The organism is Paenibacillus sp. YIM B09110 (assembly GCF_037167145.1).
Lineage (GTDB): Bacteria > Bacillota > Bacilli > Paenibacillales > Paenibacillaceae > Pristimantibacillus.
This window is the reverse complement of the sequence record NZ_JBANSP010000001.1, coordinates 459,431-516,553: the sequence shown is the minus strand read 5'-3', so window position 1 is coordinate 516,553 and position 57,123 is coordinate 459,431. Positions and strand designations below refer to the sequence as shown.

Annotated in this window: 58 protein-coding genes (1 of these 58 running past the window's edge); 43 read left to right on the top strand and 15 right to left on the bottom strand. The window is 51.6% G+C overall.

The features are described from left to right. The 7 genes from V8F51_RS02260 to V8F51_RS02230 all read left to right on the top strand — a co-directional run. A protein-coding gene (locus V8F51_RS02260) for a sugar ABC transporter ATP-binding protein (protein ID WP_337098409.1) crosses the window boundary here: on the top strand, positions 1-1,340 show its 3' portion. Its footprint begins 181 nt before the window's first position; 1,340 of the gene's 1,521 nt are visible here — the last part of the coding sequence; its start codon lies beyond the left edge, outside the window; it ends in the stop codon at positions 1,338-1,340. Continuing rightward, positions 1,337-2,374 (top strand): ABC transporter permease, encoded by a 1,038-nt coding sequence (locus V8F51_RS02255; protein ID WP_337098408.1) that lies wholly within the window; start codon positions 1,337-1,339, stop codon positions 2,372-2,374. Before V8F51_RS02260 ends, V8F51_RS02255 begins: the two co-directional genes overlap by 4 nt. A gap of 2 nt (positions 2,375-2,376) precedes the next feature. Continuing rightward, entirely contained in the window at positions 2,377-3,369 is a 993-nt protein-coding gene (locus tag V8F51_RS02250; RefSeq protein WP_337098407.1) for an ABC transporter permease, read from the top strand. A 70-nt stretch (positions 3,370-3,439) separates the two neighbouring features. After that, the gene (rhaS, locus tag V8F51_RS02245; RefSeq protein WP_337098406.1) at positions 3,440-4,486 is read left to right on the top strand and encodes a rhamnose ABC transporter substrate-binding protein; all 1,047 of its coding nucleotides are present in this window, start codon (positions 3,440-3,442) and stop codon (positions 4,484-4,486) included. 450 nt (positions 4,487-4,936) lie between these two features. Continuing rightward, positions 4,937-5,971, top strand: coding sequence for an ROK family transcriptional regulator (locus tag V8F51_RS02240; RefSeq protein ID WP_337098405.1), 1,035 nt, complete (start codon positions 4,937-4,939; stop codon positions 5,969-5,971). Between the two features lie 24 nt (positions 5,972-5,995). Next, positions 5,996-7,228, top strand: coding sequence for an MFS transporter (locus tag V8F51_RS02235; protein WP_337098404.1), 1,233 nt, complete (start codon positions 5,996-5,998; stop codon positions 7,226-7,228). Between the two features lie 52 nt (positions 7,229-7,280). After that, a complete protein-coding gene (locus V8F51_RS02230) occupies positions 7,281-7,871 on the top strand; it encodes a hypothetical protein (RefSeq protein ID WP_337098403.1) in 591 nt (196 codons plus the stop codon). Positions 7,872-7,937: 66 nt separating this feature from the next. On the opposite strand, the gene V8F51_RS02225 is transcribed toward V8F51_RS02230, so the two are convergent. Then, positions 7,938-8,702: a helix-turn-helix transcriptional regulator gene (locus V8F51_RS02225; protein ID WP_337098402.1), complete on the bottom strand. Its 765-nt coding sequence runs from the start codon at positions 8,700-8,702 to the stop codon at positions 7,938-7,940. A gap of 150 nt (positions 8,703-8,852) precedes the next feature. Between V8F51_RS02225 and V8F51_RS02220 the strand changes: the two genes are divergently transcribed. Next, positions 8,853-9,782 carry a nucleoside hydrolase gene (locus tag V8F51_RS02220; protein WP_337098401.1) on the top strand — a complete coding sequence of 310 codons (930 nt, stop codon included), beginning with the start codon at positions 8,853-8,855 and terminating at the stop codon, positions 9,780-9,782. 58 nt (positions 9,783-9,840) lie between these two features. Here the strand turns inward: V8F51_RS02220 and V8F51_RS02215 are convergent, their stop codons facing one another. Then, entirely contained in the window at positions 9,841-11,604 is a 1,764-nt protein-coding gene (locus V8F51_RS02215; RefSeq protein ID WP_337098400.1) for a glycoside hydrolase family 2 protein, read from the bottom strand. Positions 11,605-11,994: 390 nt separating this feature from the next. Between V8F51_RS02215 and V8F51_RS02210 the strand changes: the two genes are divergently transcribed. Continuing rightward, positions 11,995-13,920: an ABC transporter ATP-binding protein gene (locus V8F51_RS02210; RefSeq protein ID WP_337098399.1), complete on the top strand. Its 1,926-nt coding sequence runs from the start codon at positions 11,995-11,997 to the stop codon at positions 13,918-13,920. 102 nt (positions 13,921-14,022) lie between these two features. Further along, complete coding sequence (locus V8F51_RS02205; protein ID WP_337098398.1) at positions 14,023-14,931, top strand: multicopper oxidase family protein; 909 nt, start codon at positions 14,023-14,025, stop codon at positions 14,929-14,931. Between the two features lie 57 nt (positions 14,932-14,988). Here V8F51_RS02205 and V8F51_RS02200 read toward each other — a convergent pair whose 3' ends face one another. After that, positions 14,989-16,176: a hypothetical protein gene (locus tag V8F51_RS02200; RefSeq protein ID WP_337098397.1), complete on the bottom strand. Its 1,188-nt coding sequence runs from the start codon at positions 16,174-16,176 to the stop codon at positions 14,989-14,991. 146 nt (positions 16,177-16,322) lie between these two features. Between V8F51_RS02200 and V8F51_RS02195 the strand changes: the two genes are divergently transcribed. The 8 genes from V8F51_RS02195 (at position 16,323) to V8F51_RS02160 (ending at position 26,975) form a co-directional block, all read left to right on the top strand. Beyond that, positions 16,323-17,291 carry a VanW family protein gene (locus V8F51_RS02195; protein WP_337098396.1) on the top strand — a complete coding sequence of 323 codons (969 nt, stop codon included), beginning with the start codon at positions 16,323-16,325 and terminating at the stop codon, positions 17,289-17,291. A gap of 173 nt (positions 17,292-17,464) precedes the next feature. Continuing rightward, complete coding sequence (locus V8F51_RS02190; RefSeq protein ID WP_337098395.1) at positions 17,465-18,469, top strand: LacI family DNA-binding transcriptional regulator; 1,005 nt, start codon at positions 17,465-17,467, stop codon at positions 18,467-18,469. A gap of 145 nt (positions 18,470-18,614) precedes the next feature. Continuing rightward, positions 18,615-19,544, top strand: coding sequence for an ABC transporter permease (locus tag V8F51_RS02185; RefSeq protein ID WP_337098437.1), 930 nt, complete (start codon positions 18,615-18,617; stop codon positions 19,542-19,544). Positions 19,545-19,559: 15 nt separating this feature from the next. Beyond that, the gene (locus tag V8F51_RS02180; RefSeq protein WP_337098394.1) at positions 19,560-20,456 is read left to right on the top strand and encodes a carbohydrate ABC transporter permease; all 897 of its coding nucleotides are present in this window, start codon (positions 19,560-19,562) and stop codon (positions 20,454-20,456) included. Between the two features lie 100 nt (positions 20,457-20,556). Continuing rightward, complete coding sequence (locus V8F51_RS02175; protein WP_337098393.1) at positions 20,557-22,161, top strand: ABC transporter substrate-binding protein; 1,605 nt, start codon at positions 20,557-20,559, stop codon at positions 22,159-22,161. 72 nt (positions 22,162-22,233) lie between these two features. After that, positions 22,234-23,754 (top strand): glycoside hydrolase family 32 protein, encoded by a 1,521-nt coding sequence (locus V8F51_RS02170; RefSeq protein ID WP_337098392.1) that lies wholly within the window; start codon positions 22,234-22,236, stop codon positions 23,752-23,754. Positions 23,755-23,773: 19 nt separating this feature from the next. After that, positions 23,774-26,050 carry a GH32 C-terminal domain-containing protein gene (locus tag V8F51_RS02165; RefSeq protein ID WP_337098391.1) on the top strand — a complete coding sequence of 759 codons (2,277 nt, stop codon included), beginning with the start codon at positions 23,774-23,776 and terminating at the stop codon, positions 26,048-26,050. Between the two features lie 40 nt (positions 26,051-26,090). Continuing rightward, complete coding sequence (locus V8F51_RS02160) at positions 26,091-26,975, top strand: ROK family protein (protein ID WP_337098390.1); 885 nt, start codon at positions 26,091-26,093, stop codon at positions 26,973-26,975. Here the strand turns inward: V8F51_RS02160 and V8F51_RS02155 are convergent. Next, positions 26,954-27,757: a helix-turn-helix domain-containing protein gene (locus V8F51_RS02155; protein WP_337098389.1), complete on the bottom strand. Its 804-nt coding sequence runs from the start codon at positions 27,755-27,757 to the stop codon at positions 26,954-26,956. The two genes, V8F51_RS02160 and V8F51_RS02155, sit on opposite strands and share 22 nt — an antisense overlap. 176 nt (positions 27,758-27,933) lie before the next feature. On the opposite strand from V8F51_RS02155, the gene V8F51_RS02150 reads away from it, so the two are divergent. From V8F51_RS02150 to V8F51_RS02140, 3 genes are all read left to right on the top strand, one after another. Continuing rightward, the gene (locus tag V8F51_RS02150) at positions 27,934-28,743 is read left to right on the top strand and encodes a phytanoyl-CoA dioxygenase family protein (protein WP_337098388.1); all 810 of its coding nucleotides are present in this window, start codon (positions 27,934-27,936) and stop codon (positions 28,741-28,743) included. After that, entirely contained in the window at positions 28,712-29,614 is a 903-nt protein-coding gene (locus tag V8F51_RS02145) for a sugar phosphate isomerase/epimerase family protein (RefSeq protein ID WP_337098387.1), read from the top strand. Before V8F51_RS02150 ends, V8F51_RS02145 begins: the two co-directional genes overlap by 32 nt. A 281-nt stretch (positions 29,615-29,895) precedes the next feature. Next, entirely contained in the window at positions 29,896-30,183 is a 288-nt protein-coding gene (locus V8F51_RS02140) for a HesB/YadR/YfhF family protein (protein ID WP_337098386.1), read from the top strand. A gap of 104 nt (positions 30,184-30,287) precedes the next feature. Here the strand turns inward: V8F51_RS02140 and V8F51_RS02135 are convergent, their stop codons facing one another. Beyond that, entirely contained in the window at positions 30,288-30,698 is a 411-nt protein-coding gene (locus V8F51_RS02135; RefSeq protein WP_337098385.1) for a hypothetical protein, read from the bottom strand. Between the two features lie 236 nt (positions 30,699-30,934). On the opposite strand from V8F51_RS02135, the gene ssuE reads away from it, so the two are divergent. After that, positions 30,935-31,498, top strand: a complete 564-nt coding sequence (ssuE, locus tag V8F51_RS02130; RefSeq protein ID WP_337098384.1) for an NADPH-dependent FMN reductase — start codon at positions 30,935-30,937, stop codon at positions 31,496-31,498. A gap of 26 nt (positions 31,499-31,524) precedes the next feature. Continuing rightward, positions 31,525-31,821, top strand: a complete 297-nt coding sequence (locus V8F51_RS02125; RefSeq protein ID WP_337098383.1) for a 4a-hydroxytetrahydrobiopterin dehydratase — start codon at positions 31,525-31,527, stop codon at positions 31,819-31,821. Positions 31,822-31,887: 66 nt separating this feature from the next. Here V8F51_RS02125 and V8F51_RS02120 read toward each other — a convergent pair whose 3' ends face one another. From V8F51_RS02120 to V8F51_RS02100, 5 genes are all read right to left on the bottom strand, one after another. Beyond that, positions 31,888-32,013 carry a DUF6254 family protein gene (locus V8F51_RS02120; protein ID WP_337098382.1) on the bottom strand — a complete coding sequence of 42 codons (126 nt, stop codon included), beginning with the start codon at positions 32,011-32,013 and terminating at the stop codon, positions 31,888-31,890. Positions 32,014-32,239: 226 nt separating this feature from the next. Next, on the bottom strand, positions 32,240-33,106 hold the full coding sequence (locus tag V8F51_RS02115; RefSeq protein ID WP_337098381.1) for an SDR family oxidoreductase: 867 nt from the start codon (positions 33,104-33,106) through the stop codon (positions 32,240-32,242). Continuing rightward, complete coding sequence (uxuA, locus tag V8F51_RS02110) at positions 33,106-34,188, bottom strand: mannonate dehydratase (RefSeq protein WP_337098380.1); 1,083 nt, start codon at positions 34,186-34,188, stop codon at positions 33,106-33,108. Before uxuA ends, V8F51_RS02115 begins: the two co-directional genes overlap by 1 nt. 22 nt (positions 34,189-34,210) lie before the next feature. After that, the gene (locus V8F51_RS02105) at positions 34,211-34,888 is read right to left on the bottom strand and encodes a GntR family transcriptional regulator (RefSeq protein ID WP_337098379.1); all 678 of its coding nucleotides are present in this window, start codon (positions 34,886-34,888) and stop codon (positions 34,211-34,213) included. 291 nt (positions 34,889-35,179) lie between these two features. Further along, entirely contained in the window at positions 35,180-36,058 is an 879-nt protein-coding gene (locus tag V8F51_RS02100) for an alpha/beta fold hydrolase (RefSeq protein ID WP_337098378.1), read from the bottom strand. Positions 36,059-36,221: 163 nt separating this feature from the next. Here V8F51_RS02100 and V8F51_RS02095 point away from each other — a divergent pair, with 163 nt between their 5' ends. The 9 genes from V8F51_RS02095 to V8F51_RS02055 all read left to right on the top strand — a co-directional run bounded on the left by V8F51_RS02095 (position 36,222) and on the right by V8F51_RS02055 (position 42,044). Continuing rightward, positions 36,222-36,386: a DUF1328 domain-containing protein gene (locus V8F51_RS02095; RefSeq protein WP_337098377.1), complete on the top strand. Its 165-nt coding sequence runs from the start codon at positions 36,222-36,224 to the stop codon at positions 36,384-36,386. Between the two features lie 64 nt (positions 36,387-36,450). After that, positions 36,451-36,849 (top strand): general stress protein, encoded by a 399-nt coding sequence (locus V8F51_RS02090; RefSeq protein ID WP_337098376.1) that lies wholly within the window; start codon positions 36,451-36,453, stop codon positions 36,847-36,849. A gap of 152 nt (positions 36,850-37,001) precedes the next feature. After that, the gene (locus V8F51_RS02085) at positions 37,002-38,144 is read left to right on the top strand and encodes a PP2C family protein-serine/threonine phosphatase (RefSeq protein WP_337098375.1); all 1,143 of its coding nucleotides are present in this window, start codon (positions 37,002-37,004) and stop codon (positions 38,142-38,144) included. A gap of 116 nt (positions 38,145-38,260) precedes the next feature. Beyond that, on the top strand, positions 38,261-38,842 hold the full coding sequence (locus V8F51_RS02080) for a hypothetical protein (protein WP_337098374.1): 582 nt from the start codon (positions 38,261-38,263) through the stop codon (positions 38,840-38,842). Positions 38,843-38,882: 40 nt separating this feature from the next. Further along, on the top strand, positions 38,883-39,215 hold the full coding sequence (locus V8F51_RS02075; RefSeq protein ID WP_337098373.1) for an STAS domain-containing protein: 333 nt from the start codon (positions 38,883-38,885) through the stop codon (positions 39,213-39,215). Then, positions 39,212-39,652: an ATP-binding protein gene (locus V8F51_RS02070; protein WP_337098372.1), complete on the top strand. Its 441-nt coding sequence runs from the start codon at positions 39,212-39,214 to the stop codon at positions 39,650-39,652. Before V8F51_RS02075 ends, V8F51_RS02070 begins: the two co-directional genes overlap by 4 nt. 300 nt (positions 39,653-39,952) lie before the next feature. Next, on the top strand, positions 39,953-40,771 hold the full coding sequence (locus V8F51_RS02065) for an acyltransferase domain-containing protein (protein ID WP_337098371.1): 819 nt from the start codon (positions 39,953-39,955) through the stop codon (positions 40,769-40,771). Between the two features lie 56 nt (positions 40,772-40,827). Next, complete coding sequence (locus V8F51_RS02060; RefSeq protein ID WP_337098436.1) at positions 40,828-41,637, top strand: sugar phosphate isomerase/epimerase family protein; 810 nt, start codon at positions 40,828-40,830, stop codon at positions 41,635-41,637. A gap of 20 nt (positions 41,638-41,657) precedes the next feature. Then, on the top strand, positions 41,658-42,044 hold the full coding sequence (locus V8F51_RS02055; RefSeq protein ID WP_337098370.1) for a winged helix-turn-helix transcriptional regulator: 387 nt from the start codon (positions 41,658-41,660) through the stop codon (positions 42,042-42,044). 84 nt (positions 42,045-42,128) lie between these two features. Here the strand turns inward: V8F51_RS02055 and V8F51_RS02050 are convergent, their stop codons facing one another. From V8F51_RS02050 to V8F51_RS02040, 3 genes are all read right to left on the bottom strand, one after another. Continuing rightward, positions 42,129-43,202: an SDR family oxidoreductase gene (locus tag V8F51_RS02050; RefSeq protein ID WP_337098369.1), complete on the bottom strand. Its 1,074-nt coding sequence runs from the start codon at positions 43,200-43,202 to the stop codon at positions 42,129-42,131. Positions 43,203-43,362: 160 nt separating this feature from the next. Beyond that, the gene (locus tag V8F51_RS02045; RefSeq protein ID WP_337098368.1) at positions 43,363-44,232 is read right to left on the bottom strand and encodes a CheR family methyltransferase; all 870 of its coding nucleotides are present in this window, start codon (positions 44,230-44,232) and stop codon (positions 43,363-43,365) included. After that, a complete protein-coding gene (locus V8F51_RS02040; protein ID WP_337098367.1) occupies positions 44,229-46,952 on the bottom strand; it encodes a response regulator in 2,724 nt (907 codons plus the stop codon). Before V8F51_RS02040 ends, V8F51_RS02045 begins: the two co-directional genes overlap by 4 nt. A 126-nt stretch (positions 46,953-47,078) precedes the next feature. On the opposite strand from V8F51_RS02040, the gene V8F51_RS02035 reads away from it, so the two are divergent. The 3 genes from V8F51_RS02035 to V8F51_RS02025 are packed head-to-tail and all read left to right on the top strand — an operon-like array spanning position 47,079 to position 48,594. Continuing rightward, on the top strand, positions 47,079-47,327 hold the full coding sequence (locus V8F51_RS02035) for a DUF948 domain-containing protein (protein WP_337098366.1): 249 nt from the start codon (positions 47,079-47,081) through the stop codon (positions 47,325-47,327). Positions 47,328-47,362: 35 nt separating this feature from the next. Continuing rightward, the gene (rsbW, locus tag V8F51_RS02030) at positions 47,363-47,812 is read left to right on the top strand and encodes an anti-sigma B factor RsbW (RefSeq protein WP_337098365.1); all 450 of its coding nucleotides are present in this window, start codon (positions 47,363-47,365) and stop codon (positions 47,810-47,812) included. Then, positions 47,809-48,594 carry a sigma-70 family RNA polymerase sigma factor gene (locus V8F51_RS02025; RefSeq protein WP_337098364.1) on the top strand — a complete coding sequence of 262 codons (786 nt, stop codon included), beginning with the start codon at positions 47,809-47,811 and terminating at the stop codon, positions 48,592-48,594. Before rsbW ends, V8F51_RS02025 begins: the two co-directional genes overlap by 4 nt. A gap of 72 nt (positions 48,595-48,666) precedes the next feature. Here V8F51_RS02025 and V8F51_RS02020 read toward each other — a convergent pair whose 3' ends face one another. Together V8F51_RS02020 and V8F51_RS02015 are read right to left on the bottom strand one after the other, a co-directional pair. After that, a complete protein-coding gene (locus tag V8F51_RS02020) occupies positions 48,667-48,867 on the bottom strand; it encodes a hypothetical protein (RefSeq protein ID WP_337098363.1) in 201 nt (66 codons plus the stop codon). A gap of 4 nt (positions 48,868-48,871) precedes the next feature. After that, a complete protein-coding gene (locus V8F51_RS02015; protein ID WP_337098362.1) occupies positions 48,872-49,195 on the bottom strand; it encodes a YtxH domain-containing protein in 324 nt (107 codons plus the stop codon). Positions 49,196-49,466: 271 nt separating this feature from the next. On the opposite strand from V8F51_RS02015, the gene V8F51_RS02010 reads away from it, so the two are divergent. The 8 genes from V8F51_RS02010 (at position 49,467) to V8F51_RS01975 (ending at position 56,968) form a co-directional block, all read left to right on the top strand. Beyond that, on the top strand, positions 49,467-51,134 hold the full coding sequence (locus V8F51_RS02010; protein ID WP_337098361.1) for an FAD-binding protein: 1,668 nt from the start codon (positions 49,467-49,469) through the stop codon (positions 51,132-51,134). Then, entirely contained in the window at positions 51,131-51,511 is a 381-nt protein-coding gene (locus V8F51_RS02005) for a ferredoxin family protein (RefSeq protein WP_337098360.1), read from the top strand. The genes V8F51_RS02010 and V8F51_RS02005 overlap by 4 nt, the downstream gene beginning before the upstream one ends. A 202-nt stretch (positions 51,512-51,713) precedes the next feature. Beyond that, positions 51,714-52,280 (top strand): hypothetical protein, encoded by a 567-nt coding sequence (locus tag V8F51_RS02000; protein WP_337098359.1) that lies wholly within the window; start codon positions 51,714-51,716, stop codon positions 52,278-52,280. 79 nt (positions 52,281-52,359) lie between these two features. Next, positions 52,360-53,850 carry a methyl-accepting chemotaxis protein gene (locus V8F51_RS01995; RefSeq protein ID WP_337098358.1) on the top strand — a complete coding sequence of 497 codons (1,491 nt, stop codon included), beginning with the start codon at positions 52,360-52,362 and terminating at the stop codon, positions 53,848-53,850. Positions 53,851-54,045: 195 nt separating this feature from the next. Beyond that, the gene (locus V8F51_RS01990) at positions 54,046-54,699 is read left to right on the top strand and encodes a nitroreductase family protein (RefSeq protein ID WP_337098357.1); all 654 of its coding nucleotides are present in this window, start codon (positions 54,046-54,048) and stop codon (positions 54,697-54,699) included. Positions 54,700-54,749: 50 nt separating this feature from the next. Then, the gene (locus V8F51_RS01985; RefSeq protein ID WP_337098356.1) at positions 54,750-56,384 is read left to right on the top strand and encodes an FAD-binding protein; all 1,635 of its coding nucleotides are present in this window, start codon (positions 54,750-54,752) and stop codon (positions 56,382-56,384) included. Then, positions 56,381-56,731 (top strand): ferredoxin family protein, encoded by a 351-nt coding sequence (locus V8F51_RS01980; protein WP_337098355.1) that lies wholly within the window; start codon positions 56,381-56,383, stop codon positions 56,729-56,731. Before V8F51_RS01985 ends, V8F51_RS01980 begins: the two co-directional genes overlap by 4 nt. 51 nt (positions 56,732-56,782) lie before the next feature. Next, positions 56,783-56,968: a YezD family protein gene (locus V8F51_RS01975; RefSeq protein ID WP_337098354.1), complete on the top strand. Its 186-nt coding sequence runs from the start codon at positions 56,783-56,785 to the stop codon at positions 56,966-56,968. Positions 56,969-57,123: the final 155 nt, after the last annotated feature.

The following is a 57,123-nucleotide window of genomic DNA, read 5'->3' as shown; positions in this document are numbered from 1 at the left end:
GCGGCGAGATGTACTTAGACGGGGAGAAGGTGGAGTTTCACCACCCGACGGATGCGCAGAAACGGGGAATCGCGGCTATTTATCAGCATGTTACATGCTACCCTGATCTAAGCGTTACCGAAAATATATTTATGGGCCACGAGAGGGTACAGCGTGGAACGGGCCGTATTCGATGGAAGGAAATGCATGAGGAAGCGGGTCTGCTGCTGAGGGAGCTTGGCGCAGCCTTCAGTCCTAAGACGATGATGGGCGCGCTTAGCGTTGCGGAGCAGCAGATTGTCGAGATCGCGAAGGCGCTGTCGGTGGATGCGAAGATTATAATAATGGACGAACCGACCGCGGCGTTGACGAAAAACGAGAGCGAAGAGCTGTATCGGATAACGGAGCGTCTGCGGGATAAGGGCGCGGCCATTATTTTCATTTCGCATCGTTTCGAGGATATGTATCGTCTTGCCAGCAAAGTGACGGTATTCCGGGATGCCAAATATATCGGCACATGGAATGTCGACGAAATTTCGAATCAAGACTTAATTATAGCTATGGTAGGCAGAGAGATTTCGCAGTTGTTCCCGAAGAAGGACGCCGTGCTCGGCGAAGAGCTGCTGCGCGTGGAGGGACTTGGGAGAACCGGCTATTACGCTGACGTATCCTTCGCGCTTCGTCGGGGAGAGATACTCGGCTTGACGGGGCTCGTCGGCGCAGGGAGAACGGAAGTATGCCAAGCGCTATTCGGGATCGAGAAGCATGACAAAGGCAGCATCCAGTATAAAGGCAAGCCGCTGCAGCTTCGAAATCCGCGCGAAGCTATGCGCCAGGGCATCGGCTATTTGCCGGAGGATCGGCAGAAGCAAGGGCTCGTCCTGCAATGGGGGATCGGACGCAATGTATCGCTGCCGACGCTTGAGAAGTTCGCGGCTCAGGGCGCGATCAATTTCCGCAAGGAGCTGGAGTCGGCGAAGCGATTGGCGGAGAAGGTGAACGTCAAGGCGAAGAGCGTGTTCGATCTGGTCAGCTCTCTTTCGGGCGGCAATCAGCAGAAGGTCGTATTCGCCAAGCTATTGAATGCCGAGCTGGACGTGCTCATTCTTGATGAACCGACCAAAGGGGTCGATGTAGGCGCGAAGTCGGCTATCTATGAAATGATCAGCGATCTCGCATGCTCGGGTTACGGGGTCATTCTTGTATCATCCGAAATGCCGGAAATCATCGGCATGTGCGACCGAGTGGCGGTTATGCGAGAAGGACGCATTACAGCTATGCTTGACCGCGAGGGCTTGACGCAGGAGGCGATTCTGTCGGCCTCAATGGACGGAACGGCTGACGAGGAGGCGAGCGCATGAAAACAATCGCACAGCCTGCCGCTCCCGTTGCTGGAACCCCTTCTGAGAAAACATCCGTAAGCGCTATGATTGCGAAGTTCAGGGAGCTCGGCCTTCTCCTCTTCATTATTCTGATGTCGCTTGCCGTACAGCTTCGTAATCCAAGCTTCCTTACTTGGGAGAACATCAACGACATTGCAACGAATACGGCCATTCTCGCTATCCTGTCTGTAGGCATGATGCTCGTCATCATTACGCGCGGAATCGACCTTTCAATCGGCGCAACGCTTGCCTTATCGGGCATGGTTGCTGCGCTTACGGTTAAGCAAATGCCGGATATGCATCCAGCGCTCGTATTGGCAATCGGTATTGGAGTAGGGCTCTTATGCGGCATGGTGCTAGGTTTCCTAGTAGCATGGGTTAATATCCTTCCGATTATCGCGACGCTTGGGATGATGAACGTATTCCGCGGTTTAACCTTTGAGACGAGCGGCGGCAAGTGGGTCAGTGCCCATCAAATGCCTGCCAGCTTCAAGGAGATCGCTACAGGAAGCTTGCTTGGCATCAATAACCTCATTGCCATCGCCATTGTTATCTATATCGCTGCTTACTATTTTGTAAGCTACACGCGAACGGGAAGAAGAATTTATGCGATCGGGAGCAATCCGGATTCGGCAGTAATTAGCGGCATTCGTACGGGGCGAGTCCTGTGGCTTGTCTACACGATCATGGGCGGACTCTCTGGACTTGCCGGCGTACTTTGGGTATCCAAGTTCGCTTCGGCTCAGGGGGATACGGCTTCGGGCTATGAGCTTAGCGTCATTGCCGCATGCGTGCTTGGCGGTGTCAGCATCGCTGGAGGCGTTGGCAAAATATCGGGTATTATTCTTGGATCGATATTGCTTGGCATTCTGAATAACGCGATGCCGATGATTAACATCTCCCCCTTCTGGCAAATGTTCATCCAAGGGTCGATCATCCTGATCGCCGTATTGATCAACGCCATGGTAAAGCGCGGGCTTGACCGAAATAACCTGATGAGGAGGAAAATCTAGCGATGGAACCTCGAGTGATAGCCAGCAAAAAAGATTTTTCTCTGAAGGGCTTTTTCCTCCAATGGGAGTGGCTGCTTGTTCTGATCATCATAGCCGTATTCATTATGAACATGAACTTGTCGGAATACTTCCTCGACTATAACAATCTGCGCGACGCGACGATGGGTTTTCTGGATAAAGCGTTCATCGTGCTGCCGATGGTGTTCATTATTTTGATGGGAGATATTGATATTTCCGTCGGCTCGATCGTGGCGTTGTCGTCGGTTATTATGGCCGATCTGTACAACCACGGCGTTCCGATGGAGCTGGCAGTACTGATTTGTCTAGCTGTTGGCGCGCTGTGCGGCTGGGTTAACGGCATGCTGATCGTCAGATTCAAGGAGCTCTCCTCGGTTATTGTCACGCTCGCAACGATGATTATTTATCGCGGCATCGCCTATATTTTGCTCGAAGACCAGGCGTCGGGCAGCTTCCCGTCATGGTTCAAGTTTCTTGGCTGGGATTATATCGGCGGCATCCCGTTCATCCTTATTGCGTTCGCGGCAGCCGTTATTATATTCGCCTATTTGCTGCACAAGACAACGTTCGGCAGGAAAGTATACGCCATTGGCAACAATCCGACGGCCGCGCTGTATTCCGGTGTTCCGGTAGACCGCATCAAGGTTATCGTATTCACCTTGGCCGGACTAATGGCTGCCGTTACCGCCTTGTTCCTTACCTCCCGCATGGGCAGTACTCGCCCCAATATTGCAACCGGCTATGAGCTTGAAGTGATTGCGATGGTAGTACTAGGAGGGATAAGCACGGCTGGAGGCAAAGGGAGGATGATCGGCGCGATACTTGCCGTGTTCCTGATCGGCTTCCTTCGTTACGGGCTCGGACTTGTCAACGTATCGGCCCAGTCGCTGCTTATTATTCTTGGCTTATTGTTAATCGTCGCGGTTGCCATTCCGCAATTGAAGATGCGCGTCGGCGCCAGCCGCAAGGCAACTTGATCCGCGATACGATTCGGCTATTGCAGCCGATTGTATATATAATAAGAGTAGAAAAAGGGAGGAAACAAATGTGAAGAAGGTATTATCCATCATTGTTGCTACCGTAATGTTAATGACTCTTATCGCAGCATGCAGCAACAACTCGGGCGAAGGTTCTTCGAATGGCCAGGGTGAAGGCGCAGGGGGCAAACAGAAATATGCCATCATATTCAAAAATACGGGCAACCCTTACGGCGAGAAAGAAATGGATGGCTACAAGAAAGCGATTGAAGAGCTTGGCTACGAAGCGATCTTGAAGGCGCCTGATCAGCCGACTGCCGAAGCGCAGATTACGATGATCGATGAGCTAATTTCGCAGAAAGTGAATTCCATTGCCATTGTCGGCAACGATCCCGATGCGCTTCAGCCAGCGCTGGAGAAAGCGATGAAAGCCGGCATTAAAGTGCTGTCGCTCGACTCCGCGGTTAACGCGAAGAGCCGTCTCGTCCATATCAATCAAGCCGATCCGGAACGTATTGGCCGCACGCTCATTCAAGGTGTGGTAGAGATGATAGGCGGTTCAGGCGAGATCGCAATCTTGAGCGCGACATCGCAAGCAACGAACCAGAACACATGGATCGAATGGATGAAGAAGGAACTGGAAGATCCGAAGTACGCGGATGTTAAGCTTGTGAAGGTAGCTTACGGCGACGACCTGCGCGATAAGAGCGTATCCGAGACGGAAGCGCTGCTGAAGTCGTACCCGAACCTGAAGGGCATTATTGCGCCGACGACGGTAGGTATCGCAGCGGCAGGCAAAGTGCTTACGGACAAAGGATTGAAAGGCAAGGTACAGTTGACTGGCCTTGGACTGCCGAGCGAGATGGCGGAATACATTGAGACAGGTATCTGCCAATGGATGTACCTGTGGAATCCGATCGATGTAGGTTACTTGGCTGGCTATGCGGCAGACGGTCTTGTTAATGGCAAAATTACGGGCAAAGTCGGAGAGAAAGTTACCGCAGGCGAGCTAGGAGAGAAAGAAATCGTACAAGACGGAGACGGCACGCAAATTATGCTTGGCGATCCGTTCAAATTCGATGCAAGCAATATCGCGGAATGGAAAACCGTTTATTAATAGGAGCAAGATGAATCGATATACTTTCCTATATTTCAAAGAACAGGCTGCAGAGGCAGCCTGTTTTTTTTCATGCGGGGATGTCTAAGATGCGTATAATTGCATTTCGTCGAACTAATATAGAAAGGTTGCCGACAAGGTCGCATTTAGTTGCGTTTCGTCAAACTAATCAGCCTTAGTGTACCCTGGACGCTAAAACCGCCTCATTAGTTTCCTGAAATCAAACTAAATGAGGCGATATATGCGAAAACGATGTATTAGTTGCTCAAAATGCAACTATCGAACGGTGCCCGACGTTGATGCCCGCTGGGTGGGCTGCAATCCCACGCTCGTTCAGCAAATTAGCTTGCAAAAAAATGGTTTCCTCAGCGTATATGATCTGCTATGATAGGATGGCAACAACTTATTAAATGCGTTTAATAAGTGTCGTGATAGAAAGCGGTGATCCATATGAACGAGTTGCTTGCGACTCCAGAAGAGACAAAGAAAACGATTTTGCGCGGAATACGCTCCACTTTGTTGGCGCTTGGAAGTGCCACAAAGGCAGAACTGAGCGATAAGCTGCGATTAAGCTTTCCGACCATCAGCAAGTTTCTGACCCAGATGGAGCGGGACGGGGAGCTGCTGGCCGTCGGTCTTGACGATTCCAGCGGCGGAAGAAGAGCGCAGCGATATGCGTATAATCCGGAGCATATGCTTGGACTGGCGATTTTTCTAGAACGAACAGAGACGAACTACATGATCTTTAACTGCATAGGCGAAGTGAAGGAACAGGGGCAAACGTCCAGCTTCCTGCTTGCTGATATCGAGAGTCTGACTCTCCGGATCGAGGAGATCGTGCGCAGCGAGCCGCGAATTAAGTCACTGTCCATCGGCGTGCCGGCTTCGGTGCGGAATGGCCGGCTTATTTACATCCCCGGCTATACGCAGTTTCAGGATTTTGATCTGAAAAAGCATTTCGAGGATCGTTTATCCATCCCGGTCGTCGTAGAGAACGATATGAACGCGGCTGTGCTTGGTTACAACGATAATGGGGGAGTGAAGGATGAGGGATCATCCTTGGTCTACTTGTACCTCGGCAACAACGGCCCTGGTGCCGGTATTATGATGAATGGCGAACTGGTGCGGGGCAGCTCCTATTTCTCGGGGGAAGTATCCTTTGTACCTCAGTATGATAAAAGCAACTTCCTGCAAGCTTTGGATAAGGGGAGCGGCTTGGAGACGGAAGAGGAGCGGGAAACAGCAAGATTAGATGCGATTAGTCGGCTTGTTGCGGCGTTCTCGGCGATTCTTAACCCGCATGCGATCATTTTCTGCGATGACGAAGTAAATGAAGCGATGATTAGCCGCATTGCGGCAAGCAGCGCGGCATTTATTCCAGCGGAGCATCTCCCTAAGCTCGCGGCAAGCGATTGGCGGCAAGATTATTTGTACGGCTTGCAGCACTTAGGACTTGATCTTATGATTTCAAGAACTAAAGGATAATAGACAACAGGAGAAGAAAACAATATGGCTACGATATTTTTGATCATTATTTATTTGGCTTTCATCAGCTTGGGATTGCCTGATTCCTTGCTCGGCGCATCATGGCCGATTATGCAGAAGGAGTTTGGAGCGCCGCTTGAAACGGCCGGCTTCATTTTTATGGTCATAGCGGCATGTACGATCGTGTCCAGCCTTATTAGCGGGACGGTGCTGCGACGATTCGGCACGGGCAAAGTAACGCTTGTCAGCTGCATCATGACAGCTGGCGCCCTGCTTGGCTTCGCCGTATCTCCATCGCTTGTATGGTTAATGCTGTGCGCGATACCGCTCGGAATAGGCGGAGGTTCGGTAGACGCCGGGCTGAACAACTACGTAGCAGCCCATTACAAGGCGCATCATATGAGCTGGTTGCATTGCTTTTGGGGAGTAGGGGCAACGCTTGGTCCAATCATTATGGCTCCCTTTATCGCTGGGCAGAATGAATGGAGACAAGGGTACTTTACGGTTGCTGGCATTCAATTCGTACTCGTAATCATCCTCTTTGTTACATTGCCATTGTGGAAACGCGCAGGCAAGGACGGTATTGAAGCGTCTCATGAAGAAGCAGATCATGCAATGGCGGAGGAGAATGAAGAAGGCGACGCTCCGGTTAAGCCGCTGCAGGTAAAGGGAGTGAAGCTGGGACTGCTTTCCTTCCTGTTTTATTGCGCAGTGGAATCAACGATGGGTCTATGGGGAGCCAGCTTTTTAGTTAATGTGAAGGACATGACCGCGGCATCGGCGGCGCAATGGGTTTCTTTATTTTACGCAGGCATCACGATTGGCAGGTTTATAACCGGCTTCATCACATTCAAGATAAGTAACCGTATGCTCATCCGGGTAGGGCAGACAGCCGCTGTAATCGGTGCGGCGCTCATGTTCCTGCCGCTTCCGACGATGTTCTCGCTTGCGGGATTTATGATCGTAGGCCTCGGTCTTGCGCCAATCTATCCATGCATGCTGCACGAGACGCCTGAACGATTCGGGAAGAAGCATTCCCAGACGATTATGGGCTACCAAATGGCCGTAGCCTATACGGGAAGTACCTTCATGCCTCCGCTGCTCGGGTTTCTGGCCGCATACGCGACAATCGGAATTTTCCCTGCATATATCGCCATCAGCGCTCTAGCGATGCTGTTATTCTCGGAGCGGTTGAACGTTATGCTGAAGAAGAAACGCTACGCTAGAGCGAATAACCGTAATAGTATCACCACGTAGGCATGAAACATAATTTGTTGCTAAGTCGTCTTTGTAATCAGGGGGTGGCTTCATGCTGAAATTCAGAACGATAAGTATCGTTGTTCTTCTCTTGTCAGCTTTGACCTTCGCGGGCTGTGCATCGAATCATAACGAATCGATCTTGCCATCGGATGAGCCGAAGCCGAAGCAGGAAGAAGACAATCTGGCGATCGAAGGGAAAAGCGTTGCAACGAGGGTCGTCGCAAGTGAGAAGGTGTTACCTGCCAACTTTCAAGAAGTTTTATCAAGAAGAGAAATCGCGCCGCATTACGAATATATGGCGACGAAATCAACAGATGAAACGCAATTTGAGAAGGCTTGGAGCTACTATAGGTTCGAGGAGAAGCAGCCTGAAGTGAACCATGACCAAAACGATACCTATTTCATCGGCGTTCACGAATCGGGAACTTGCCCATACGAGACGGGCGAAGTTTCGCTTCGCGCAGACGGACAGGCGCTCGTTGTCATGCTGGTAAGTACAGGCAGCTATTGCACGGCAGATGCAAGGCCAAGGACGTTCGTGATCGAGCTTAATAAGGAGCAATCGAAGGCTATCAGAGAAGTCGTCATTATCGAGAGTGATACCGAGACGATCGTTCCGTTATCTGACGTGACCAGTTAGCCGCTTACGCTAATATTTATATGCTGATTCAGCCGCCTGTTAAAGGGCGGTTTTTTTTATGACAGGTCAAGAATTCACGATTATCGGCTCGACTAACATTCGATACTGCCCCGGCGTGACACCGATCTCGCGTTTGAATAAGCTGCAAAATTGCGCATCGGTAGAAAAGCCGCATTCCATCGCGATGACCGACACCTGAAGCGGGGAATGGAGCAGCAACGTCTTCGCACGCTCCAGCCTGCGGAGCAGAATATATTGAGTAGGCGAGACGCCTAGCTTCTCCTTGAAGAGATGGCGGAAGCGGTCATAGCTATAGCCGTATTGCGCGGCCAGCGATTGCAGATCGACCTTCTGCAGTGAATATTCATCGATGTACGCTTGCGCGTAACGTATAATATCTCCGCGATCATCCGTTTCCTCGGAAGGATGCGTGCGGAATAGCTCTATGAATAGCTCGGATGCTATCGTATTTAACATCTGCTTATACATACTTCTTTTGTTTTGAAGCCCAAAGTCGAGTTTATGCAGCAAGTGAAGGATGGGTCTCGACGGCGCATCACGATATACTCCCTCGACAAGCGGCGGCGAATCGCTGCTAATAAGACCGGTGAACATCACATGCAGCTGCGACGTTGCGCGCTCCTCATGGACCGTGCAAGGAGCGATAATGGCGTAATCTCCCGAGGAGAAGATATATTGCTCTTGGCCAATCCTCGTTGTTCCATGTCCGTTCACATAATAAACAAGTTCATAACAGGGATGGTAATGCGGTCCGATAAACTCCTGTTTGGCGCGTATAGCCTGATAAAAAAAATCAAACGACACTGTCATAGATCGTTTCTCCTGTCTACGTCCGAATTAGCCAATTCGTGATAGATCGTAACCTGTTAATACTACTGCCGTTGCCCAAATATTCGTAGAATGAGATCAGTATACCATAGCTGGATGAGATCGTTCATGATACGAATGGAGGTTGCAATGATGCAAAAAAATTTCCCCGACTTATCTACGGAACAACGAGTACGGAAGCTCGAATGGCCAAGCGGCAAGGTGAAAATGGTGCTCGACACCGACACGTTCAACGAAATCGACGACCAATTCGCGGTCATCTATTCCTTGCTGTCGCCTGAACGGATACAATTGCAAGCGCTTTATGCCGCTCCGTTCTATAATGACCTGTCCACGGGACCAAAGGACGGCATGGAGAAGAGCTATCATGAAATTATTCGCATCCTGAAGTTGATGGACCGTGAAGACGTGCCCGTCTACCGTGGCTCGGACAGCTATCTGCCGGAGGCGCATAAGCCCGTAATCAGCGATGCGGCGAATGATCTCGTCCGTCGTGCGATGGCTTGCGACCCGAGTGATCCGCTCTACGTCGTGGGTATCGGGGCGATATCGAATATCGCCAGCGCGATTTTGCTAGAGCCGTCCATCATCGAAAGAATCGTTGTCGTCTGGCTTGGCGGACATGCGCTGGAATGGCCGGATACGAGAGAGTTCAACCTGCAGCAGGACTTGCATGCATCCAGAATCGTATTCGATTGCGGCGTTCCGCTCGTTGTCATACCGTGCATGGGCGTCGCTTCCAACTTGCGGACGACGTTATCGGAAGTGAGGGATTATGTAAGACCGTCCGGCGCAGTCGGCGAGTACCTCTACGAAACCTATCTCAATTGCAAGGAAGATCACTACGGCTACTCGAGGGTGATCTGGGATATTTCCGTCGTCGCTTGGCTTGTTCAACCCGAGTGGGTTCCATCGCACTTGATTCAGAGTCCCCGCATATCGGACGACTATCGCTGGAGTTTCGATACGACAAGACATTTGATCCGCTACGCCTCCTATATCGATCGCGATGCCGTGTTCAGCGATTTGTTCAGGAAGCTGGAGCTGGCCAGCCGGAAATGAAGAGAAAGGGCGGTGCAGGCGCTTACCTGTACCGCCCTTCCTCGAAGGTCTATTATCGCTACGTACGAACCGGCTGCTTCTCGATTGCGGCCACCGTGGCATTAATACGGCGGATGAGCTCGGGATCGAATTTATGCTGACGCTCGTAAGTGAGAAGGCCGTTAACTTCCTGCTCGACATCATAAAGCTGCGTATAGCAAAAAGCGCAAATATAAGGGTTTTCCAACAGTGCCAGCGTCAAGCCTTCATAACGGCTAAGGAATTCCTCCTCCGTACGCGGACGGTTGCCATAGCCCCAGCTCTTCTGATCGGTCTGACCCGGATTCCACCAAATGCCGCCGTACTCGCTCACGAAGTATGGCTGGCCTTCGTATTTCTGGCGGTCCGGGAAGGTAACATACCGGTCTCCGCCGCTCCGCATCGTTTCGTAATGCTTGGCAAATTCGATTGGATCCTGATCATAGTCATGAACGTCGAATATATCGGTAACGACATGGAAGTTGCCGCTTGTATCAATAACCGGACGAGTAGCATCGAGCGACTTCGTCACTTGATAAGTGATGCGAAGCACCTCGTCATTTTGGCGGGTTCCGTGCGGACCATCCCATGTTTCATTGAACGGGCACCAGCCCACGAGAGCGGGACTGTTATAGTCGCGTTTAACAATTTCAATCCACTCCGGCAAAAATTGCTGCAGCCCTTTTGCCGTCGATATATCAAGTCCCCAGTTCGCATGCTCTCCCCAAACGATGTAACCCAATTGGTCGGCCCAATACAAGAAGCGCGCTTCAAATACTTTCTCGTGAAGGCGTGCGCCGTTAAAGCCCAGGCTCATGGACAATTCAATGTCTCTCTTCAAATGTTCATCCGTAGGAGCTGTATAAATCCCTTCCGGGTAAAAACCTTGGTCCAGCACCAAACGTTGGAATACAGGTTTGCCGTTAATGAGGATCGCGTTATTGTCCCATTTCACGGAGCGCAGGCCGAAATAGCTTGTTACCGCATCGATTGTTTTGCCGTTATGCTGGATTAACAACGTAAGGTCGTAAAGGTTCGGCGAACCGATTTGCCATAAATGGCTTTCCGATAGTTGTACCGTTAAGCGTCCTTGTTTGCCATTCACGACAGCAGATTGCCTGCCTACCGTTTGGCCGCCGAATTGCGCTTCCACAGCAAAGGTGAGGCCATCGGCCCCGATGAATTCGCCTTCGACATGCAGTGCTTGATTGTCGGCATCGGGAGTCAGCTTGAACGACTGAATATACTGCTGGGGCACTGACTCCAGCCACACGGTCTGCCAGATTCCCGTTGTTCTCGTATAGTCGCATCCATGCGAATGATACATGCTCGATTGCTTGCCGCGAGGCTGAAGTCCGGACCGCACATCGTCTTCTGCGCATACGGTCAATACGTTGGTGCCGGCATGAAGCAGATGCGTGATCTCCAGCGAAAAGGAGGCGTAACCGCCGCGATGCGTGCCGGCGGATTTGCCGTTCACCCAAACCTCGGTTTCGTAGTCAACCGCTCCAAAATGCAGCAGGATGCGGTTGCCCTCCCATTCAGTTGGAACTTGGATTGCCTTGCGATACCAGACGGCAGGCATGAAGTCCTTATTCTCGATGCCCGACAGCTTGCTCTCCGGACAGAAAGGAACGATGATTTTGTTCTTTAACGCGGAAGCTTCGAACAGATTGCGATGTTTCCCGCTTTTGCCATGATCGATTTCAAACTCCCATTCGCCGTTCAAGTTCAGCCACTCGGAGCGGACCATCTGCGGTCGCGGATATTCGGGTCGGGGTATGGAATAATTGGTTGCTGACATCATAATCCTCCTCAAATTAAATAATTAATTTAAAAGTTAATATAAAACTGCGAATTAAATGGTTACCACTTAAAATGAGTATAAATAAACGATTGTATAGCTGTCAATCAGCAAGTTTTAAGCAAACTACGTTTATATGATTAACTTTAATGTTAATTTAATTAAATGCAACTGAACATGTGCCCATTCTGCAAAAGAGCAATCTTATATTAAACCTTATTTGAAGGCCGATGTAAATCGGAAAATAGGTAGGTATTCCCTATAAACCCTTGAATTACTTGAAATGGCTTCGCCTCAAGGACGGCATAGGAGTATTTCTCCATTTCCTGGCGATTAACGGATATATCCGTTGCCGATTGGACTTTGTAAACCCTTTCTTCATGAATTAAGATGGAAAAAGTTTATAGATTTGTAGGGGGAGGGATTCGAATTAGTCCGGTTAAGCGTTACTTGGTTTGGGCCAAACCGTATTGGGGGACGATCGGCTTTATCATTCTGCTAGGCATCATTCAATTTATCGCGCCGCTCTCTGCTCCGATTTATACGCAAATTTTAATCGACGACGTGCTCGCCGGAGAAGGCGGGGTGGGGCTCTATTCAATCATAGGCATCATGCTCGCTATTTTGCTGATCGGCGTAATCGTCAATTTTGGCAGACATTACTACTCGGCCATTCTTGGCAACCGGATGATGAAGGATCTTCGGGACCAGCTCTACTATCATCTGCAAAAGATGCCCGTAAGCTTCTACGACCAACGGCAGGTAGGCGGTATCTCCTCCAGAGTCATTCATGATATCGGGGGCGCGCAAAACTTGATTGGCGGAGGTATTATTAACCTCGTGCTCGATTTGTTAATGGTCCTTTTTGCAGGATTTCTACTATTTCGAATGAATCCCTTCTTAGCAATATTGTCCCTTGCCATCTTGCCTTTCTACTATTTGTCCTTTACGAATATGAATGTTCATATTCGTCTGGCATGGCGTTCCGTCCATAGACAGATGGAGCGCATATCGGGAACGCTTGTCGAGCGGATGGCGGGCGTTCGAATCGTGCAGGCGTTCAACGGCGAGCGCCAGGAACGAGAGCGGTTCGGCAAGCAAGGGAAGCAGCACTACAAGCTTACGTTGTCGGCCCATTTCTTCTCTAACATATTAGGAAGACTCAGCGAGACCTTTGCCCATATCGGAGGCGTTATGATCTGGCTTGTCGGCGGAAGCCTAGTGCTGGCCGGCAAAATGACGGCAGGCGAAATCATTGCTTTTCAGATGTTACTGGGCAATTTGTACGGTCCCATTCAACGCTTCGCGGACGTGAACGTAACGATTCAGAACTCGATTACGAATATCGAGCGAATCTTCGAGGTGCTGGACGAGAAACCCGCAATCGTAGAGTCGGAGAAGGCGCTGCCGATGCCGGCTTGCGCGGGGCATGTCGTGTTCATTAACGCTTCTTACAACTATATGACCCGGAACGTTACTTTCCAGCAGCCGGGAGGCGGAACGAACAACCCGGATTTGATTGAACGGGAACTTGCGCCGAAACGATTTTTTTGGAAGCCCACGAACGTGAATCCGCTCCCGCCGGAAATTTCATATGAAGAAAGGCAGGGCATCAAGGAAATTACGTTCGAAGCGAAATCCGGCGAAGTGATTGCGCTTGTCGGACCGAGCGGAGCCGGCAAGTCGACGTTGATTAATTTGATACCTAGATTCTATGACGCAACCGAAGGCGCAGTCATTATCGATGGCAACGATGTGCGTGATTACAAGCTGGACGATCTTCGCCGGCATATCGCTTTAGTGCTGCAGGACAATATTTTATTCTCCGGATCGATTAGAGAAAATCTTGTTTACGGCAGGCCTGAAGCGACCGAAGAAGAAGTTATCGCGGCTTCGCTGGCAGCAAACGCCGATGCATTCATTCGAGAATTTCAAGATGGCTACGATACGATCATTGGCGAGAGAGGCATGCGCCTGTCGGGAGGACAGAAGCAAAGGCTGGCGATCGCGAGAGCCATTCTGAAGGATCCGAAAATATTGATTTTGGACGAAGCGACCTCCGCACTCGATTCGGAATCGGAAGCCATGGTGACGGAAGCGCTTGAGCGCCTGATGGAAGGAAGAACGACGTTCATCATCGCCCATCGACTCGCAACTGTCGTACGCGCCAACCAAATACTCGTCATCGATCATGGGGAAATTGTACAGAGAGGCAGTCATCGCGCGCTGCTTCGCGAAGGCGGGCTCTACCGCAAGCTTTACGAGCAGCAGCTAAAGGCGATGAAGCCGGAAGAATTGACAGGTCTGGCTCAATAGACAAGATAGAAAGCCTGAAGGGGAGCAGCCCTTCAGGCTTTTTTTATTCATAGTCCCCATACACTATAGGGAAGACATTGTAACCGTATGGGGGGATCCAAGATGGTTGTAACGCCAGACGTGCCAGATCTGCCATATAAATGGGTCAAAGGCTGCAAAATGTTCGAGTTGATTGCCGAGCCGGTCGAACGAGAGCTGTTGCCGGGGCTGTTCATGAAAGGTTGGGGCTATAACGGCTCGCTGCCTGGACCAACGATACGGGTTGTACAAGGCGATTGGGTCATTATTCGTGTCTATAATCGGTTGCCCGAAGCGACAAGCGTTCATTGGCATGGTCTTGATGTACCGAATGGGATGGACGGCGTGCCTTGCGTGGAGCCTTCACCCAAGATCGAGCCTGGCCATTATTTTGATTATACGTTTCAAGTAACGAATCCGCCGGGCACGCATATGTATCACAGTCATTATGAAACGATTATTCAAGAGCTAATGGGATTATGCGGCGCTTTTATTATCGAGGATCCGACTGAACGCCGCTTTGGATGCGACTATTTCATTATGCTTCAGGAATTTCATCTTGTCGGCCTGCCCAAAGGGGAGCTAAAGACGGGTTCATATGAGGTTGCTCCGTTAATGGACGGGTTTAATTTTTTTACGATGAACGGCCGCTGCTATCCGCATGTGACGCCTCTTGCGGTTAAGTATGGGGAATATGTACGTATTCGGCTTGGCAGCATCGGCATGAACGCTCATCCGATCCATCTTCACGGCCATCAGTTTTGGGTTACGGCAGCGGATGGCAATCCGATTCAGCGAAACGCGCAATGGAGGAGAAATACGATCGCGGTAGCTAGCGGTACGACTTACGATATCGAATTTGCAGCCAATAATCCTGGTGTGTGGCCGTTACATTGCCATATGCCGCATCATACGTCGAATAATTTTACGAAGCAAACGGGCGGGATGTTTACGACATTAATATATGTCGGGGAAGTGCCCAACGGTAGCTAGCCGCACGAGCACGCCCCAACCGCTCAACAATGCTGAAGTTTTACATGAATGAATTCTCTAATTGACGACGTCGATTAATCGCCATGGCGAATCCTTAGCCGATCGCTGAAAGGTGAAGGAGTAGGCGGTGTTGCGCTCGGGCACCTTCTTCGTCACTATCGTAATCGGTAGCGTCACTTGGGCGGATAAGGCGGCTTGCTCGGAGGAATCCGAATGAAGCCCGCCTCCTTCACTCTTCTTCCGAAGCGGTTCTTTGATTGACACGAGAGTCGCCATTAACTCGACCCATTTCGTCACTTCCGCTTCCGGCATCTCCTTGGCAAGCTGCCTCAGCATATGCTCGTCTTGATGATTTAATACGACAACGAATAACTTGGCGAGCGAAGCAGGGGAAGCGGCGTCGAACAAAGCTTGCAGCTCTCCCCCTGCCTTATGCACCATAAGCTGATGGGCCAAGTCCGGAAATTCCGACTTATGCGTGCTGCTGCCGAGAAAATGGATGCAGAAGTGGCCGGAGAAGCCGTTCTCCGGTATGCCGTCTCCGCCATGCGGCATGCCGTTCATGGATGCCGCAATCCAGCCTTGCTCGGATTGGACGAGAACAGCCTTGCGCTTCCAGCTCCAGCTGCCGCCGTAAATTTGCTTCATCGTTGCCGTATCGGCTTTCGTTAGAGGCTGTACGTCGGCATGATCGCTGCCGGCTCGGCGCTGTACGCGGAATGATAAGCCCGATTCGAGATCGGTCACGGCAAAGATGCTTTTGTTAGGGAGCGTCTGCTTCACTGAGTCCCAGGATGTCATACCGCCGTAATGGTGCTTGCGCAGACCTTCGGCAAGCCGCAGCAGCATGTCCGAACTGCCCGATGGCAGCAGCAGCCTTGCGTGCGAATCCTCTCGCCAAAGATTGCCTGTCTCCTCCATCCGGTAATGCACGGGATTACCTTCCTGCTCCAGCTGCACTTTAACTTCGACATCAGGCACAAGCACGACTTTCTCCGCCGACTCGACCTTCGACTGTTTTAATGCCTTCGTGAGCTCAGCGCTGCTTATATCGAGCGTGCTCTCCAAAGCAGCCTGCCGGCTGGCACGAACCGCAATCGTTAACGATGCGGATGCTTGCGCTTTTTTACCTGCATAACCAAGTGCCTCGCCGGGAGCCGACACAACTGCAAGCAGCAACGCAAGCAGAACGGCAGCAGTCCCTATAGATATCGCTAATCGCGAAGTAAATGTCGCTTGTCTCATCCTATGCTGCCTCCGTTCCTCTTCATAAATGTCCGTATTTAGAATCGGCTGCGAGGCTCTTATTTATGTGACGAGTCATTATGCATGAAGAGCCGTTTTTTTCACCATACTATGTCGGATAAATAGCTATGAGGGGGAGCATACAATTGTTGTACCAAATGGCTTTAGCTATTCTGATGCTTTTTCAACCTGTTAATATTGCGGAACATTATATGTCCGATACAGGCTTACAGGCCGAGCGGCAAGCGCCTTTGTCTATCGAGCGTCATGGCCAACAAGTTAAGGAGGCAAGGAGCTCGGAGTATACACATCCATTGCCCGGCGTACCGATCGTGAATGAATCGAAGTTTATTTCGCTTATGGATGAAGTGGACAAGCGCACCTTCACCCCGCCTGTCGATGCATCGCTTGACGGATGGGGCGGAATCGTTCCGGAGAAGACGGGTTACAAACTTGATCGAGCCTTATTTCAAGAGCAATTTTATGGCTACATTTTCGAAGGGGCAAACTTCACCTTGGAAGTCCCCATGCAGCCGGTCTATCCACGTGTTGACAGTGAATTGATGTCCTCTATTCGGGTTAAGCAAATCGGACTATATACGACGTATTACAATAGCCGCAACAAAAACCGTTCGCATAACATCCAGCTTGCAGCCAATGCGATTAACAACCGCGTCGTATTCCCGAACGAAAATTTCTCGTTCAATGAAACGGTCGGCAAGCGCACCGAAACTAAAGGCTATATGCGCGCGCCTGTCATCGTAAGGGGAGAGGTATCGGAAGGAATCGGCGGCGGCATCTGCCAAATCTCTTCCACGCTGTTCAACGCCGCCGATCGGGCTGGACTGCAGATCGTGAACCGTTACTCACATAGCCGCAATGTTACTTATGTGCCGCCTGGCCGCGACGCGACGGTAAGCTGGCAGGGACCCGACTTTGTTTTTAAAAACAGGTATAACGAGCCGATTCTGATCCGCGCATATGCAAGGAACGGAACGGTCAGCATCATGATCTATTCCTCGGATACCGTCAACGACAAGCCGCGCGAGGTGCCGAGCGCTTCCAAGAAGCTGCCGCAGGAAATTATGACTGAGTTGAACACGGTTGGCCATTGAGTCGAGAAGAGTGAATTCATTCCTGGAAGGTTGTCCTTCGAAAGGCGTGCAGCTGCATGGCGCGATATCGGGACAACCTTTTTTATTTTGGTATTGACGACTTGTGATGAAAACGCTTATAATCCAGTTAAACGATTACGTAAACGATTACCTAAGGGGACAAAGACATACCGATGAGCATTAAGGAAGTGGCTAAACGAGCCAATGTATCTACCGCCACCGTATCCCATGTGATCAACGGAACCCGTTACGTCGCCAACGAGACGAAGATGAGAGTGCTTGAGGTCATGAAGGAATTAAAGTATCAGCCGAACAGCGTCGCGCGAAGCTTGCGGAGCAAGCAGTCCAAGATTATCGGGCTGATGGTGCCGATTATGCCGGGCGATACGGCGAGCTTCTTCTTCATGTCCATTGCGCAAGGGATTGAAAACGTTCTTACGGAGAAGGGCTACAGCTTGATCCTAAGCAATACGAAGGACGATACTGCAACCGAACAGGCGCAAGTGAAGATGTTCAATTCTCAATTGATCGACGGGCTGATCATGGCTCCGACCTACGAGGAGCACTCGTACTTGGATACGCTGAGAACAGGCGATTATCCAGTCGTCTTCATCGACCGCAAGCCAACTGAAGCTCAAGGCGACTGCGTGTTGACCGAAGGAGCGAGAGGGGCATACGAGGCAGTTGCCCATCTAATCGGCAAGGGGCATGAACGAATCGGCTTCATCACCGGCTCGCTGGGGTTAACGACAAGCGACGAACGGTTAGCGGGTTATAAACAAGCATTGTCGGATAACGGACTGACAATCGAGGAACAATTAATACAGGTAGCGGATTCCACCAATTCCAGCTTTGACAGCGGATATCGGCTGACGCAGACGCTCATTAATAATCATCGGATAACTGCCCTATTCGTAGCGAACAACGTCATGACAATGGGAGCGCTCCATTATCTGCAGGAAAATAACATTGCCGTTCCGGACGATATCGCTATTATCGGCTTCGACGATTATGAATGGGCCAGAGTAACAAGGCCGGCATTGTCCATGGTCAAACAGCCATCTTTCGAGCTTGGAGAGGCTGCCGCGAATATTTTGCTGGAGCGGATCGAGAATCCCGATGCGGATTACAAGGAAGTAAGGCTTCCGACCGAGCTTGTCATAAGAGGTTCTTCTTAAACGAAGAACCTAATCTAGTCTTTTTAACGATAAAGCTGAAAACTATAAGTATTACGTAATCGTTTACGCAAACGATTACGTGTGAGAGGGTGGGTGCAAACGACTTATGAAGAAATCTGATAACACCGCTGCTTTGCCGCAAGGCATGCATCGTCCGACCAACAAGCAGGGCAATCGATTATGGCCGAAGATCAGGCAAAACTACGAGCTGTACTTGTTCATTTTGCCGGCGGTCTTATTGTATCTCGTATTTAAGTATTACCCGATGTACGGCGTTCAAATCGCTTTCAAAGATTTTCGCGCAAGCAAAGGGATTTGGGGCAGCGAATGGGTAGGCTTCGAGCATTTTCAGCGATTTTTCGAGGCGTATAACTTCTGGCCGATCATGGAAAACACGCTGCTCCTAAGCGTATACTCGCTCGTTTTCAGCTTCCCGGTCCCGATACTCGTCGCGCTGATGCTCAATCAGATGATGGCGAAGCGGTACAAGAAGTTCGTGCAAACCGTTATCTATGCACCGCATTTTATTTCCACCGTCGTATTGATCGGCATGCTGAACGTCTTTCTATCTCCGAACAGCGGGCTCGTCAATCACGTCATCGCTTTCTTTGGCGGGGATCCAATCCTGTTCATGGCCGACGAAGGCTGGTTCCGACCGCTGTACGTATTGTCCGGCATATGGCAAGAGACCGGCTTCGCAACGATTATCTACTTGGCCGCGCTGGCCGGCGTCAACCCCGAGCTGCACGAGGCGGCGATTATGGACGGGGCGAGCAAGTGGAAGCGGGTCAAGCACGTCGATATCCCTAGTATTATGCCGACGATCATCATTCTAATGGTGCTCGCGGTCGGCAACATTATGAGCATCGGCTTCGAGAAGGCCTATCTCATGCAAAGCGACCTGAACTATGCGACCTCTAATATTATTCCGACTTACGTGTACGAACTCGGGATACAGAAGGCGCAGTACAGCTTCTCTGCGGCAATCGGTCTATTCAATTCAATCATCAACGTCGTACTGCTTGTAACCGTGAACCGTGTAGCCAAGAAGCTTACGGAAACGAGCTTATGGTAAGGAGGCTAACTAAACATGAATGCGCTGCTTAGAAGAAAATCCAAAGGCGACCTTGCGTTCGACATCGCCAATTACACGCTGCTTACGATCGCGATGCTGCTAATCCTGTATCCGCTCTATTTCGTGTTCATTGCATCGTTCAGCGATCCGAATATGATTTATTCCGGCCAAATCTGGTTATTGCCCAAGGGGCTGACGCTTGACGGCTACGAGCGTATCTTCGCGGATGCGACGATATGGATCGGATACGGCAATTCGCTGCTGTATGCCGTTGTCGGCACGCTTATTAGCGTGGCGGTCACGCTGCTCGCCGCGTATCCGCTGGCACGCAGAGATTTTGTCGGCCGAGGGCTGTTTATGTGGTTCTTCATGTTCACGATGTTTTTCGGCGGGGGACTCATTCCGACCTACCTGCTGATCAAAGACCTGCACATGATCAATACCATATGGGCGCTCGTTATTCCGGGCGCGGGAAGCGTGTTCAACATCATCATCGTGCGCACCTTCTTCCAAAGCACGATTCCCGACGAAATGCGGGAGGCCGCTTTCATCGACGGCTGCTCGAACACGCGCTTTTTCTTCAGCATGGTCCTTCAGCTGTCGAAGCCGATTATTGCCGTTATGGTGCTATATCACGTGGTCGGCTTCTGGAACGGTTTCTTCGACGCCATGATTTATTTGAACGAGGAGTCGAAGTATCCGCTCCAGCTCGTCCTGCGCAATATTCTTGTGCAAAATCAAGTGAACGGGAGCATGATGATCGACGTGGAATCGTATGCCGCCAAGCTAAGGGTAACCGAGCTGATCAAATACGGCGTCATTATCATCGCCAGCCTTCCGCTGCTGATTTTGTATCCGTTCCTGCAGCGTTATTTTGTCAAAGGGGTCATGATCGGCTCCATCAAGGGCTAACGCCCTTGCATTAGCGGTTGTCGCCGGCTCCGTATTTCCGCGGATCGGACTCGGTTGATAATAGATAAAAAGCGATAATAAAAAGGGAGGATCTCATCAAATGAAAAAAGCAGGGTCGATTGCCGCAAGTGTCATGCTGAGCGCCGGATTGCTGCTCTCCGCTTGCGGAAGCAACGATGCGGACAATGGCAAAGAAACGCCGAGCGCAGAGATCAACAAAGAAGGGCTGCCGATCGTAAACGAGAAAGTAACGCTGTCGATCGTGTCGCCGAAGGCTCAGCTTGCTCCGGAATATAACGAGATGGAAATATTCAAGCGGCTGGAAACCGATACGAACGTTCATATCGAATGGAATAATATTCCTGACACGGATTACGGCGAGAAGAAAAACTTGCTGCTGGCAAGCGGCGATCTGCCGGATGCGTTCTATGCTTCGCAATTTTCCGATTATGAATTGATTACGTACGGCGAAGACGGCACGATCATTCCGCTCGAGGATTTGATCAAAGAATACGCGCCTAACTTGAATAAGCTGCTTGAAGAAAGACCGGATGTGAAGGCGGCGATCACAGCTCCGAACGGTCATATCTACGGATTGCCGACTTGGGAGGAAAACGAGCTTGGAACGAACCCGTTCTTCCATGTCATCAACACGGAATGGCTGAACAAGCTGAACTTGAAATTCCCGGAAACGCTTGACGAATATACGGCAGCGCTTGTCGCCTTCAAGACACTCGATCCGAATGGCAATGGCAAAGCTGACGAAGTACCGCTCAGCTTCATGCATATGCAATGGTGCATGGATATCGGCGGGTTGTTCGGAGCGTTCGGCATGCCTGATAATCTGGATCACCGTATTGTACGCGACGGTAAAGTCATCTTCACGGCTACGCAGCCGCAGTACAAAGAAGCGCTGGCTTACTTCAACGAAAAATGGTACAAACAAGGACTCATCGATCCCGAATCGTTCACGCAGGACGCTCCGCAATATTTGGCCAAAGGCAAGACGCCGGAGCCTACGCTTGGCTCTTATGTATGGTGGGAAATCGAAGAGGTTGTAGGCACGGAGCAGGCTAAAAATTACGCTCTCGTACCGCCGCTTACGGGACCTAACGGTGACAAGACGATCGGCCGCGGCAACGGCGGCGGACCTGGCCGCAACGCATTCGTTATTACAAAGGACAACGAAAATCCGGAAGTAACGATGCGCTGGATCGACCAGCAATACGAGCCTTACATGGCGGCGCAAATTCACTGGGGTCCGATCGGCGTCATTTACGAGAAGGATGCAAGCGGCAAGCTGGTCAACCTCCCGCTTGAGGAAGGCGTATCGATGGGCGAATTCCGCCAGAAGGTCGCTCCAAACGGCGCGGGCGTGATCACGAAGGACCACTTCAAGACGATCGTGGATATGGAGCCGCGCGCGCAGCAACGGAAGAAGGATTTGGAGCAAACCTACGAGCCGTTCATGGAGAAGGAAAACTATCCGACGATTTTCTTCGAGCCGGAAGAGCTTGATCAAATTAACCAAATCGAGCCGGAGCTTATGAAATACGTCAATACGCAAAGAGCGAAGTTTATCGTTGACGGCGTGACGGACGCAGCATGGGACGGCTACGTGAAGAAGGTCGAGGATATGGGCCTTAGCAAGCTGATGACGATCTACCAAAAGGCGCTAGACAGATATAAAGAAGCTCAGAAATAGTAGATAAGGATTGGCGTCGACGGAGCATTCAATCCGAATGTTCCGTCGACGTCATTAAGGAGAGAGAACCGAATGAAGCAAACGCAAACGTATAACCACCCGCTAAGACCTCAATTTCATTTTACGCCCGAGGCCCATTGGCTGAACGATCCGAACGGCATGGTGTACTTCGATGGCGAGTACCATTTGTTCTACCAGCATCATCCGGAGAGCACGGTGTGGGGACCGATGCACTGGGGTCATGCGATAAGCCGCGATCTTGTAAGGTGGGAGCATCAGCCAATCGCGCTTTCCCCCGATCGCAACGGTACGATATTCTCCGGCAGCGCAGTAGTCGATTGGCACGATACGAGCGGATTTTTTGATGGCGGCGCAGGGCTCGTTGCGATTTATACGCAGACCGAGACGATTGAAGGCTCGGACCAATCGAAACAGCGCCAAAGCATCGCGTACAGCAGAGATAGCGGTCGTACTTGGATACCATTTGCGGGCAATCCGGTGCTGACGGACGAGAGATGCCCCGACTTCCGCGATCCGAAAGTTTTCTGGCATGAAGCTTCGGAGCATTGGGTCATGGTACTTGCGGCCGGTGATCGTTTATTTCTTTATAGGTCAAACAATTTGAAGGACTGGACATTCGCAAGCGAATTCGGCGCTGCCGAAGGATCGCATGACGGCGTCTGGGAGTGCCCCGATCTGTTTGCTCTGCCCGTCGATGGTCAGAAGGGCAATGAGAAGTGGGTTATGATTGTAAGCATCGGCGACAACGAGCAGATGTCGGAAGGCTCCCGTACGCAATATTTCGTCGGAGAGTTCGACGGTCGAACTTTCGTGAACGACAATACGCCGGAGACGATTCTATGGATGGATCACGGCCGCGACAACTATGCGGGCGTGACGTGGTCAGATGCGCCAGGAAATGGCGAAGATCGGCTTCTTATCGGCTGGATGAACAATTGGAAATACGCGAATCTTATTCCGACGGGCGAATGGCGCGGCGCGATGACGCTTCCCCGCAAGCTGTCGCTGGAGCAACGGGCTGGAGGCATTCGCTTGATCCAGCAGACGCTTGATGCGCTTGACGGACTTCGTCTCGGCGGAACCGAATGGAGCGACCTGACAGTAGAGCCGGGTCATAATCATCTGCTAGCAGAGCAAGGCGAACTGCTAGAGATGACAGTGGAGTTCGAGCTCGGAACAGCAGCCGAATTCGGCATTAAGCTTAAGTCCGGTACTCGCGAAGACGTAGAATATGAAACGATCGTTGGCTACGATGCTGCAGCCGGTGAACTGTTTATCGATAGAACGAAGGCGGGCGACTCGGCGTTTCATCCTCAGTTCGCTTGCAAGCATGGCGCCCCCCTTGAGGCTTCGAACGGACGAGTCAAGCTTCGCTTATGGGTAGACCGGTCGTCGGTCGAGCTATTCGCGGACGAAGGAGGATTGGTCATAACGGACCAGCTGTTCCCTCATGCCGGGAATGACTGTATCGAGCTGTATGCGACAGGGGGAAGCGTACGCGTTGTTTCACTGCAGTTCTATCCGCTGCAGTCCGTGTATGCCACGTCAACGACAAAGGAAACGGTACAATAATAAGCAAGGGGGAGCATTTATGGTTCAAAAAGGAGACAAGGCGACGCTGGATGGCGATCTAATCGGTTATTGGCCCTTAGATGAGACGGGCGGAAGAACCGCCCTGGATGTCGTCAGCGGCAGGCAAGACGAGATTTCATATGCCCTGCTGGATGCGAGATTCACGGAATCTGCCGATCCGAAGCGCGCGGCAGGCATTTCGGGAAGCGCGCTGCTGTTCGACGGCTATTCGACCTGGATTAGCCGTACGGCGGATGCCGTGGAGCAGCCGCTTGATGCGCTGACCATTACGGCATGGGTCGCTCCGCGTTCTTACGAGTGGGGGGAGGATCAGCGGCTTTCGGCGATCGTGAACCGGCATGACCGGGAAGCGAGAGAAGGCTTTATACTCGGCATGTACCGGCATGGCTCGTGGTCGCTTCAGCTCGGCATCGAGGGACGCTGGATCGAGCTGTGGTGCGAGGATCAGCCGCTTGAGAAGGACAAGTGGTCGCATGTGGCGGCCACCTTCGACAGGAAGGAATCGATGATGAGGCTTTATTTAAACGGCGTTCAAGCAGCCGCTCATCCTACGCCGGCACATGCATCGATTACTTCATGCGGGACTGATCTGCTCATCGGCCTGAACAACCAGGCTAAGGTGCTGGCGGAAGCGTTCCGGCATCATCTATTCGGCGGCCTGATGGACGAGGTGAAGATATACCGACGAGCTCTGACGGCAGAGGAGATCGCGTATTCCGTTGAGCAGGATCTTGCGCCTTACGGCGGAGTCGTGCCTGCGATCGCGGAAGCGGATATTCGGCTCGACCGCACGCCGCTGCTGAAGGACCGGCATCGCCCGCAGTATCATGCGAGTCCGCCGGCGCATTGGATGAACGAGCCGCATGCTCCGATCTATTTTGAAGGGAAATATCATCTTTTTTATCAGCACAATCCCCAAGGGCCTTATTGGTCGCAAATTCATTGGGGTCACTGGGTGAGCGACGATATGGTGCATTGGCGGGACTTGCCGGTTGCGCTTACGCCCGAGAAGGGGCAAGTCGATCCCGATGGCGTCTGGTCGGGCAGCGCCGCTTATGACGAGAACGGCGTGCCCGCGCTTTTCTTCACGGCGGGAGACGATAGCGCGTCGCCTAATCAGCGTGTCGGTCTAGCTCGCAGTACGTTCCTGCTGGACGGCGATTCCGACCTTGCAAAGTGGGTAAAGCATCCGGCGCCCCTAATCGTGCAGGAGAAGGGCCAGGGCATGTTCGGCGACTTCCGTGATCCGTTCGTATGGAAGGAAGGCGAGCTGTGGTATTTGCTCATCGGTACGGGAACGGACGACGGACGCGGAGGAACGGCGCTGGCCTACACGTCTCGCAACATGACGGATTGGTGTTACAAAGGCGAGTTCTTCACCGTCGATCCGACGACCTATCCATATCTTGGAAACATGTGGGAGCTGCCCGTGCTGCTGCCGCTTGGCAAGGATGGCGGGGGCAAGGAGAAGCATGTATTTCTTATCAGCCCGCTAGGACCGGGGGCGGACGTAGAGGTGTTCTACTGGATCGGGACCTTCGATACTGAAGCATTTCGGTTTAAACCCGATCACGAAGAGCCGCAGCTTATCGATTTCGGGGACTTCCATTTTACCGGGCCAAGCGGCATGGTAGACCCGAGGACGGGGCGCAATATCGTGTTCACGATCGCGCAGGGCGAACGGACGCCGCAGGTAGACTATGATTCAGGCTGGGCGCATAATGCGGGTTTGCCGCTCTGCTTGTCTCTTCGGGAGGATGGACAGCTTGGCATTGAGCCTATAGAGGAGCTGCAGTCGCTGCGCGGCGAGCATATCGTATCATTAACGAACGCATCGCTTACCGAGGTCAACGAGCGGCTTGCGATTGTGAAGGGCGATATGCTTGAAGTTGTGTTAGAGCTTGCCGAAGCGACCGAGAACGGTATCGGGATTCGAGTAAGACGATCACCGGACGGAGAAGAAGAGACGGTGATATATTATGATAGGAATCAGTCCGAGCTCGGCGTGGATCGCACGAAGTCGACGCTTGATCCCGAGGCGCGTTCGAGAGGCGTTCAAAGCGGAAGGCTGGAACTTGCCGGCGAAGCGCTGCGGCTGCGGGTTTACTTGGACCGCTCGATGATCGAAGCGTACGCGAACGGGTTGAAGAGCGTGACGACGAGAGCGTATCCGAGCCGTGAAGACGCGCTTGGCTTGCAGCTTTCGGGCGAACCTTCCATAATGATAAGGTCGATTGATATTTGGAGGATGGCGTCCGCGTACGAATCTTCGTAATCGCAGCGACGTTGTCATGAAATGAAGGAGAGATAAGGCAATGCGAATAGGTGCGATAGAAGCGGGCGGGACGAAGTTCGTCTGCGGAATAGGCGACGAGAACGGCGTCATCTCGGATCGAATCAGCTTCCCGACCGGGCAGCCGGAGGAGACGCTGGCCCAGGCGATCGCTTACTTTAGCGGCAAAGGCGTGGAGGCAATCGGTATCGGCAGCTTCGGTCCGATCAACCTTGACCCGCACAGCGAGCAGTATGGTTACGTAACGACGACACCGAAGCCGGGTTGGTCAGGCTTCGACTTTCTTGGGACGCTGAGAGGGGAGTTTGACGTACCGCTAGGCTGGGATACCGATGTGAATGCCGCAGCCTACGGCGAGGCCAAATGGGGTGCAGCGAAAGGGCTGGACAGCTGCGTCTATTACACGATCGGGACGGGGATCGGTGTCGGCGTCTATGCCGAGGGCAAGCCCATTCACGGCCTTGTTCATCCGGAGGGCGGCCATATATTGACGCGCCGGCATAGTGATGATCGCTTTGAGGGCTGCTGTCCGTATCACGGAGACTGCCTGGAAGGAATGGCAGCCGGTCCAGCCATCGAGAAGCGTTGGGGCGTGAAGGGCAGCGAGCTCAGCGCAGATCATGAGGCATGGGCGATGGAAGCCTATTATATCGGCCAATCGTTGACGTCTACGATCCTCTTGCTGTCTCCCGAGAAGATTATACTCGGAGGCGGCGTCATGCATCAGGAGCAGCTGTTCCCGCTAATTCGCGCCGAGGTGCAGCGTAATCTGAACGGGTATGTGAGCGCAGAGCCGCTGCTTAGCGGTATCGAGAGCTATATCGTACCTCCCGGTCTTGGCGACAATGCCGGATTATGCGGCTCGCTCGCACTCGGGTTAGAGGCTTATCGCCTTTCCTTGCGATAACTGCTTGGGCTAACTGTCTGCCACTTATGGAACTGGTTAATAAAATGATTGTAATTCTGATAGCCGACGTCGTACGCGATGTCGGCTAAGCTTCTATCCGTATGCTCCAGGAGCAGCGCAGCTTGGCGAATGCGCATTTGATTCAGCGTATCGATGATCGACAGTCCGGTGCTCTCCTTGAACAGATGCGACAAGCGCGATGACGAGAGCTGGACGGCTGAAGCCAGCTCTTCGATCTTGAGCGGCTCGCGCATCCCTTGCGAGATGCGATTCAAGGTTTCCTCGACGCGGCTGTCGAAGTGCTGCTTTCGTCTGCGCGCGAGCAGAATGAGCACTTCGCTAAGCGAGGCGAGGCAAAGCTCGTTCCAATAGCTGCTGCGTTCTCTGGAGTCCGATAGTATTCGGGAGAACGCCCTATATATTCGCTTGCGAGCCGAATCCCCCGCAACCGTTTCATTAAACAGCTTCGCTTCCGGCAGCAGATTCGCCTGTATGGCATGATCGGGAAAATGCGCCCAGATGAAGTGCCAGCGCATCCCCTTTGCCGTTCCGTATTGATGAGGAGTATCCGGTCTCATCAAAGTGACATCGCCGGGCTTGCATTTGAGCTCCTCACCGGGAGTATGGAAGTACCCTTCGCCTCCAATCGTATACGTAATCAGCCAATCGCCCATGCCTGCCGGCCGGGAGGCTGCATAAGTGTCCGGCTCATCGAAGTGACCGGACAACACAATTCCTGCCGCAGATCCGTTGTATTCCGTTGGAACGTTCAATTTAAGCATGCCCTCAGATCCTCTCCTCGCGCAACAGAATTTATATTCAAAGCATAACGTTGTTTGTTCATAAAAACCAGTGTGATAGCAGAATTGTGTGACAAGAGAGCATCATTGTTACTTCATCGTCATGCTTCTATTTCCTATACTGAGAGCATACCAGCAAAACGATGGAGGGATACACAATGAGTACAGCTTTACGAGCGTTGACGCAGGAGCAGAAACAGTTTTTCGAGGAACAAGGTTATTTGGTTGTGAAAGGCGTGTTCAAGCCCGAGGAACTAGCAGAAATCGAGACGACCTTCGAAAAAATTAGCGAGCAGACGATTCCAGGGTATTTCGAGCCTAAACTTGATTCAGAAGTGTCAGATCCGCTTACCCGCTATCCGCGAGTCATGCATCCGCATCGATTCAATGAGACAGCTAAGCGCTACATGCTTCACGAGCCGGTCCTTGACATATTGGCGGATTTGTACGGCGAGGAAGCTTACGCTGCCCAAAGCATGTTCTACTACAAACCGCCGGGCTCGCGCGGTCAGGCGCTCCATCAAGACAACTTCTACCTCCAGGTAGAACCGGGCAACTGCATTGCCGCATGGACGGCGGTCGATGCCGCGGATGAGGAGAACGGAGGCTTGCTTATCGTGCCGAAGACGAATGATTACGAGATCGTCTGCCCTGATATCGCCGATTCCAAAGAGTCATTCACGACGCATTACGTGAAGCCGCCGAAAGACGAGAAAGCAATACCCGCCATTATGGACAAAGGCGATGTGCTGTTCTTCAATGGCAATCTGATACACGGCTCTTACCGTAACAAAACGAAGGATCGTTTCCGTCGCGCCTTTATTTGTCACTATGCGAACCAGTCGGCTACGAAGATTTCACACTACTACAAACCGTTGTTCCGCGCCGACGGCTCGGAGGTTATTTTGGAAGACAACCCGGACGGAGGACCTTGCGGTGTCGAATTCGAGAACGTCTATCCACACTGATCGCACACATTGGGAGAAGCCTACGCTCGCAGTTCATATGTCATGGTGGGGAATGAGCAGCCTGGGCGAAGGAGATCGCGAATGGACGCTTGAGGAGAGATTCGCTCAGATTGCCGAGGCAGGCTTCGACGGCATTGACGGCTTCATCCCGGCGCCTGAAGAAGCAGCGGAGTGGCGCAGGCTGCTTGCCAAGTACGAGCTGGCGCTCAGCGTCAACACGTATCCGAGGACAGCTGCAGATCTAGAACAGTTTCTGCAAAAGGTGCGCGATTACGATGGCGATATATCATTCATCAATGCCCAGGTGATGACACCGTTTCTGATCGACGAACGGGCAATATCGTTGCTTGGCGAGCTGAAGCGACTTGGAGCAGCTTATGAGCTCCCTGTCCATATCGAAACGCATCGCGGTACGATTACGCAGGATCTGATCCGCACTGCAGATTATGTCCATCAATTAAACGGTCTGCCGCTGACGATCGATTTCTCCCACTATGTTGTCGCTGGCGAGCTTCATACGATCTCCGATGAGGCAGAGGCGCTGCTCGGTGAGTTGCTCGTCCATACGGCGAGCATTCATGCGCGCGTCTCGAACGGCGAGCAGGTACAGGTCGGCATTGGCGACAATGGCGAGCATCCGATGGTTCCGCATTTCAAGCGTTGGTGGAAGGAAGGCATGAAGCATTGGCTGCGATCACGGAATAACCAGGAAGTAACGCTGACAGCCGTGTGCGAGCTAGGTCCGGCCGGATATGCGATAACGATTGACGAGTATGCGGGGCGCACGAAGGAAATAAGCGACCGCTGGCAGCAATCGCTGCTATTGAAGGATATATTGCGCCGAGCATGGTCGGCGGCATTAAACGAATAGAAGCAGGACTGTCCCGCGGCGTTCAAGCCGCGAGATGGTCCTGTTTTTGTTTATTTTTTAACCTATTGTAAAAAAATAATGGCAAGCTTGAAGCCAAATCGGCTTCACCTGCGTTTAATAGTATATAAGCGTTTTTGTCCAATCTCGCTTAAGCGAAGGATTGACAGGAAGACGTTAATTCGCAATGATGGATGATAATAGTTCGATAACTTTATCCATCTAAATGAATAGAACAAACTATCCATACAATTAGGAATGATCACAATAAGGAGCTGACAACAATGAATATTGTAGTGGAGCAGCCGGCGGCTAGCTGGTATAAGAACGAGATGGGTTTATCGGAGGGCGATCACGTACGTATTTTCGTGCGGCTGGGGGGCTGCGGCAGCGTGCATCCGGGACTGTCGCTTGGGATTACGAAGGAGACTCCGAGAAAGGTTGGACTTTCGCATACGGTGGACGGCGTAACCTTCTATATGGAAGAAGATAACCTATGGTACTTGGATAACAAAGAGCTCCGGATCTCGTTTAACGAGAAGTTCGAAGAAATTATGATGAAAGTGCAGTAAGCGAAACTTGATGATTCAGTCATTAAAGCCGTTAAACATAAACAAGCCTCCGAACCAGGCAGCCGATTAGGCGACCTGATGCGGAGGTTTTTTCATGACATAACCTACATGCATTTTTCTTTCACGATCACTTTTTCCGGTTCAATCGTAACGATTGAATAACCTGACAGCGATTCGGTATACGAGCAGACGGCCTGTTGCTTCGTTTCGCCGCTGGCATCCTTGTATTTGATATAGATACCGCCTTCCCCAGCTAAGCTGAGCCTCGGCTTAATCTTGATTTCCTCGCCGCTACGAATCGTTTGCTCGAATTGCTGCTTGGAGTCGCCGTTCACGATGCCTGCTTCTAAGGCGATAATATCACTATCTGTCTGATTGCTTACCGTTACTGAGAAGCGCTGGAATTGCCTGATCAAATCCATATTGCTCTTCAATAGGGAGTAGGCCGAGAAAATAATGAATCCAAGCACGAATATCGAACCAAGTAGTATGATCCTTTTACTTTGCCGTGTCACTTTGTTCCGCCCTTTCCTTGCATGCTGCCAACATATGCCGATAATGAAGACGCAAGCGAGTAGGTTTAGTTGCGTTAAAGGGGACAATTCATCGTCTATTCGGCAGTTTGGGCATCAATTCGCTTAATTCTTATAATTCATACCTATTTAGTATGTTTTTTTGTGCCAAATGCATTTACTTCATAATGAAATATGTTAAAATGAATAAAAATACGAACCAAGCGGAGGAATTATTCATGAGTAAAATAGCTGTCATATCCGGTAGCCCAACGTCAAACTCGCGTCTGTATGGGCTCGTTGAATACGTAGAAGCAAAGCTAACGGCGGAAGGTCACGAAGTTATTCGCATCAACGTAGCCGACCTGCCTGCTGAGGCGCTGGTGAAAGCGCAATTCGGCAATGAGGAGCTGCAGCGGGCTACAGCCTTAGTTAACGATGCAGACGGTGTTGTGATTGCAAGTCCCGTCTACAAGGCTTCGTACACAGGTTTGCTGAAGACGTTCCTTGATTTGCTGCCGCAGACTGGTTTGAAAGGCAAAATTACTTATCCGCTGTTCATTGGCGGAACAATCGCTCATCTGCTTAGCATCGACTTTGCGCTCAAGCCGGTAATTGCGGCATTAGGCGGCCGTGTCGTATTAGGCGGCGTCTACGCGATTGATCCATGGATCGAGCGTCTGGAAGGCGGGGGCTACGGCTTGTCCGAAGAGCTGATCGAACGTTTGGATCGTTCGACAGGCGAATTCATCGAGGAATTGCATTGGCAGGCTGTCCGTGCGGAGAGCCGCGCGAATCAATAAGGGCAAGGCGAGTGGAGGAGCAGAATATGGCTGCTGCGAAATTATCGGAAGAGCGGGTTGCACAGTTGCTTGAGGCGAGACCGGCTTGGAAGCTCACTGATGGGAAGTGGATCATTCGCAAGTATCGATTTCAGACGTATATGCAAGGCATTTCGTTCGTCAATCGAGTAGCCGAAGCGTCGGAGAGACTGAATCATCATCCATTCATCGTTATTGAATTCAAGCTTATTACTTTAAAGTTAACTTCATGGCATGCAGGCGGTTTAACCGAGCTTGACTTTGAGACGGCCGCCGAATTCGACGATCTTTTTATGGAGAGCTAATGGAAAAAGAGCAAATCAAACGCCTTAAGGGCCGTTTGGACTGCTCTTTTGTTGTTACAGCTGGTTCTACTCTTTGTCTTTGCTTTCGGCTTCCTTGCTAAGCTCCTCCAGCGACTTCACTTTGCCGTGCGGCTGTTGCCTATGCTTGCGCTGGTTCCAAGCGTTTTCCCGGCGATTTTGCGATGATGTCATAGCTGCGTCTCACCCTCCTTCCAAGGAGTAGTTTGTCGCTGTATCGGCAGAATTATAATTGAGATGTGGTTGAGGCTTTGTACTGGTGCTAAAGATTTCGTCCGTTGTACTTTATGCAACAGCAGGGCGAATAATTTGTTCCTATACTCCGAAAGTTACTCGTTATAAAAAAGACAGCCTGCACGTACATAGCATGTGCAGGCTGTCGGATGAGGTGCAGGCTCGACTATACGCCGGAGTATGCGAGGAAGCCGCCGTCGACCGGAATAGTCGTGCCGGTAACGAAGCCTGCCGTCGTCTCGTCGGCGAGCCAGAGCAGCACGCCGAGCAAGTCTTCAGGCTTGCCGAAACGGCGCATCGGCGTATGGGAGATGATCTTGCCCGACCGTTCGGTAAGCGAGCCGTCTTCGTTCGTAAGCAGCTTGCGGTTCTGCTCCGTCAAGAAGAAGCCCGGGGCAATGGCATTGACCCTAATGCCAGATTCGGCGAGATGAACGGATAGCCATTGCGTGAAGTTGACGATGGCAGCTTTGGCGGCGGCATAAGCCGGCACTTTCGTCATTGGTGACGGAGCGGCCATCGACGATATATTGATGATGGTTGCGCCGGAGCGGCCAAGCATCTGCTCCGCGAACACTTGCGTAGGGATAAGCGTGCCGACGAAATTCAAGTCCATGACGTTGCGGAAGCCTTCGACGCTCAGGTTGAACATTGTCGTAATACCTTCTGCGCCGAGGTGCTCCGGCTTGAACGTCTCATGCGTCGTATTGGCGCTCGGATGGTTGCCGCCTGCGCCATTAATAAGAATATCGCAAGGTCCGAGCTGCTCGAGCACGCTGCGGCCAGCAGCCTGCGTGCTTTCGATGCTCGTCACGTCGCAAGCAACGGCAATCGCCGTGCCGCCTGCGGCGCGAATTTCTTCGACGACCGCTTCGCCCTTGGCTGCGGTACGGTTCAGAATGGCGACCTTCGCGCCTTGACGGGCAAGCTCAATAGCCATTACACGGCATAGAACGCCCGCGCCGCCCGTGACGACAGCTACTTTGCCGTTCAGAGCCTCATGCTTCGGCAATTGCAGTTGCTGTTCTGCCATTATGAATTAGCTCCTTTCACCGCTGCCTCACGCACAAGTGAATCCCATACGCCCCACAAATACATAATGCCGAGCGCACGGTCATAGAGGCCGTAACCAGGTCTGCATTGCTCGTCCCATATATGGCGGCCGTGGTCAGGTCGCGCATAGCCGGTGAATCCAGTCTCGTGATAAGCGGCTACTACGCCTGCGATATCGACCGTACCGTCCTGCGAACGGTGGGAAGACTCGATGAAGTCGCCATTTTCGTATACTTTGACGTTGCGGATATGAGCGAACGGAATGCGATCCGCGAACTCGCGAATCATCCCGATGATATCATTGTTTGGATTAGCTCCCAGTGAGCCGCTGCACAACGTAATGCCGTTATAAGGGCTATCATACAGCTTCAAGAAGCGTCGGAAGTTGTCTTGCGTCGTCATGATGCGCGGCAAGCCGAAGATTGGCCACGGCGGATCGTCCGGGTGAATGGCCATTCGTATGCCGTTCTCCTCGGCGACGGGAACGATTTCGTACAAGAAGTAGCGCAAGTTCTCCCACAGATGCTCCTCAGTAACGCCGCGATAAGCTTCGAACAGCTTCGACAGATGCTGCAGCCGCTCCGGTTCCCAGCCCGGCATCGTCAACGCCGAATTTGCGTTGATTCGCTCGACGAGCTCGAACGGGTCTGCGCCTTCGATTTTGGCATTTTCGTAGAAAAGCGCCGTCGAGCCGTCAGCCATTTCCTTATGCAGATCGGTGCGCAGCCAATCAAAGATCGGCATGAAATTGTAGCAAATCACTTTTACGCCAACTTGACCAAGCTTCACAATCGTCTTCTTGTAATTGTCGATGTACAGCTCGCGGGAAGGCAAACCAAGCTTAATATCCTCATGTACGTTAACGCTTTCAACAACGTCAATGTGCAGACCGGCTTCTTCAGCCTGACGTTTGACTTCGACAATTTTCTCCATCGGCCATTCATCGCCGGCCGGTACGTCATGCAGCGACCAGACGATACCTTCTACGCCGGGAATTTGTCTTACGTAACGCAGCGGGACGGTATCGTTGTTCTCGCCAAACCATCTGAACGTCATTCTCATCGTGGACATTCTCCTGTCATCGTTATTTGTAGTAATTCGGGTACTTCTGCTTGAGCAGCGTCTGATCGGTGATGTTGAGGCTGAGGTGCTCCCTCATGAGTTGCTCCGCTCCGTCCGCATCATGTTCCCGGATCGCTTGGGTCATTCGCTCGTGCTGATCGTACAGATGCTCCCAGCGATGATCGTCGGCGAGCCGGAGCATACGACTGCGGTTCAAGTGAATATTCATATGGCCGATGACAGCCCAAATGTTGCTCTTGCGGCAGCCTTCGAACAGAATGCGGTGGAACGTTTCGTCAAGCTCGAACATATCCTTGTCTTTCTCCCTGGCCATGCAGTCTTTCTGCTGCTGGAGGTTCAACTCAAGCTGGGCGAGCGAAGACTCCGGAAAATAGTCGCATGCCAGCCGTATGACCGAACGCTCGAGCTGCTCCCGCATGAAGCGGCCTTCCTCGACGAGTTCCGTATCGATGAGCGATACGAATGTGCCGCGCTGAGGCAGTACTTGTACAAGCCCCTCTTGCGCCAGCCGCAGGAAGCTCTCGCGAACCGGTGTCCGGCTTACCTGGAACAAGGTGGATGTTTCATTCTCCGACAGCGGCGTTCCGGGTGGCAATTCCAGCTTCATAATCTGCTCCCGCAGCTTCAGATAGACAGCATCTCTTGTAGAAGCGGGCTGCGTGCGTATCGTATAATTCATGCGCTCGCCTCCTTTGTTTCAATACTGCCATACTACCATACAAGTTGGAAAAAGAGAATATCCTTTTGCGAAACCACGTCGCCAAAGTAGCCCGTCATCGCCCACCTGCACACGAAAAAGGCTGCTGTAAGCGCAAATATGACCTTACACACCGCCACCGAGAGTGACCGACGCTCTGTAAGAGCACATGCGCTCTTACAGCCCACCATCGCCCGCCTGCTTACTTGCGCAGGCGCTATCCAACACAAAACCGGAGCCCCCATAAGGGACTCCGGTTATCTAACTCACCGCTTAAGCTTCTCCAGCCGCGGCTTCTCTGCTTCCGTCGTCTCTCGTCCGCTCCCGTTCGTCTAGGGTGCGCAAGTAGGTAGCCATAACCCGGGCGAGCTGGTCGGATACCTCGACGAGACTCATATGGGCGGCGCCTTCGAACGTCGTCTCCATGATATGGGGAAACGCATACGTCGTGCGCGGCGCACCGTTGCAGGTGACGGAGAAAGACCGTTCGGGAGGAATAACGTTATCCTCTCCTCCGGCGACAATCAATACGGGGAACTTCGCCCCGGTAAGGACCTCGCTTCGATCAGGCCGCTGAAGCATGCCCTCCAAAGCCGAAATCGCTCCTTGCGGCGTCATCTGAAGTCCGACCTCAATGAGCTGTCCGATCTCTTCATCCATATAACGAAGCTTCGCATTCGAGAACAGCCCGGGGATGCGCTCCTTCATGAAGGACGAAAGCCCTTGTTCGCGAATGACGGACATATCGCTGAGCCGCTTCTGCTTCGTGTAAGCTGAATCCGGAAGAGCGGTGGAATGGATGAGTCCGAAGCCAGACAGTCGATCAGGAAACTTCTCCGCGAACGCGGCAGTCACATACCCGCCGAGCGAATGTCCGAACATCACGACACGTCCGATGTCCAGCTCATCAAGGAGGGCAGCGATGTCATCTGCCATTACCTCCATTGAATAGACGCCTTCCGGCGAATCGGATTCCCCGTGCCCGCGCAGATGGGGCATTATGACGCGATAGTTGTCGCCCAGCATGGGACATATTTTTTGCCAATATCGGGAGGAGCCGCAGAAACCGTGAAGCAAGACGATGGCGTTGCCGCTTCCACACTCTTCATAGACTAAATCGATGCCATTAACGTGAATTCGTTGTTTACTCATCGATCCTCACCAGCCTTTTCATTTATTAGTAGCGCCCCAGTGATTGTTCTTAAACGCATGCCCCTATTTTGAAACAAATGCATGTAAGCTGATTCAATTATCCGCGATCCGGTTAATAACGTAACAAGCTCGCCAAAACATTTCGTGAGAGAAGGTGGTTTCAATGCTAGGATGGGCTTTTATGTTCTTTGTCTTCGCGATCGTCGCTGGGATATTCGGCTTCATGGGCATTGCGTCTGCACTGGCGGGTATCGCCAAAATTTTATTCGTCGTCTTTCTTATCTTATTTGTGGCATCGCTTATCTTTGGCCGAAGACGAGTGGGCTAACTAACACTGACTGGAAGTCTAACGCCAGCAATTAAATCCAAACAAATCAAGGGAGGAATTTACAATGACTATTGATCTGAAAACGAAGGTTCATACGGTGAATAACGCGGTGGAGGTTCAAGAGCAGGTGTATCGATTCCAAACTGAAGGTTATGCGAAAGAAAATATTTTCGTACTGACCCATGACAAAGGCAGAACGAACCGGCTTGCGGAAAGGACGGATGCAGAGAAGATCGGCGTTGCGGAGGAAGGGCTCGGCACGGCGATCGCGAACATATTCCGTTCAGGCGGCGATGAGCTGCGTGCGAAGATGAGGTCGCTTGGTCTCTCCAAGACGGATGCGGAGCGCCTCGAACGGGAGCTCGATCAAGATAAAATATTAGTCATTGCTTGGGGTGGAAGGGAATACGATGGGGAAGATTATGATCCCTATGTGTACTACTACCCTAACTATGTCTTTTAATAGCGGGCCATAACGGCATGGCCGCCATATAACATAGAGGGCCTATCCAAGCGGATAGGCCTCTTGGGCTGCAAGCTGCTTCTTAAGGGCGACATCCGACTAGAGAATGGTATAGAATATATTGGATACCACTTGATAAGGGGCACGCACGCATGAGTATCTTAATAGTAGATGATAATGCTACGAATCAGCTTATCGTGAAGGCAATTTTGAACAAAGCGGGATACGATGATTTGCGAATGGCTTCTTCGGCGATGGAGCTGTACGGCCTACTCGGAATCGGAAATGACATGGATCCAGAGGCGCAAGCCGAATTAATATTAATGGATTTGATGATGCCGGAGATTGACGGCTTGGAGGCGTGCAAGCGCATCTTGGCGGACGAGCGTTATCGCGATGTGCCGATTATTTTTGTCACCGCTGTCGGTGATTCCTCCAAAATGGCGGAGGCGATGGACGCGGGAGCCAGCGACTATGTTATGAAGCCGATCAATAAGATGGAGCTGCTCGCGCGCATACGCTCCGCGCTCAGGCTAAAGAAAGAGATTGATTGGCACAAGGAGCGGGACAAGCGAATTAAGTACAAGCTGGAGCTAGCCAAGCAGGTGCAGCGAAACGTGCTCAGTCAGCCAATCGATGACGCCAATGTGGAGATCAGCGCCATCTATCAGCCCTCCTCGGAGCTTGCCGGCGACTTCTACGCCTGGTATCGCATCGATCAAACGAGGTACGGCGTCATTTTGCTCGATATGATGGGTCATGGCATCGCATCCTCGCTTGTGTGCATGTACATCTCATCCGTCTTGAGGGATATGATTACGCGAGTTTCGGACCCGGAGCAGGTGATGCGCGAGCTGAACCGCTATATGAAGCGGCTGTATATGAAGGATGAGCTGCTCAATTACTATTTTACGGCGATCTATTTAGTGCTGGATACGGAAGAGCGGACGGTTGAATATGTCAACGCCGGTCATCCTCCCGGTATTATGCTTCAGCAGGGCAAGGCGATTAGGCTAACGGAGGGCTGCTGCGCAATCGGGCTGTTCGATACGATCGATATTCAGAAAGGCATCATTCAATACGACGACAGCATGAAGCTCATCCTGTTCACGGACGGGCTCTTGGATACGATAGATAATGAAGGAAGCGAAGAGGCCTCGAACCGAATCGAACGAGTACTCGCAGAGCATAGCGGCAACGGGATTGAAGGAATGTGCGAAGCGCTCATTCCGGAGCAGGTCGGCGACAATCAGCGGGATGATATATGCCTTGTGATGATTACGGCCAAAAAGTAAATCGATAATCTGATAAAAATAAGATTGTCTGTTTCAAAGCTCGTAATCGTGGGTAAGAGTAAAGGGAGGGACGTTAACGTAACCGTAACCGATTTTTTTTGCGGGAGGGAGCTCATATGAAAAACATTATTTTGATTGGCTGCATAGTAGGAAGCTTAATCGGATTTGCAAGCGTACAAGAAGTGCCCATGGTGTCAATCGACCGGCAGGCGCAAGCGAACCAAGCAAAAGAAGCATCCGTAGAAATGCTAACTGCGGCAGCAAACAAGGTAACGACAGCATCCATGAGTCCAGCAGCACCCACAGAGAAGCAGTCGTTGCAGCTAGGCAGCGTAGAAGGTATTACGCTTTACGACAGCCAGCAGGATGCGATAACGAAGCTCGGCCAACCCGTAGAGATAACGACAGATCCCTATAATGCCGGATCTGAAACGTATCATTACGAGCGCATGAGCATCGTCTTTACGGACGGTGTCGTTAATTTCGTGGAAATTCTGCCGAGCATAGGCTCGGTGCTGATCGACGACGTACGGGTCCCGGCGTCGTTCGAAGGGATGAAAAAGGCTTTCGGAGAGCCTGACTTCGAGACGGAAGACGGCATAGGCTTTCAGAGAGGCGAGGCGGTGTTGAAGCTGTTTTTCGGAGAGGCGAAGGGACAGTTGAACGCGATTCATTATTTTCATATCGCAAGCGTCTAAGGGTAACGATTCATTAAATATAGCGGAGCGGAGTGAATGAATGAAAGCAGATCCATTTCAAGTCGTACAGGAAGAGGTTCCGAATGCTTACGTCCTCTATTTGAGCGGGGATCTTGATCTATCGATCGTGCCGCAGCTGCGGTCGGCGCTGGAGCAGGTCATGAACCGTTCAGACAAGGCGCTTATATTGAATTTGAGAGGCTTAACTTATATAGACAGTACGGGTATCGGCATCATTGTATCGGTATTGAAATATCGCGATGAAATGAAGGCGCCCTTCTTTGTAAGAGAAATACCGCCTGCCATCAAACGTTTATTCGATCTAACAGGCATTTCCCGATATTTAAAAGAAGGGATAGAGGGTGAAGCATGAAAGCCATTCGTTTACAAATTCCGGCCCATGCGGATTTCATTGATATGGTTAGAATCTGTCTCTACGGGATTGCCTCGAAGATGAAGTTTTCCTATGAAGACATCGAGGATATGAAGGTAGCGGTATCGGAAGCATGCAACAATGCGGTGCTCCATGGCGGCCATATTACGGGAGACGAGGTTATTGATGTCTGCTATGAAACAGATGATGACAGTTTGAAAATCAGAATCAAAAACAACAGCCCCGGCTTTGTTTATCCGAACGCGCTCGATATGTCCGCTCCGCTTGCCGCAGAGCAGGTCAGCGACCTGCGTGTCGGGGGACTAGGCATATACCTGATCCAAGCTTTGATGGATGAGGTCGCCATTTATACGACGGGCAATGTTACCGAGGTCGTCATGACCAAATTTTTGACTACTGCCGTGGAAGAAGGCTAGCGGATCAGCTAAAACCTCAGAAAGTCCGGTCTTGGCTGTTGCGGGGAAACAATAGCTGTCTAACAAAGAAAAAGGCGCTGTCCAGAACAGCGCCTTTTTCTTTGTTAAAGACTTATGGCATTGGGTATTTCACACCATTGCTAAGCACTACGTTTCGAAGCTCTGTAACGAATTGAAGAAGGGGGAAAGCCAAATAAGCAGGAAAGGTTAGCAACTTCGCGAATAATACAACACATAGGTTTCTACATTCATAAAGAATCGTTCGTTCGATCATTAGGTCCTCTAAAGGAGATTAGCACAATGAATTTGGATCAATTATGCGAAGGCATCTGCTTAGATGAAGGCGCCAGACAAACGATCAAACAAATGGACATCGACGATAATCGATATAGCAGCCTGAAGCGGTTATTAATAAGCGATAAGCAAGCTTTCTACTCGGCCGTCAAGCAATCGCCATTCTATCGTCAACTCTTTTTGGCCTTATTCGCCAGATTCGCGGTTGACGCCTATGCGGAGTATGCGGCCAAGGGCATATCGGACGACGTTTATTACGATACGTTCTCCGACTTGCAAATCTGGAGCAGCAAATGTTATCGGGATTACGGCGTCTACGGCATTGAGGAGTATGGGTGGCTGCAGGAACATGTGCAGCTTAGCTTGTTCCGCTTAGGCAGGCTGCAATTCCAGCCCATTGCGCTGGATCATGACGTAGAGGCCAGTGGGAGAAGCTTTGGCAAAGGCCAGCTTGTGCTTAACGTTCATATTCCGGAGGGAGGGCCTTTGGATGAGCAAAGCGTCGGGCAATCCTTCGAACAGGCCAAGACGTTATTTAGGGGTATCAGAGCGGTGTTCGTATGCCAGTCATGGCTGCTCTTCCCGCAGCTCAGCGAAGTATTGCCGCCGGATTCGAACATTCTGAAGTTCCAGCGAAGATTTACCGTCTATCAGACGGATCTGGCCTCGAAGCAAGCGGAGGAAAGGATTTTCGGCCAAGTATGCGCAGACCCATCGCACTATGAAGCGAAGACCTCTCTGCAGCAAAGCTCAAAGGCATATCTCATGGCCGGCAATACACTTGGCAGCGGATACGGAATCAAATTCACAAGTCTGGAGCAGTAGCGGGTTGTGAATAACCTTGGCGAAGAGGCGGGATAAGGATGCGGCTTGGAGGACAAGTGTTTTTGGATCAAAAAAATCCGGACAGCTGGGCGAAGGCGCTGCGGGAGGCAGGCTTCCGCGCAACGACTTGCCCGGTAGATGATGACCTTTCTGCGCTGGACGATTATATGAAAGCGGCCAGCGACTACGATATATTGATTTCCGAGGTCGGTGCCTGGAGCAATCCGATTAGCCGGGACGAGCGGACAAGGCGCGAAGCGATTGCTTATTGCATCCAGCGACTTGAGCTTGCCGAACGGATCGGCGCGCAGGCTTGCGTGAACATTGCAGGCTCTCGTGGTAAGCAATGGGATGGACCGGATCCGGATAACTTCAGCGATGACACGTTCGATCTGATTGTTGAAACGACGCGGGAAATTATTGATGCGGTTAAGCCGGAACGGACTGTGTTTGCGCTGGAAATGATGCCGTGGGTGTTTCCCGATTCCGCGGATACGTATCTTGCTTTGCACAAGGCTATCGACCGTCAGGGGTTCGGGGTTCACTTCGACCCCGTCAACATCATCAGCAGCCCTCGTGCTTATTATAACAACGGAGCAATAATCAGAGATTTCTTCACCAAGCTCGGTCCGCATATCCGGAATTGCCATGCGAAGGATATTTTGCTGGGAGGCAAGTTGACCGTTCATCTCGATGAAGTCGTTCCGGGCAGAGGCCTGCTCGATTACCGGACGTTCCTTGCAGAACTGAACAAGCTGCATCCCGATACGACGCTGATTATCGAGCATCTGTCAACGAACGAGCAGTACCTTGAAGCAGCGCAATATATCCGCAGGACGGCTAAGGATATAGGTATCGAACTATAACGCAGGGAGGAGATCGATCGATGCTGGAAGCGGGAAAAACATACAATACGGCCGTTGAGGTAACGCTTGATGTAATCGGCGGAAAGTGGAAGCAGGTTATTTTGTTCCACTTGACGTTCGGTAAGAAACGAAATGGCGAGTTAATGAGCCTGCTGCCGGGGGTGACGCAAAAGGTGCTTACGCAGCAGTTGCGCGAGTTGGAGGACGACGGCATTATTACCCGGATTATTTACAACCAGGTGCCGCCCAAGGTCGAGTACGAGCTTACGGAGTATGGCTGGAGCTTGAAAGAGATCCTTCATCTTCTGTGCAGATGGGGAGACCGGCATGCGGAGCGCGCGTTTGGCGGCCGAATCAAAATATTGTCCGCGGCGCCGACGGCGCAGGAGGACGACGACAATTCATAAGTAAACATGTAGGATGGCAACCAAACAACAGGTCCATGATCGTTGTCGATCAGGACCGGTTGCCGATTCACTGCCATTGTTCACTTAAGCGGGAATAACTTTACGTCTCCGCAAATCCTCGAAGATATCCAGAAACATGCCTTCGGTATCCATGAATTCATGGAAGCCGAAGCGGCGCGCTTTCGTGCCGTCGGCAAAGAAGTCGTAATCCCAGCCAAATACGAAATCCCCGAAATGCCATGAGGACACATCCTTGTAGCTGTTGTTCACTAAGCCGTGTTTCTCCACCATTCCCTTCCACAACTCTTCCTTGTCAGCCATAACCGATTCCAACGACATTTGCAACGGAGGAGCGGTTTCCAGTCCGAAGCTGGTTGCGATCTTAGGCCACAACTCGTTCCATCTGAACAAATCACCGTTCGTAATGTTAAACGCTTGGTTCGCGCAGCGTTCATCCGTCGCTGCCCAGACGGTAGCTTTGGCTAGCAGGCCTGCATCCGTCATTTCGAGCAAGCTGTTGTAGGCGCCAGGCTTTCCGGGAAACCGAAGCGGTAGTCCCAGCTCCTTCGATATAGAAGCATAAATGGCGATGACCATGGCCAGGTTCATCGGATTGCCGAGCGCGAATCCGCATACGACTGAAGGACGAAGCGCCGACCATGTCCAGTTGCTTCCTAGCTGTCTGCGTTCCAGAAATTGCTGCTGATCGACGTTGAACTCAGGAGGCATATGATAAGCATCCGTTTCTTTGGCTGGGGTCTTGAACGGGCCGAGGTGAGCGCCGTACACTTTGTAGCCTTGCATTAGGCTAATATGCTGAAGTCCTGGAGCAATGGGTTCGATCGCATCCACGACATTGACGAGCATGGCGACGTTCGGAGCGACTAGCTCGGCCCAAGTAGGACGATCCTGATAGGCGGCATAGAAAATATGGGTAATATCCGTTAGCGGGCTAAGCTTCTCTTTTGTATCCGATTCATCCAGCAGATCGACGGCAACGTAACGGGTGCGGCTGTCCGAGACGCCGCCGCGGCGCGACAAGCCGACAATATCCCAGTCGGGTAGCTGTTCCAAATAGTCGATCAGATTTTTGCCGATAACGCCGTTTGCTCCTACTACAAGCGCTTTTTTGCGTACCAAAGCTTCAGTGTTTTTCATTACGTACCACTCCTCTATATGATGTGTTAAATGGATTAACATCATTGTGCACCGAGCAGCTGTAAATAAAAAGTACGCACTTTAGAGTGATATAGTAACTTCAAAGTAACGAAAGGAGCAGACCGCTTTGGTCTGCTCCTTTCTGTTAGCGATCTCCGTGCTAGTCCTCCAGCTTGCGAAAGATTCGGTCGGTTGCCGACAGCACCTCGTAACGCGATTTGAACGGCGTCAGGAACGACTCTTTGGCGCCTAGCGCCAATATGCCTGAAGGACTGAGGCTGTCATGGATCAGGCCATGCACGCGATGCTGCAGGACGGGATCGAAGTAGATAAGTACATTTCGGCACAGGATGACGTGAAATTCGTTGATGGAGCAGTCAGTCGCGAGATTATGCTGCGCGAACACGAGATGCTCCTTCATGAAGGGATGGAAATGCGCATATTCATGGTCGGCTGTATAGTAAGCGGAAAACTCTTTGTCGCCGCCGGCTTGCATATAGTTTTTCGTAAACGACTGCATTCGCTTAAGCGGGAACTTGCCCTGCTTCGCGGTTTGAATAGCCTGCTCGCTCATATCCGTTGCATACAGCTTTGTTCGGTCCAGCAGCCCTTCTTCATGCAGCAGAATGCCAAGCGAGTATACTTCCTCGCCGGTGGCGCAGCCGGCGCTCCATATCCGAATTTCAGGCAAATCCTTCAGCAGCGGAATGACATTCCGGCGAAAAGCGTAAAAGAATTCGGGATCGCGGAACATCTCCGTCACCTTGATCGAGAAGTCGTTAAGCAGGATGTTAAAATAATCCGGTTCATGCAGTACTCTGTTCAATAATGAGGTGATGGTCGGAAGATCATCCAAGCTCATGCGATTGTATATGCGACGAAGCAGTGACGAGCGCAAGTAATTACGGAAGTCAAAGCCGTATTTCCGGTAGATGCCTTCCAAGAGCAGATCGGTTTCGATACATGCCAGCTCTTCGGTTTGCGCCAGTTCCTCCTGCAGCTCATCGGATTGCTCGTGCTCATGACTCATTGTCCCACCTGCCTCGTCAGCCATACTCGCATCAAGGAGAACAGCTGGTCTGTCTGGATCGGTTTGCTGATATAGTCAGAGGCTCCCGCCTCCAGGCATTTGTCGCGGTCGCTTCGCATAGCCTTTGCCGTTAGAGCAATGATTGGCGTATCCTTCAGAGTAGGAAGCTTACGTATCGCCTCCATCGTCTCAAAGCCGTCCATGACCGGCATCATAATATCCATAAGAATAAGATCGAAGTCGTTATCCTTCTCAAGAAGCTCTAAGCAATGCTTTCCGTTGCCGGCAACGGTAACGGTAAGCTGCTTTTGCTCGAGCGACTTGCTGAGGGCGTACACGTTGCGGGCATCGTCCTCTACGAGCAGCACCTTTTTGCCTGCAAGCACGTCAATTTCTTCCTTAGCCGCTGCTGTCAGAACGGGCTCTTCCGTTATAGCGACAGCGACCTCCTCGTATGCGGCCACAACCTCTTTCCCGACTTCGGCATGCTGAAGGTTCGGCAAATATAAGGTGAATACGCTGCCTTGATTCGCTTCGCTATGCAGCGTGATGCATCCGCCTAGCAGCCTCGCGAACTCGCTTGAAATCGAGAGGCCGAGCCCCGTACCGCCATACTGTCGATTCGTCTTGCCGTCGACCTGCTGGAACGCCTCGAAGATAAGCCGCTGCTTATCTGCCGGGATGCCGATGCCTGTATCCGTAACCGAGATTGCGAGCACCTCGGCATGACGGTGCTCGGGAAGCAGCTCGTCGATCTCCTTGTTGTCTGCTTCTCGAATAGTCAGCGTAACCGAGCCGCGATCGGTGAATTTGAAGGCATTGGACAGCAGATTTTTCAATATTTGCTGCAGCCTTTGCCCGTCCGTATGCAGCATGGAACTAACGGCTCCCTCGATAGTGGTGGAGAAAGCAAGCCCCTTCTTCTCCGCAACGGGATCGAAGCTCAGCCTCATTAGCTCGGGAATTTCGGTTACGTTCACTTCATCGATCATCAGCGTGATTTTGCCAGCCTCGATTTTGGACAAGTCCAGAATATCGTCGATCAGCATTAGCAGATCGTTGCCGGACGTATGAATAACGCGCGCGTAGCCTTCTTCCTCGGCAGTCAGCGTATCATTGTCATTCTCGGACAGCAGCTGCGAAAGGATCAGTATGCTATTAAGCGGCGTTCGCAGCTCGTGCGACATATTGGCTAAGAAGTTCGTCTTGTACTGCGAGCTTGCGCGCAGCTTGTCCGCATACTCCTCGAGCTCTTTTTTGGCCAGCTCCAATTCCTTCGTCTTCTGCTCAGCGAATAAGTTCTGTTCCTCCAAATGCTCCGTCGTCATGCGCATTTCCTCTTGCTGCATCTGTAATTCCTCGGACTGCGCTTGCAGCTCTTCGGTTTGTGTCTGCAGCTCCTCGGTCAGAGACTGAGATTCCCGCAACAGCTTCTCGACTTCCATGCGTCCCGCAACGTTGTTGACCGACACGCCGAAGTGGTTCTCGATCTGTTCAAGCAGCTTGAGGTGCATGGAGGTGAAAGGCTCAAGCGAAGCGAATTCAATGACGGCTTCGACCTTTCCTTCATACTCAACCGGTACGAGCAGGACGCTTTGCGGCGCTGTCTGCGTCAGTCCCGAAGTGATCTTAGCCCCGTATTCGGCTGGGTGATTAAGCAAGAACGTCCGGTTTTCTAACGCGCATTGACCGACAAGTCCTTCTCCTATGCGGAAACTCTCTATCGCCTGGTCTTCGCCGTAAGCTGCATAGGCGCTAATCTTCACAAGCCGCCCGCAATCTCCCGTCCCTTGCCGAACGTAGAAAGCGCCGTAGGCTGCATTGACCATCGGAGCGACTTTGGTCATGAACGACCCGGCAAGCGTCTGCATATCGTTAATGCCTTGCGTCATGGTCGCAACTTCCGCAACCATCTTCTGAATCCAATTTTGCGTATCCAGGCTTGTCAGCAGCGTGTTGGTGGCATCTGCTAATTCGCTTATTTCGTCACGGGTTTTCACTTTGATTCGCGTCGTAAGATCGCCGCCCGCTGAAGCCATTTCCGTAATCGTCTGAGATACCTGTTTAATGGTTTTTACAATGGATCCGGAAATCATATATACGATAAGGAAGGCAACGGCGGCAACGACAACAAGCATGGCGTACAGGCCGATTGCAAGCAGATCGTTGCGGTTATCTAGTTGCATAATATGCGTCTTCGTTGCTTCGATCTCTGAACTTCGCAGCTTGTCGAAAAGAATCCGAAGCTGGTCGATATCCTGCTTGCCGATGTCATTGCGGAAGAAAGCAAGAATGCCTTCTTCGTCACCCGCTCTCTTAAGCGCGATGACGGGTTCTCCGGAAGTGTCGATCCAATGCTGAATGGATATACCTAAGCCTTCCAAATCCTTCTGCACGCTGGGGTTCGATGCGATAAGCCCGGTGAGGCTAATATAGTTGGCTTTCCATGTCGTAATACTTTCCTGATAAGGCTTGAGATACGACTCGTTGCCGGTAATGATAAAGCCGCGCTGCGCGGTCTCCATACTGATGATATCGTTTTCGATCCCGTTAATGAGGTTATGAACCTCGATGTCATGACTCGTAATCGTTTCAATCTCATGCTGCAAGGAAGAGATTCTGTCGGTGACGATTACGATAGAAACGCCTAGACATAAAACGATGAGAAAATAGCCGACGACAATTTTCAATCGAATAGGAAATCGTATAGCTTGTAGCATTATTAACACCCTCTTGTTTATGATTTTATGATCCTACAAGATCGCATGTTGTATCTATTATAGCATGACCTTGTTTCAGAACATCCCTGAGAGGGTAACTACTGATAGAAGGGATGTGATAATAGGATGGATCTGCTGCTATCGATCAGTGTTGCCGTTATAGCCGTTTCCTTCGTTATTCTGTTGTACGCGCTGTATCGAACGTTGAAGGTGGTAAGAGCTGCGCTCGAGGATATGAGACAATCGATAAGCCGGCTGGGAACGCAGGTTGCCCTTATGAGCACGGAGGCTAGGGCAGAGGAAGGAATCGTTGGCGCCGTATGCGACGGAATTGCCTCGACGGTCAGAATATGGACAAAAATCAAAAAAATATGAGCTATAATAGAATCCATAAAGGAAAGGGAGAAGAAATGAATACGACTCCATGCAGCATAACGGTTACGATACCCGCGGAAGCACAATACATCAACCTAGTCCGGCTTGCCTTGTATGGGATTGCTGAGAAAGCCGGATTCTCGTTCGAGCAAATGGAAGATATGAAGGTGGCCGTTACCGAAGCGTGCACGAATGCCGTTCTGCATGCCTATGAGAGCGGACAGTCGGGAATGATCGATATTCGTATCGAGCTTGATAAGCAAGGGATTTGCATTCGTATCAAGGATGATGGCAACAGCTTTGATTACGACAATGCCACACAGCAATTCGTATCCCATCACCTCAAAAGCTTGAACGACGTCAAGGCGGGCGGCCTCGGCCTATTTCTAATGCATGCGCTGATGGATGAGGTTGAGGTGCGCACCGATAGAGGTACGGAGGTTATTCTCACCAAGCAGATTGGTAGGAAAGAGGAGATGGCATGAATTCGAATTCATCCAGCCTGGATGCCAAGGAAGCTATTGAGAAAATGCTGGTTTACCAGGCTACGGCTTGCAATGATACGGCTACGCTTCTGCTGGCCCATTACGAGCCGATTGTGAGGATGGCGGCTGCTAGGCTGTCGCGCAGTCGTCCCGATTTATATGAGGATCTATTTCAAGTTGGCCAATTGTCGATGCTTCGATTGTTCCAGCAATACGATACGAGCAGAGACATACCGTTCGAAGCGTATGCGATGAAAAGCGTCGTGGGGCATCTAAAAAATTATTTGCGCGATAAATCTTGGTATATTCAAGTGCCGCGGCGGATCAAGGAGAAAGGCCTGCTTATTCAGCAGGCTATTGATCAGCTTACGGTAGAGCGTGGACATTCCCCCTCTATCGAAGAAATTGCGGTTCATCTGGAGCTGTCGGTTGAAGAGACGATAGAGGTGCTCTCGAGCAGAGAAGCGTACAACTATGTTTCGCTGGATACGCCTCTTTCGAACGAAGGAGACAGCAACGCCACCATTGGTGATTTTATCGTTACCGAGCAGAATGAATATGAAACCGTTGACATCCGGCTCGACCTGGAAGAAGCGCTGGGACAGTTGAAGGACGAGGAGAAGGAAGTGCTCCTTCTCGCTTATAACAACGGCCTTCCGCAGCGCGATATTGCCGCCAGGCTTGGGGTTTCGCAGATGAGCGTGTCCCGGATTCAGAAGCGTGCAATCGGGAAGCTGAAGGAACTGTTGGAGGAGCAGGAAGAGGGACAGGAAGGCAAGTAGTTCTGTTACCTCTATAAGAAAGCTCCCTTTGGGAATGCAACATGCATTCCCAAAGGGAGCTTTCTCTTCGAATTATTGGATCGGATCGGGGACCAATCCTTCCTCCATAATTTCACTGTTCGTCTTCATATGCTTCATATCCAGGCCGAGTCGAATGATCTCCTGTTCATTGGGCGCCATGGTGTTCATTGGCATGGACTTCACCTTCGCTGCCTGCTTCTCTTTGTCCATTTCGTGCTTAATGCGTGCACGAAGAAAATATAAGCTATTCATTCGATTACCTCCCATTAGCGTTCATTGCATGCTTAACTTCCTCCTTGGAAGAGTGGATCGACTCTACTATTTTTTCGCCTGATTGTTTCGCATGACTGGCTAAATCCGTAGCTTCCTCGGCTACGCTTCGTCCAATCGATTTCGTGTGGTTGCCAGCGGCAGCGACGAGATTCATCGACTTTTCTTTGACAGTCTGGAGCTTCCCTGCGAGCGCCTCCCGCGTCTGCGCGCCTGATTTTGGTGCGTAAAGCAATGCGGATACGACGCCAATGGCGCCACCTACCAGTGATCCTATCAACACACCGCTGCTTGCATTCATCTTTGCCATTTGCCAACCACTCCTTATCGTTAGAAAATAGTAATGCTGCTTATATATAACCGCTATTCGCTGTTTTGAATCATTGACAACCATGAGGCAAGATGATAACATACAAATTAATTTCATACTATACCACTAGGGATTATAAGTGATTTCTAGTCATTGACCATACAAATGGAGATGTGCAATTCGTTACGGCGAATGTACGTCTCCTTTTTTTTCATGGCTTGGTCAACGTGATTTTATACCCGCAATCATCAAACGATACGGAGGCATAGCAATGAGCAAACAAAAAAACGTGAATGTAACGGCGGATGTACTTGTCATCGGTGGCGGGCCGGCCGGCGCATGGGCCGCATGGAGCGCAGCTAAGGAAGGGGCAAAAGTCGTCCTCGTCGATAAAGGCTACTTGGGCTCGAGCGGAGCTACGGCGCCGGGAGGAACGAACTTATTGTATTTGCCTCCAGACAAGGAACTGCGGGAAGCGGCTGTTCAGGCGAGAATGAAGTCAGGCGGCTACTTGGCTGAGGCCGATTGGATTCATCGGGTGCTCGATCAGGTGTATATCAATCTGGAGTTGGTCGAGCAATGGGGGTATCCATTCGTTCGCGATGAGAACGGTACGCCGATGCGCGATCATTTGCAAGGACCGGAATATATGGCTCTCATGAGGAAGGTCGTGAAGCGTGCCGGAGTTAAAATAGTAGACCAAGCGCCTGCTCTTGAGCTGCTAGTCGATGAGCATGGCGTCGGCGGTGCGCGCGGCCTCCTGAGGCAGGACGAGGGTGAATGGGAAGTGCGGGCGAATGCGGTCGTTATTGCGACCGGCGGCTGCGCTTTCTTAAGCAAAGGACTCGGCTGCAACGTGCTGACGGGAGACGGCTACCTGATGGCGTCCGAGCTAGGCGCGGAGCTGTCCGGCATGGAGTTCACCCGGCGGTATGCGCCAAGTCCGGCTTATAGCTCCAATACCCGCTCCCGCTTGCTTGGCTGGGCTTCCTATTATGATAAAGACGGCAACCCGCTGAACGGTCAGCGAAATGGCGATTTTCTCGCTTCGAAGCTGCTTGAGGGACCGGTGTATGCCATTATGAACAAGGCAGATACGCCGGAGAAGCAGGCTATACTGCGCAAGTCGCACGCGATCTTCTTCCTTCCGTATGATCGTGCCGGCATTGACGTGTTCACCGAGCCGTTCCCGCTCACGCTTCGTTATGAAGGAACGGTGCGCGGTACTGGCGGCATCCGCATCGTGAACGAGCAGTGCGCAACGACGGTGAACGGCCTGTATGCGGCGGGAGACGCTGCGACACGCGAGCGCATTACGGGCGCCGCGTCCGGCGGCGGCGCGTTCAATGCCTCCTGGGCGATCTGCTCCGGCACATGGTCGGGCAAGGGAGCGGCAGAGTATGCGCTCGCGCAGAGCGTCAGCGCGAGCGAGCGTAATCTTCAGCCAGCAGGCAGATATGGCCTGCGGAAGGAGGAACAGCGGGCGAACGAAGGAGAGCCGGTCGATACGCGCGAGCTTGTCAAGGCGATCCAGGACGAGGTGCTTCCGCTTCAGATCAACTATTTCCGTACGGAAGCGGGATTGACGGAGTCGCTGGGGCGGTTGAATGAGCTGTGGCCGAGGGTGAACGAGCAGCAGCCGGAGACGGCTACGGAGCGCGTTCAAGCACGTGAGGCGGCAGCGATGGCCGCAACGGCCAGATGGATGTATACCGCTGCGCTCGCTAGAAAGGAGTCGCGAGGCGCAGGTCTTCATGTGCTGGCCGAATATCCGGAGGTCGATCCGAATCAGCAGTATCGGCTGCTCGTATCGGGATTGGAGCAGATTGTGACGCGTCCGGAATCAGCTGCTCCGGCATCGGCAATTGATACGATTGAGGCTGCAACCGACCAAGTGGCAGCGGTTCAGAGCGCAGTGAAGGAGGTGCAGGCAGGATGATAGAGCTTGTAAGCGCAGAACGATGCATTGGGTGCAATTTATGCGTGAAGGTATGTCCAACCAATGTATTCGACAAGACGGAAGGCGGGGCTCCCGTCATTAAGCGGCAGGAGGATTGCCAAACCTGCTTCATTTGCGAAGCCTATTGCCCGGTAGACGCACTCTACGTATCACCGTTCACTGATGAAGCGATACAGGTAGATGAGAGGGAACTGGCATCCAAGGGCATTCTCGGCAGCTGGCGTGAGACGATTGGCTGGGGGCCCGGCAGGCAGAAGCTTGCTGCGCTCGATCAGACCCCGTTCATCGACCGTATTCTTCCTCCGCGCCCAGTACGGGTGGCGGGGATATCGGATGTGAAGGTCCAAACGACCTAGTAGTTGATACACATAAAAAGTGCACGGATTACCCCCGTTTTGGTTTGGATAGGTCTGCTTATCCAAGCTAAGGCGGGGTTTTCTTTTTGTAAAATGGTAAAATCTTCAGATTGATTTTCCGATAAATGATAGGTGAGTTTCATTTTGGATAAATAGAGAGCAAGACAAAATAGAGAATAGTGGATGTTGAGGAGTGTGAACCATGTTTAAACGTGTGGAAAATGAGCTTGAGTTGGCAATGTTCAACGGCATTTGGACGACCGTTTGGAGAGAAAAAGGCTTCGAGCTGGAATTTTCGGACCAGTCGCTTGCCAAAATCGTTATTTTGACCGATGAAGGACATTATGTAGGCACTACCGAATTCAAGTCGTACAGTATAAGCGACAGCCAAATAAATGAAACAGCACCCTTCCACGAGCATCCTGATGTGATAGCTTCGGCTAATGAAATCGTCGAGATCGATAAGATGGCGATTTTGCGGACCTATCGCGGACGATATATTTCGGACCTGCTGTCCGCATGCGTTTATTTTGCCGAGTCGGAGAGGATCAAATATTTTGTCTCCCTGCTTGAGCCTGTATTTTTGCGCGCGCTTAAGGTTTCGTTCCAGATTCCGTTAAAGAAGCTGGGCGAAAAAATTTTTTATAAAGGCGATTACGTGAATCCGGTCTTGATTGATGTGGCGCAAATCTATCAAAATAAAAATCGTTTTGAATGGGTGCAATACCCGCAGGATGCACTTGGGAGAAGAAGGCTGGCTGTCGAGTAACGGAATACTAGCGTAGAATTACGGAGAACAAGCGTTACAATAAAACTAACCTAGCATATGACGAAAAGGCGGAAAAGTAATGAAACAATCAGTTGTTGAGCTAACAGAATTGGACAAGCGCAATCGATTATTAATCAAAATTTTGTGGGGGTTGCTCGCATTAGGGGTATTGACCGATTTGGCTATCGGCTTGCCTGCCCAAATGGTGCTGCTGCTTGCAGGTGTAGGCCTGATCACTTGCGGCGGTACGACATACATGACCTATAAGCGAATTATTCCTGACAAAATCAAGTACATCATTCCATTTGTCCTGACGCTGCTCGTTACGATGCTGATTGTTTCAGATCCTAATCCGATCGTAAGCACCTACTTCATGGTGTATGTCAATATCGCCGTTATTACGTTGTATGCGGATTACAAAGCGATCATCTTGACGGGCGTGCTTGGCGCTGCTCTTAGTACTTACATCTTCCTCGACACGGAGCTGCAGACGCGTCTGTTCCCGGGAGAATCGCTCGTCTATCTCTACTTGTATCTGATCTTCGCGACTGCGGCACTTGCGGTATCGGCGAACTTCAGCGGACGCTTGCAAAGCCAGGTCATGGAGAAGCAGCGGGAAGCGGTCAGTTCCAAGGACATGACTGAAGCGCTATTGGACAAAATGAAGTCATCAATCATGTTGCTGACCGAATTCAGCAGCAGCCAGCAGTCTACCGTTCGTTCCACAGGCGACATATCCCGCGAAGTAACGGCAACCTTTAGTGAGATGTCGGCGGCGATCGAGAAGCAGACGGGAACGATTTTGAATATTAACGAATCGACCCAATCGATGGACAATGACGTGAAGCTGCTGCTGGACGGCACGACGCTGCTGGAGCGTTATTCCACGGAGAACGCTGAGCTTACCGAGCGGAACAGCGAGCAGATGGAATCGCTTAGTACAGAGGTTGAGCGGGTTCGCGTCATTATCGGTCATACGGTTGAGATGATGAAGCTGCTAAGCGAGCAGAACGATCGCGTCAGTTCAATCGTAGGCACGATAAGCGACATCTCGGAGCAGACGAACTTGCTTGCGCTTAACGCCGCGATAGAAGCAGCGCGAGCAGGCGAGCATGGCAAAGGTTTTGCCGTCGTATCAGGTGAGGTCCGGAAGCTAGCCGACAATTCCCGCAAGGCGACGAATGAGATCGCCGATATATTGTCCGGCATACGGACGCAGATCAGCGCAGTTCATGAGCAGGTAGAGCGCGGTCAGTCCGCTGTACAGACAAGCAAGGAAGCTTCACAACAGGTACAGTCTCTAATCGGACAAATTAATGAGAATTCAGGCCTTGTTAAGGAGCATTCCATTACGGTGGGCGGCTCTGCAACGCGCTTGAACGAGCAATATGCCGCCATGGCGGACGAGATGGTCAATATCGCTGCAACGACGGAGCAGAATATGGCTTCCGTAGAAGAGGTACATGCAAGCATGGAGACACAAGATCTTAAGATTCATACGATGGTTGAGCAGTACGCCCAATTGGATCAGCTTCTATCTGAACTGAAGCAAATGGTTGGCAAAAACTAATGGTTCAGGCGTCTCGGACTATTGACGAAATCGTAGTCGCATGTTAAATTATATTTATTCCTATTGTATTAGTCGGATATAACAAGTGAATTAGCAATAGCGCTCGCTAGTAAACTGGAGGCGCATGAGAATCGAGACTCGTTTCGATTGTTATGCGTCTTTTTTGCATTTTTAATCGAACAGGAGATGAAGGAAATGAGTACAACGCCTATCACAACAGAGGATCAATCCATTGAACAGGCATACAGCCCCGAAGTAACGACGACGAGACAGCCGGAATACCCGGTTCATCCGTTATTCCTTAATCGATGGTCGCCAAGATCCTATGCGGACCGTCCAGTGAGCGATGAGGTTCTATACACGATATTGGAAGCGGCTAGGTGGAGTCCGTCCTCAAGCAATCAGCAGCCGTGGCGGTTCTATGTAGCGAAGACGCAAGCCGAGCATGAACTGTTCGAGTCCTTCCTGAAGCCGAGAAACAAGCTTTGGGCGGTTAACGCTCCAGTTCTTCTATTAATCGCATCGCAAAATATAAAGGAAAACGGCGATCCGAACGGTGCGCATGCGTTCGATACAGGCGCGGCTTGGGCGTCTATCGCGCTTCAAGCGAGGCTGCTTGGCCTCTCGACGCGTGCGATCGGCGGTTATGATCAGGCAGCAGCTCGCGAATTGCTGCAGGTGCCTGCGAATATTTCGCTGCACGCCGTTATAGCACTAGGCTATCGAGGAGATTTGGACACGCTCGATCCTTCATTCCACGAGCAGGAGAAGCCGAATACGCGCCGTCCTCTAGGCGAGAGCATTCTACCGATATTGGCGAGCGGCGAAGACCAGTCTGAACAAGAATAGAAGTAGACTATCGGCAACTTATATTCAGACTGGAGAGGAGGGATAACGATATGGGAGCCACAGAAGCTGCGGTAAACCTGGATGCGGACGTTCTAATCATCGGCGGAGGTCCAGCGGGAGCGTGGGCCGCATGGAGCGCGGCTTCACATGGCGCACGCACGGTGTTAGTCGACAAAGGGTATTTAGGGACTAGCGGCGCTACTGCCCCGGGCGGAACAAACTTCTTGTATGTGCCTCCTAATCATGAGAAGCGGGAGCAGGCGGTGGAGGATCGGCTCGAAGGCGGAGGCAATCTGTCGGAAGCGCCGTGGATCCACCGCTTAATGGAGCAAGCGTACCTGAATATCGAGCTGCTGGAGCAATGGGGGTATCGTTTTCCTCTTGATGGTAATGGAAATCTATTTAAAGCGCATCTGCAAGGGCCGGAATATATGCAAATTATGCGCAAAGTTGTCTTGAAGGCAGGCGTGCGAATATTGGATCAATGTCCCGCGCTTGAGCTGCTGACGGATGAGCATGGCGTAGGCGGAGCACGCGGCATCTCGCGACTGGACGGTAAAGACTGGGAGGTTCGCGCGAACGCTGTCGTCATTGCAACAGGAGGATGCGCATTTCTAAGTAAAGGTCTAGGCTGTAACGTACAGACAGGCGACGGGTTGTTGATGGCTGCCGAGCTCGGCGCGGATCTATCCGGTATGGAATTCAGCAGACAATATGCGACGACGGCAGCATTCGGCACCATAACTCGTAATCGTATGCTCGGGTGGGCGACCTTTTACGATGAAGAAGGTCATGTGCTGCACGAGGGCGGGCCGCGCGAATCTGATTTTATGGCGAAGCAGCTGTTGAAGGGACCGGTATATGCCATCCTTAATCATGCAGATACCGAGGAGAAGCGCCGCATCTTAAGGCTATCCACGCCTGTATGGTTTCTGCCTTTTGATCGCGCCGGTATCGATCCTTTCACGCAGCGGTTTCCGCTAACGATGCGCTTTGAAGGAACGATTCGCGGGACAGGCGGGTTAAGGCTTATTGATTATGACTGTTCGACTACTGTTGCCGGACTGTTCGCGGCCGGCGATGCGGCCTCGCGCGAGAAGACTGCCGGCGCAAGGTCGGGCGGCGGCGCGTATAACGCCTCATGGGCTATCGCGTCGGGCACATGGTCAGGCAAAGGAGCGGCCGACTATGCGCTCGCGCAAGGGAAGGATGCGAGAGTTCGGCAATTGAGCCCTGCCGGAGCTTATGGTCTAGAGCGAAATGCGCAGTCCACCGAGTTGATTGATACGAGGGCAGTAGTTGAGCAAGTGCAGCGGGAAGTGTTCCCTCTGGACATTAACTACTTCAGAAGCGAGCCGGTGTTGGAAGCGTCGCTGAAGAGACTACATTCGCTTTGGCCCGCTATTAAAGGGTCCGTGCCGAAGACGATTCAAGGAAGAGTGCGAGCTCGGGAGACGGCTGCAATGGTTGCTACTGCCCGATGGATGTATTCGGCTGCGCTGGCACGGAAAGAGACAAGGGGGATGCATGGACTTCGCGAATATCCGAATCTGAACCCAGCGCTTTCCCATCGTCTTCTGCTTTCGGGTATCGAGCATATTACGATACGTCCGGAACATGTGCCTCCGCGCTCCTATGACATCGTTTCTCCAGTGGTAGTCGTAAAGGAGGCGGCAAGGCTGTGATTGAGCTGGTAAGTGCGGAGCGTTGCATATCATGCAATCTTTGCGTCAAAGTATGCCCGACGAATGTATTCGACAGCGGAGATGACGGTATTCCCGTCATTGCAAGGCAGGATGATTGCCAGACCTGCTTCATGTGCGAGGCGTATTGCCCAGCAGATGCGTTATTCGTTGCCCATCATGCCGATCTGCCTATTGAGGTGAATGAGCAGGAGCTTATCGACAAAGGACTGCTCGGCAGTTGGCGAGCAGCGATCGGATTTGGCTCCAACGGCAAAGTATCGATGGCTTCATATGATACGACGCCAATCTTGCGATCGATAAGACCGGCAAGAGCGGCCTCGGAGTAAGTTGGAAGCAAGGAGAGAGAGCCTTTATTTTACGTTCAGGAGGAATAGCTTATGGGGAAACCGTTTGAAGTGACAGACGAGTGGTTGAGACGGGTCAAAGCGCAGGTGGACGGAACGGAGTATGGTTCGATTGTCATTACGGTGCATGACGGAAAAATCATACAAATTGAACGTTCCGAGCGCAAACGTTACGACACGCCTCAAACCTCTCACTCCTCGCAATCCAGACGCCGCTAACGAACCAACCAACCCATCAATAACAGAGCAAGGATGTTCCATGTCTTCGCAAGATCGAAGACTCCCCGGAACATCCTTGCTTAACGTTCATGTTACATAAATTCCTTTCTCACACTCTCCCGTTAGCTCAGAAATGGTATGCAAGTTTCGCTACG

Excerpts from the sequence above, each read along its gene's own strand:
- V8F51_RS02255 (WP_337098408.1), top strand. The coding sequence starts at position 1,337 with ATGAAAACAATCGCACAGCCTGCCGCTCCCGTTGCTGGAACCCCTTCT.
- V8F51_RS02250 (WP_337098407.1), top strand. The coding sequence starts at position 2,377 with ATGGAACCTCGAGTGATAGCCAGCAAAAAAGATTTTTCTCTGAAGGGC.
- V8F51_RS02240 (WP_337098405.1), top strand. The coding sequence starts at position 4,937 with ATGAACGAGTTGCTTGCGACTCCAGAAGAGACAAAGAAAACGATTTTG.
- V8F51_RS02235 (WP_337098404.1), top strand. The coding sequence starts at position 5,996 with ATGGCTACGATATTTTTGATCATTATTTATTTGGCTTTCATCAGCTTG.
- V8F51_RS02230 (WP_337098403.1), top strand. The coding sequence starts at position 7,281 with ATGCTGAAATTCAGAACGATAAGTATCGTTGTTCTTCTCTTGTCAGCT.
- V8F51_RS02225 (WP_337098402.1), bottom strand. The coding sequence starts at position 8,702 with ATGACAGTGTCGTTTGATTTTTTTTATCAGGCTATACGCGCCAAACAG.
- V8F51_RS02220 (WP_337098401.1), top strand. The coding sequence starts at position 8,853 with ATGCAAAAAAATTTCCCCGACTTATCTACGGAACAACGAGTACGGAAG.
- V8F51_RS02215 (WP_337098400.1), bottom strand. The coding sequence starts at position 11,604 with ATGTCAGCAACCAATTATTCCATACCCCGACCCGAATATCCGCGACCG.
- V8F51_RS02210 (WP_337098399.1), top strand. The coding sequence starts at position 11,995 with ATGGAAAAAGTTTATAGATTTGTAGGGGGAGGGATTCGAATTAGTCCG.
- V8F51_RS02205 (WP_337098398.1), top strand. The coding sequence starts at position 14,023 with ATGGTTGTAACGCCAGACGTGCCAGATCTGCCATATAAATGGGTCAAA.
- V8F51_RS02200 (WP_337098397.1), bottom strand. The coding sequence starts at position 16,176 with ATGAGACAAGCGACATTTACTTCGCGATTAGCGATATCTATAGGGACT.
- V8F51_RS02190 (WP_337098395.1), top strand. The coding sequence starts at position 17,465 with ATGAGCATTAAGGAAGTGGCTAAACGAGCCAATGTATCTACCGCCACC.
- V8F51_RS02185 (WP_337098437.1), top strand. The coding sequence starts at position 18,615 with ATGCATCGTCCGACCAACAAGCAGGGCAATCGATTATGGCCGAAGATC.
- V8F51_RS02180 (WP_337098394.1), top strand. The coding sequence starts at position 19,560 with ATGAATGCGCTGCTTAGAAGAAAATCCAAAGGCGACCTTGCGTTCGAC.
- V8F51_RS02175 (WP_337098393.1), top strand. The coding sequence starts at position 20,557 with ATGAAAAAAGCAGGGTCGATTGCCGCAAGTGTCATGCTGAGCGCCGGA.
- V8F51_RS02170 (WP_337098392.1), top strand. The coding sequence starts at position 22,234 with ATGAAGCAAACGCAAACGTATAACCACCCGCTAAGACCTCAATTTCAT.
- V8F51_RS02165 (WP_337098391.1), top strand. The coding sequence starts at position 23,774 with ATGGTTCAAAAAGGAGACAAGGCGACGCTGGATGGCGATCTAATCGGT.
- V8F51_RS02160 (WP_337098390.1), top strand. The coding sequence starts at position 26,091 with ATGCGAATAGGTGCGATAGAAGCGGGCGGGACGAAGTTCGTCTGCGGA.
- V8F51_RS02155 (WP_337098389.1), bottom strand. The coding sequence starts at position 27,757 with ATGCTTAAATTGAACGTTCCAACGGAATACAACGGATCTGCGGCAGGA.
- V8F51_RS02150 (WP_337098388.1), top strand. The coding sequence starts at position 27,934 with ATGAGTACAGCTTTACGAGCGTTGACGCAGGAGCAGAAACAGTTTTTC.
- V8F51_RS02140 (WP_337098386.1), top strand. The coding sequence starts at position 29,896 with ATGAATATTGTAGTGGAGCAGCCGGCGGCTAGCTGGTATAAGAACGAG.
- ssuE (WP_337098384.1), top strand. The coding sequence starts at position 30,935 with ATGAGTAAAATAGCTGTCATATCCGGTAGCCCAACGTCAAACTCGCGT.
- V8F51_RS02125 (WP_337098383.1), top strand. The coding sequence starts at position 31,525 with ATGGCTGCTGCGAAATTATCGGAAGAGCGGGTTGCACAGTTGCTTGAG.
- V8F51_RS02120 (WP_337098382.1), bottom strand. The coding sequence starts at position 32,013 with ATGACATCATCGCAAAATCGCCGGGAAAACGCTTGGAACCAGCGCAAG.
- V8F51_RS02115 (WP_337098381.1), bottom strand. The coding sequence starts at position 33,106 with ATGGCAGAACAGCAACTGCAATTGCCGAAGCATGAGGCTCTGAACGGC.
- uxuA (WP_337098380.1), bottom strand. The coding sequence starts at position 34,188 with ATGAGAATGACGTTCAGATGGTTTGGCGAGAACAACGATACCGTCCCG.
- V8F51_RS02105 (WP_337098379.1), bottom strand. The coding sequence starts at position 34,888 with ATGAATTATACGATACGCACGCAGCCCGCTTCTACAAGAGATGCTGTC.
- V8F51_RS02100 (WP_337098378.1), bottom strand. The coding sequence starts at position 36,058 with ATGAGTAAACAACGAATTCACGTTAATGGCATCGATTTAGTCTATGAA.
- V8F51_RS02095 (WP_337098377.1), top strand. The coding sequence starts at position 36,222 with ATGCTAGGATGGGCTTTTATGTTCTTTGTCTTCGCGATCGTCGCTGGG.
- V8F51_RS02090 (WP_337098376.1), top strand. The coding sequence starts at position 36,451 with ATGACTATTGATCTGAAAACGAAGGTTCATACGGTGAATAACGCGGTG.
- V8F51_RS02085 (WP_337098375.1), top strand. The coding sequence starts at position 37,002 with ATGAGTATCTTAATAGTAGATGATAATGCTACGAATCAGCTTATCGTG.
- V8F51_RS02080 (WP_337098374.1), top strand. The coding sequence starts at position 38,261 with ATGAAAAACATTATTTTGATTGGCTGCATAGTAGGAAGCTTAATCGGA.
- V8F51_RS02075 (WP_337098373.1), top strand. The coding sequence starts at position 38,883 with ATGAAAGCAGATCCATTTCAAGTCGTACAGGAAGAGGTTCCGAATGCT.
- V8F51_RS02070 (WP_337098372.1), top strand. The coding sequence starts at position 39,212 with ATGAAAGCCATTCGTTTACAAATTCCGGCCCATGCGGATTTCATTGAT.
- V8F51_RS02065 (WP_337098371.1), top strand. The coding sequence starts at position 39,953 with ATGAATTTGGATCAATTATGCGAAGGCATCTGCTTAGATGAAGGCGCC.
- V8F51_RS02055 (WP_337098370.1), top strand. The coding sequence starts at position 41,658 with ATGCTGGAAGCGGGAAAAACATACAATACGGCCGTTGAGGTAACGCTT.
- V8F51_RS02050 (WP_337098369.1), bottom strand. The coding sequence starts at position 43,202 with ATGAAAAACACTGAAGCTTTGGTACGCAAAAAAGCGCTTGTAGTAGGA.
- V8F51_RS02045 (WP_337098368.1), bottom strand. The coding sequence starts at position 44,232 with ATGAGTCATGAGCACGAGCAATCCGATGAGCTGCAGGAGGAACTGGCG.
- V8F51_RS02040 (WP_337098367.1), bottom strand. The coding sequence starts at position 46,952 with ATGCTACAAGCTATACGATTTCCTATTCGATTGAAAATTGTCGTCGGC.
- V8F51_RS02035 (WP_337098366.1), top strand. The coding sequence starts at position 47,079 with ATGGATCTGCTGCTATCGATCAGTGTTGCCGTTATAGCCGTTTCCTTC.
- rsbW (WP_337098365.1), top strand. The coding sequence starts at position 47,363 with ATGAATACGACTCCATGCAGCATAACGGTTACGATACCCGCGGAAGCA.
- V8F51_RS02025 (WP_337098364.1), top strand. The coding sequence starts at position 47,809 with ATGAATTCGAATTCATCCAGCCTGGATGCCAAGGAAGCTATTGAGAAA.
- V8F51_RS02020 (WP_337098363.1), bottom strand. The coding sequence starts at position 48,867 with ATGAATAGCTTATATTTTCTTCGTGCACGCATTAAGCACGAAATGGAC.
- V8F51_RS02015 (WP_337098362.1), bottom strand. The coding sequence starts at position 49,195 with ATGGCAAAGATGAATGCAAGCAGCGGTGTGTTGATAGGATCACTGGTA.
- V8F51_RS02010 (WP_337098361.1), top strand. The coding sequence starts at position 49,467 with ATGAGCAAACAAAAAAACGTGAATGTAACGGCGGATGTACTTGTCATC.
- V8F51_RS02005 (WP_337098360.1), top strand. The coding sequence starts at position 51,131 with ATGATAGAGCTTGTAAGCGCAGAACGATGCATTGGGTGCAATTTATGC.
- V8F51_RS02000 (WP_337098359.1), top strand. The coding sequence starts at position 51,714 with ATGTTTAAACGTGTGGAAAATGAGCTTGAGTTGGCAATGTTCAACGGC.
- V8F51_RS01995 (WP_337098358.1), top strand. The coding sequence starts at position 52,360 with ATGAAACAATCAGTTGTTGAGCTAACAGAATTGGACAAGCGCAATCGA.
- V8F51_RS01990 (WP_337098357.1), top strand. The coding sequence starts at position 54,046 with ATGAGTACAACGCCTATCACAACAGAGGATCAATCCATTGAACAGGCA.
- V8F51_RS01985 (WP_337098356.1), top strand. The coding sequence starts at position 54,750 with ATGGGAGCCACAGAAGCTGCGGTAAACCTGGATGCGGACGTTCTAATC.
- V8F51_RS01975 (WP_337098354.1), top strand. The coding sequence starts at position 56,783 with ATGGGGAAACCGTTTGAAGTGACAGACGAGTGGTTGAGACGGGTCAAA.